Raw genomic sequence first — 57,671 nt, forward strand, 5'->3', positions numbered from 1 at the left:
TGGTAAAAATCAAAAATATAGCAGGAAACAGGTAACAGGCAACAGGCAACAGTGGGAAAAGAATTTCTCTGTCTAAGATTCATCATCAACTCGTTCTTTGCTATAAAATCAATTACCGTACATAAATCATCAATTAGGGTTTGCTGATGGAAAGTCTTTTTGCTGGGGTAGGAGACAACCCACCCCTCGCCCCTCCCCCTCCCAGGAGGGGGAGACTGGAGACTGGAGACAACCCACCCCTCGCCCCTCCCCCTCCCAGGAGGGGAGAAATGGGAATGAGCGAGGAAGTAGGAGTAAGAATTGTCAATTTGGGATTTTTCTGCCCAACTATGAGCCTAAAATACGCTCCATGCATGAGCATCAACAGCTAAAAACCAGGTACTGCAATTCGACCCCAAAAAGGCACTTGTCTTTATATGTCAATGCTTTTAGATTAGATCGGTAAGCCCCAATTATTTCCCCCTACTTTGTACGGACTTTGTATGCAACGTCCCTACTACTCCCTATTCCTAGATGTCTATTAGACATCTGGTAAAAATCAAAAATAAAATCAATTCTGATCAAGAAATTATCAATTTTTCCTCCCTGTTGCCTGTTGCCTCTTTTCTGGAAATGTCTATTAATTTTGCGAGACTTTAAGCAACAGATTTGACAGCTTTAGGAGAGAACTTATGCTTAGTCAACTCTTCATTCAGTGCCAATTTATTTTCTACTCGGTCTACAAACAGCACCCCTTGAAGATGGTCCATTTCATGCTGAATTGCTCTAGATAATAATTCTTTAGCCTGAAGAGTTTTCGGACGACCATTTTCATCTTTGTAGGTAACTTCAATTATTGCGGGACGTTTAACATCTAAATAAACCCCAGGAATACTCAGACACCCTTCTTGGAAAAGACAAACTTCTTTACCATACCTTTTAATCGTAGGATTAATCAAAACTAGAGGGGGCGTAGCAGCATTATCTAGCTCGCAGTCTATAACAATTACTTGTTTTTGGACAGCCACCTGGGGTGCAGCTAGACCAATACCATCAGCACTATACATAGTTTGGAGCATTTCTCGTATCAGTTTCCGAATATCATCATCTACCTTATTCACACGCTTTGCTGACTGACGCAAAGAGCGATCGCCCAAATAATGTATTTCCAAAGGTGGGTTCTCTAATTTTTCCTTCTTAACTAGAATTTCAGAATTTGTCATAATTTTACAATATCAAAGTAATGGCTAAATTTTAAACAAAGGTACTTTTTGAACCTCTTTCTATCTATCCTAATAGAAAATACACGGCCTCTGAGCCTTAACGAAGTCAGAAGTTAGATAGGGGAGCCGTCGGATTGGCGACGTACAGAAGTCAACCCACCCCTCGCCCCTCCCCCTCCCAGGAGGGGAAGTAGGGGATTTGAGCAACTCTCCAAAAATATTTCGCCTTAAAAGGCGGAGTTGCGCGACCCAATTATTTTGATAAATAGTCAAGTTAACTTATCACATCCAACTCAAAGTCAAAGTCCTTATCTCAATTAATCAAAACCCCCCTGAGTCCTAAATTAATATTTTTTTGCTTCTAATTTTTGACTTTTGACTTTTGACTTTTGACTGAGTCCTAGATTAATCAATATTTTTTGACTTTTAACTTTTAACTTTTGACTTCTAATGTCTTGGCAGGTTTAGTCCCAATATAATTGATATAAAACCTAACCTCTAGCTAAACTTACCCGTAAAATTATTGGCATAACTTCTCTTTTCTAATGTTTTCAGTTTTTTATAGATATTACAAAAACTTAACAAATTAATTGTCTATCAAAAAAATCAAAATTAAAAATTATATGAATAATGATTCAAACTCTTCTTCAGCTAATTCTCAAAACACCAGTCCAACCTCAGAAAATTCTAATGGCACAAAAGCAGCGATCGCTCCTGTAAAAACACCAATAGAGCAATTAAACTTGGTAGAAAATGAAATAGAACAAATGTTACCCTCCTCTCCCACACAACTTAATGGTTTGGCAAACAATCAAGCAGAGGAAGGGCCAAAGAATCGAATTGCGTCCATTGTCTCCCTGACAGCAATTGCCGTAATGATTCTGGGGTTAGCCATAGATAATGTGCTGCTTGGTTATAGCAGCGCGGTTGTGGCAATGGTAGCTTCCATCAGAATGATTTGGCCTAGTTGGGGTAAAGTCTGGAAAACCCTCATTCCTCCAGTTTGGCGTAATCTGATTATTGCTTGCTTTGGTATCTTGGCCGCTATTGTTGGTTTACTGATGTTAAGTGGAGCAAACCAAGAACCAGGTACTCGTAATATTCAGATTAACTGGGATGCCATTGGAGCGGTGGGCGAACTCATCGGAGCTTTGGGTCAAATTTTAATTGCAATTATTGCTGTATATGTAGCTTGGCGACAATACGTTATTTCCAAAGATTTGACCATTCAGCAAAACCGCATTACTCAACAACAAACCATTGATGCTTACTTTCAAGGAGTTTCCGATCTGGCAATGGATGAAAAAGGTTTATTGGAAGATTGGCCACAGGAAAGAGCGATCGCTGAAGGACGTACAGCAGCTATTATTAAAAGTGTAGATGGAGAAGGTAAAGCGAAAATTCTCAGATTTTTATCTCAGTCTAGACTAATAACACCGATTAAGCGCGATCGCCAACTTGGTCGGCCTATTTTAGATGGTAATGGGGGTTATGCGGAAGACAGGGAATATGGTATTCGTGTGATTGACTTAGGAGTAATGTTAGCTGGTGCTGACCTGACAAAAACAGATTTACGTTGGACAGAATTAAGTGATGCTAATCTTGTTAGAGCTAATCTTAGTGATTGTGACTTGGTCAAAGCAAATTTTTCTCGTACTATTTTGTATGAAGCAAGTCTGGTAGGTGCTGACTTGAGAGGAGCAAGATTTTTCTATGGTAATGCAGAAACTGCTACTCCTCGCAGTCGTACTCATGTACCTAACTATCAAACAGGTATTTGTACTGGTGCAGTGGTAGAAAATGTTGACTTTAATGGAGTCAAACGGTTGTCTGACGAACAACGTTATTATTGTTGTGCTTGGTCTGGGGAAAAAAGTAGGAGAAAGATACCTGGTGGTTGTGAAGGTATTCCGAATAAGTTGGGGCGTTAGAAGAAGGAGTCAGGAGTCAGGAGTCAGGAGTCAGGAGAAAGGAGTTATGTCAAATCCGGTTGAATACTTATTAGAATTCTTGGGAGATAGAAGTGTGGATAGAATTATAAACATATACTGTGTAACCAGATTCTATATCAGGAGTCGGGAGAAAGGAAGGATGAGAGTGGGAATTATCTAGGCATATTCCGGCATTTTATGTCTGCATTGATATGTAGGGGCGAATGGCATTTGCGCTCCGCAAAGCTCTGAATGGCGCCCTCACTAGATTTAGTTTCCGTGCGTAAGTCCTGTTAAATTATTTTCTCCTCCTCCTAGCTACTCCTCTACTCTGTTAACACTTGCCATTTCCCAAGCTGCTTGAAAGAAATCTCGTTCGCAGAGCATGGCATAACAGTAGGTTGATTCTGCTTCTTGAGTATTATCTGCGTAACTGTCTATCACTTTCTCCAGCTTTTGCGTCAAATGTTCAAAATCCTGACTGCTGTAAGTACGAATCCATTCAGAATATTGATGCTCTGGGATTTCTGGTGTAGCCAACTGTTGTCCTAAGAAAGCATAAAGTCGCATACAAGGAGTCATTGCTGCAGCGATCGCTCCAATATTATTACTCCAAGCTGTTGCTAATAAAAAATCTGTATAACGCCGTGTAGAAAATCCTGGTGTAATAGTTTCTAGATTTACTCCCCATGCTGCCGCATAGTTTTGATGCAGTTGCAATTCCTCTTTTACCCCACCTGCGAGAGCATGAAACAGTTCAAATGTTTTCCAGTCTGGGGACTTAGCTGCAGCAATACTGTAAGCACGGGCAAATGCTTTGAGGAAAAAAGCATCTTGTCCTACATAATAGGCAAAACTTTTATGAGGCAGTGTACCGTCAGCAATTCCTTGCACAAAAGGATGAGATAAACATACTGTTGCTAATTGTTGATTTATTTTCCATAAATTATTTGATAAGCTGTTTTGCATTGAAACCATATATCTAAATTTTTGTCAAAGGGAATAGGGAATAGGGAATAGGGAATAGGGAATAGGGAATCTAAACTATTCTTAGCTTATCATATTTTCCATAAATTCATTCAGTGGTATTATATTATGTTTTAGTTTAAGATTATTCAACCAATTTCAGAAATGTAGATACAGCAGATTGCAGATAGATGAGGTACAAATATAAATGCTAAAGTGTTTGTAGTGCGGGCATCTTACCAGTGACTGGTATACCTGGCTAATATGAAATACGCTGTATGTTCTATAAAACATCTCTACAAGAGTAGCTCGAAAAGGATAATATGATTTATGGAAAAATCTATTTTAATAGGAAATTATTGTTTCTTCCCTCTTCCCTCTTCCCTCTTCCTTCTTCCTACTTTTATGAAATATTCTATAGTAATTCCTATTTATAACGAAGAGAAAAATCTCCCAGAATTATATCGGCGTATCAGTGCCATTCTGAATAGAATGGATGGAGATGTAGAATTAATTTTAATTAATGATGGGAGTCGCGATCGCTCTCTACAAATACTCCGAGAATTACATCAACAAGACTCTCGAATTTGTTACTTAAGTTTTGCCCGTAATTTCGGACATCAAATTGCTGTTACTGCTGGTTTAAATTTTGCTAGGGGGAAAGCTATTGTAGTTTTAGATGGAGATTTGCAAGACCCACCAGAATTAATTCCAGACTTAATTGAACAGTGGCGACAAGGTTATCAAGTTGTCTATGCTCAACGCACAAAAAGACATCAAGAAAGTTGGTTAAAAAAGTTGCCTGCTTTTCTATATTATCGGATTTTAAAACATTTAGCAGATGTGGATATTCCCATTGATACGGGAGATTTTTGTTTAATGGATAGATGTGTGGTAGATGTGTTGAATAAAATGCCAGAAACTAATCGTTATATTCGAGGTTTAAGAGCATGGGTTGGTTTTAAACAAACAGCAATTAAATTTGAGCGCGAACCTCGTTTTGCTGGTGATATTCAATATACTTTTGCTAAGTCTTTAGCTTTAGCAATTAATGGTTTAGTCTCTTTTTCTAAAGTACCTTTACGACTTTCTACTTATATAGGATTATTTGCTGCTTGTATTGCTTTATTGATGGCTTGTTTAGTTTTATATTGGCGGATTTTTTATCCAGATTCACCATTAACTGGTTTGGCAACAATTATCATGGCAATTTTCTTTTTAGGAGCAGTACAATTAGTAAGTATTGGAATTTTAGGAGAATATATCGGACGTATTTATGAAGAAGTGAAAGGTAGACCTCTTTATACTTTATCTGAAGTGGCAGGATTTGAGGATAAGAATTAATACCATCAGGACTTACGCATACAACTCCCTTGAAAACGACATATTTAGGGGCGAATAGCATTCGCCCTCAATGGCATTTGCCCTAAATTGATGAGGGAAGCGGTTTCTTACTCATTTTTAGAGAACTGACTGAAGTATACGTGCTAACAAACGAATTCCATCAGAATTTTTCATATCTTCCCAGGAAAGTGCCCAACCTTCAGATGCTGTTATTAACGATTCATCAAGTTCTGGGTGAAACTGGGTAGTTAGTGCTTTCCGGCCGTTATCCCAATAAATACCGGTTGCTGCCACCTCACATAACGGATCGCCACTTTGAGTATGTGTTGAAGCTAAAATTTCGACACCAATGGGTGCATCCATTAGGCTTTGTAGGTCTAGTATCGAGGCCGCTTCAAGGCTGTAAGCAGTTATCGCATGGTGAATTTGCTGATAGGCCCAACATACGAACCGCATTGATTCTTCTGATACTTCGTTGCCATGAAATGCCTGAATGTGCAGATTGTTCTCGTACTGGAGTGCTACATCAATGATAGCATCAAAACGTTTTGCTACTACACGATATGCCTCCGTGATTTCAGTCGGAACATGAGGAATCTCAAGATCCCGGTAGGGGTATAAACGTGTATTAGAATGGCTAATTTCTTCATTCTTAGCAACTGCAAACGATTCATCATTCCAAGATTGGGCGACAGTACCATAACTCTTTTCGACCTTCAGGCGATTTGCCACCTCGGCAATGCGACGACTGACAGCAACAAACGCTGGTTGTTGTGATTTTTCTAGACGATCCACAGATTCACGGATTAATTCTACATGGGCCTGCGCCGTAAGCTGATGAGAGAGACAAATGCCAATGAAAGGCACCTGTTTTAAGAGGAATTCAACAATCAGTTGCGTAGCATCTGAACGAGGAAATGCTGGCGAAAAAGTATCTTTTACATGAACATCCGGTTTGCCCCCTTCCAATACTATAAGTTTGGCTACCCTTGCCAGGGAAGCAAAGCGCTTTAGGTCAGAAATACCATGCTTCCAAGCGGGCACAATAAGGGTAGGTAAACCCAGTATCTGATCGACAATATAGGCCACGTTCTCTGATGCAATGACCCCAACTTTATCCTTGGGTCGTTCGCCAACATGCTCCCAGGGTTCAATAACTACAACACTTTCTGCAATTTCTCCAGGATCGACCAGAGAAAGATCGTCTACATGACGACCCCAGGTAGGACTACGGTCACCGAGAGGATTTGGTGTATTACGTTCAGCGAGAAAAGCATCAATTAAAACTTGACTAGATTTAGACATTTATAGTGCCTCTGATTTTATTAGGACTTATATTTTACAATTTTTCTGAGTGCAGCCTTAATTCCTTAACAAAAAAATCAGAAGGTTTTAGATCGGTAATTTCAATGACACAATTATGCGTCCAGAACAACTGAATTCTAGCATTTCGGATATTTTTCCACCATCTTGGGGTCTGGTATCGCGCGATCAGCGACAAGAAGAGGATTGACTCAAAGGAAAATTTTTCTCTATTATCCCTTTAAAAGGGGAGGCTTTAAACCACAATTTTTCGGTAAATAAAGCTTTTAGCCTTTTTCGACTCTAAAAAAGTGCGCCTGTTTTAATTCCCTTACCCTCAAAAATTCAGAATTTGGGGGTGAGGAGGGGAAGAAAAATCAAAGAAAAATTATTCCTCCTACTTTCTCTGTCTTCCCACCCTCCCCAAACTTCCCACACTCCCCACCCTCTCAACACCTTAGCCCTATTTAATTTTTGGGCGAAAGTATGAACAATCGCATGGTTTCCTATATTCCTCAAGCTGCTAACCGTCAGACTCCGAATCGGATAAATGAAGTTGTGATAAAATTGAACATTATTTTCTGGAGTAACTTATGATATCGACCAAATCTTTGCCTTTGAGTTGGGAAGAACTACAACAACTCGCCACATTTGAGCGAGATACCATTAACGGACCAACCAATTCCCAAGCAAGATTGCGGCTGTTTGGACAAGCCGAATCAGATGTGCGAGTTACTCTTTATCGCGATCATCATGCTTGGTGTCCTTATTGCCAAAAAGTGTGGCTGTGGTTAGAGGAAAAGCAAATTCCGTACCGTATCGAGAAAGTCACTATGTTCTGTTATGGAACGAAAGAAAAGTGGTATAAGCAAAAGGTGCGATCGGGAATGCTTCCTGCGCTAGAACTTGACGGTCAGTTAATTACAGAAAGTGATAATATCTTATTAGCATTAGAAAACGCATTTGGTCCATTAAATCGGGTGGGAATGGGCGATCGCCGAGCGCTGCCTCTGCGCCAGCTAGAACGCCTACTCTTTCGCGGTTGGTGTAGTTGGTTGTGCTACCCCACGCGATCGCAAAGGGACGAACAACGCAGTCGAGATCAATTTACCACCATCGTGGCTAAAGTTGAAGCAGCTCTTGCCAGTACTCCAGGATCTTATTTTCTGGAAGAATTTGGTATAGTTGATTTGGTTTTTACTCCATACATCGAGCGGATGAATGCCAGTCTCTACTACTACAAAGGCTATTCATTGCGGGAAGAAAACCCAAAGCTCTCTGATTGGTTTGATGCTATGGAAACCCGATCCACCTATAGAGGAACACAAAGCGATTTTCATACCCATGCCCACGATTTACCACCGCAAATGGGCGGATGTTATCCTAACCAAGAGTCTCAAACTGAGATTAATCAAAAACGAGTCGATTGCGGTCCTTGGTTGGGATTACCAGATGTGATGTATCCAGAACCCGAAACGTCTCGAACAGAAGCTCTGCAACGGGTGATCAAGCATCGTGAGAATATCATTCGCGTTAATCCAGCGGACGATCGCCTTTTTGATGAAGCCTTGCGTTGCGCTCTGACTTACATGATAACAGGAGAACTCTGTCCGCCACCATCTGCTTCCGATCCAGCCCTGCGCTACCTGCGCGATCGTATTAATGTACCCAGAGATATGTCTATCTATGCTAGCAAACGACTGAGAGAAGCATTAGAAACGACGGCAGCTCTATCTGGCGATCGCCAAGGAATACCCATTCCAGTACGCGATCGGCGCGATCAAGACCCCGCTAATTTTACCCAAATTTAACAATGGAGTGAGAATTCCCCTCTTCAAACCTTGGATTGCAGAGGGGAACCCCTATTTGATTTTCAATAAAGGACATGGGATACTATTAAACTTTGGTGTTGAAGGCAAGAAAAAACCGAGTTTAATTTCAATCTGCTTCCCTTTTGCTTGACAATAAAAAACTTATTGTTCCGAAAATTTTATCTAAATCGGTAATAGCAATTCTCAACTTGCTTTTTGTGAATTCATCGGATACTAATTTTCCAAATTGCCATAATTCTCCATCTGTTACTATCCCATACACAGCAAGTTCCTCGGCTTTATTTAATTTTTGCACAGCAATCAACTCAGCGAGACATTGCCCCCATCCCTCACTAAAATCATTCTTTTTTGCTTCAACAACAACGACGATTGGAAAACCCAAAACAGTTTTACCTAATTCTGACTTTGTTGAAAACAAGTAATCAGGCGCTCCATTTAGTTTAGTATCGTATGTTATGAACTTGTGGCTCCAAAGAGTATACTTATCAATAAAACTTTTATAAACTTCTCTTAAAATTGGATAAATAATATTTTCACATCTTGAGTATTCAGATGTGTATATATCCATGTTCTGTTCGCTGAATTTCAATTCCCTGACAAACAGATCAGAAGGTTTTAAATGGGTAATTTCAATAAAGTCTGCTTCCAAATACTTGATCTTATACTCTTGTTGAACTTGAGCAATAGTTTTATAATCACTAAAAGCCATTAATAACTCTTACCTCTCAACGTGAAACTCTTGATTTAATTGCATTATATCCTAATTTTCTGCTTTTTATCGTTCAAGTCCCGCTAGAACATCGGCGGTGTCAAAGGCTAGGGTGTTATACTGGCTAAAGCTGTAACTTGTGGCAGGGTCAAGAATTGAAGGTTTCACCATTGCTTTACTCCAGCAGCTTTTAACTTCCCGGTGTTTGTCTCGTCGGTATGGACTGTCTTTGAGGGAAGTATAGCAAGCAAGCGCTCGCAAAACAAAATGTATGCGATCGCAGCAGGTAAAAACCTAGTGCATCATGATAAAGCAAGCAGGGATAAAGTCTCATCTTCGTCAAATAATTTGATCGCGCTAAACTCCCGACGCAGCAAATTTTCAACTTGTAATGTCGAACAGTTCCCAAGGCGAAGCCAAATCACTTTCAGTGGATTTCCAAATACTAAACTCAGATCGTGCATATCAGCATCTTTCGAGACGATGATTAGATCGTTGTATGCATGCATAATCCCAAACGATTGGGTCGATTGTCGCTTTCATGCCCACATCTCGAAGGTGAAGGGAGTTTGGGAAAAAATCGCTCAAACGGTTTGGTAATTTAGGCGATAGATTCTCATCAAAAAGTAATTTCATGGGGATAATGGGGCACTCATAAACCGACGATCGCGGTCAGCAGCATAAGCAATGCATGCTTTTAAATCTTCTCGCGTCAGATCGGGAAAATCGTCTAGAATTTCTGCTTCAGTCATCTCAGAAGCTAGGTACTCAAGGACTTCATAGACTGTAATACGCAAGCCACGGACGCAAGGCTTACCACCACGTTTTTCAGGCTCAATTGTAATGATGTCTCGGTAGTTCATAAACTGGCATGAGGAAAAAATGTTTACTTAGCATTATATCGAAAACTTTTGCTGCCCGCAGACAGAGAAGACTTCTAGAGCTTATCTGCAATGCGATCGCCAAGCTGTTCGATTTAGTACAGGGATAGGCAGGGAAACATTCAAGGATGAGTTGAGTTAATCCTGTGGTAAGTTCCCTATTGTTAACACACCTTACTGCTGTGGCTAGATTAGTTATGCAAAGGATTTTGTGAGTTACGCAGGAACAGAGATTATCTATTTATTGATAGATTGCTTCCCTGCTAACATAGCCTACGCGATCGGCGATCGTACTCAGCCAATAGCCAATTAACGACCATTTGTACCCGTAGACCAAAGTGGCACACCACGATTGGTGTAGACAACCACGTTACCATCTTGTTGAATAGCTAGGAAAGCACCTGGATTCCCATGAGTGTTTGAAGCCCAAAGAACACGGCCTCCATCTGCATAGATAACTAAATTACCATCTGCTTGCATTGCCAACACTCTAGCACCTTGGTCGTGAGTGTTTGTTGCCCATACTGACTGCCTGGATGGATTATAGAACCCCTGAGCGTATCTTTGGACGCGGTATGTGCTTTTGGCTTCCGTCCTCAGCCTGAGGAAGTTGTGGAAATTCAGGAACGAGAATGGGGAAAAAGCGGATGAGACCCCGCGTCGCCCAATAGCAAACCTGGTAGCTTCCCTTGCAGGTAGAAAAATACTCTCATCTCCCCATCTCCCCATCTCCTTCTCTATTTTTAAATAGATCCGTTTAGGGGTTCTATACAGAAGCTTTGGAAATGAGAAAGCAACTACTGGGGTCGGCACATCCAGATATTGCCACCAGTCTCAACAACCTGGCAGGTCTCTACAAATTCCAGGGGCGATACACAGAAGCGGAACCTTTATTTTTAAAAGCATTGACTATTTTGTTTTCACAACTAGGAGAAGAGCATCCCAATACTCAGACTGTTATGAAGAATTATGGAATATTTTTGCAGCAAGTCCTTAACGAAAATCGTCAAGGGGAGTTATCTGATCAAAGGAGTTTGCAGATTATCTCCCAGATGGAGAGCGAAGAGTAGGGAGGTGATTTCCGTTCTCGGTTTGTTTTTTACCTCAGTAAAATGCAGGTCAGAAAATTAGTTAAGTCCTGTCTTATTAAATTCATAAGCAAAACTAATTACATATCCTAATTTCTCATCATCAGGTAATTGATAATTTATACCCTCATCCCAGATTATTTTGTATACAAATCGCCTTAACTTTTATGAACAAAGATTGAGAGTATATACTCCTCATTTTGTCAATAAATGTAACGAAAAATTTCCAAATTCTTATAGAATTGTATCAAAACAAGAACTTACCCTACCTTTTTTTCACATTTTCTGGTAAATATACTCATTAAGTATCAGCAATTATCCTCAAGGAGCAATACTTAATGTTCACATCTGTTAAACCCGCCGTTCGCCACATTGTCCCAGAAGACTTGAAAGGGCGATCGCTCTTAAAAGTTGTATATATCGTTCTAGAAGCACAATATCAGAGTTCTCTCTCAGCAGCGGTGCGCTCTATCAACGAAAAAAGTCCTAATTTGGCCATTGAAATTAGTGGCTATTTAATAGAAGAATTAAGAGACCCACAAAATTACGAAAACTTTAAAAAAGAAGTTTCTGAAGCTAACATCTTTATCGCTTCCCTAATTTTCATTGAAGACCTGGCCGAAAAAGTAGTGGAGGCTGTTACCCCCCACCGAGATAAGCTGGACGCTGCTGTTGTATTCCCTTCCATGCCTCAAGTGATGCGCCTGAATAAAATGGGAAGTTTCTCAATGGCACAACTAGGTCAGAGCAAAAGCGCGATCGCTCAGTTCATGCGGAAGCGGAAGGAAAAATCTGGTTCTTCTTTCCAAGATGGAATGCTGAAGTTGTTGCAAACTCTGCCGAAAGTGTTGAAGTATATGCCTATTGATAAGGCGCAGGATGCTAGAAACTTTATGCTTAGTTTCCAATATTGGTTAGGGGGTTCGTCGGAAAACCTGGAAAATTTCCTACTGATGTTGGCAGATAAATATGTTTTTAAAGATAAGAAAAACAGCTCTCTCCAATATGTTGATCCAGTAGTTTATCCAGACATGGGTATCTGGCATCCCCTCGCACCAAAAATGTTTGAGGATGTTAAAGAGTATCTCAACTGGTACAACCAGCGCCAAGACATTTCTGAAGATTTGAAAGACCCCCTCGCTCCCTGTGTTGGTTTAGTATTGCAGCGTACTCACTTAGTTACGGGAGATGATGCTCACTATGTTGCGATGTTGCAAGAGTTGGAGGCAATGGGAGCGCGAGTTGTGCCTGTATTTGCTGGAGGGTTAGATTTTTCTAAACCAGTCGATGCTTATTTCTGGGAAGTTGCTGCTAAAGGAGTTGAACCCACACCATTAGTAGATACAGTTATTTCTTTGACAGGTTTTGCACTGGTGGGGGGACCTGCTAGACAAGACCATCCGAAGGCGATCGAATCTTTGAAACGGTTGAACCGACCATATATGGTAGCTTTGCCTCTGGTTTTCCAAACTACGGAAGAATGGGAAGAAAGCGAACTTGGTTTGCACCCCATACAAGTAGCTTTGCAAATAGCTATTCCTGAACTTGACGGAGCGATCGAACCTATTATTATGTCTGGACGGGATGGGGCGACCGGAAAAGCGATCGCTCTCCAAGACCGCATCGAAGCTGTTGCTCAACGTGCTCTCAAGTGGGCAACTCTTAGACGTAAACCTAAACTGAATAAAAAAGTTGCTATTACTATTTTCAGTTTCCCACCAGATAAAGGAAATGTTGGTACTGCTGCATATTTAGATGTATTTGGTTCTATCTATGAAGTTGTCAAAGCACTCAAAGGTAACGGTTACGATATTCAAGATTTGCCAGACTCCGCAGAAGAGTTGATGAAGCAAGTCATCCATGATGCGACTGCTCAGTATCAAAGTCCGGAGTTGAATATTGCTCACCGGATGTCAGTTGCAGAATATGAAAGTTTGACACCATATTCCGAACGTTTACATGAAAATTGGGGACCCCCTCCAGGAAACCTGAATAGCGATGGCGAAAATTTATTAATCTACGGTAAGAGTTTCGGCAACGTTTTTATTGGAGTACAACCAACATTTGGTTATGAAGGCGACCCGATGCGGTTGTTGTTCTCTCGTTCCGCTAGTCCCCATCATGGTTTTGCTGCTTACTATACTTATTTAGAACAAATTTGGAAAGCTGATGCGGTGCTGCATTTTGGTACTCACGGTTCTCTCGAATTTATGCCTGGTAAGCAAATTGGAATGTCTGGAGATTGTTATCCTGATAATCTGATTGGTAGTATTCCCAATATCTATTATTATGCAGCGAATAATCCTAGTGAGGCGACTATTGCTAAACGTCGGAGTTATGCTGAGACTATTTCTTACTTGACTCCCCCTGCGGAAAATGCTGGTTTATATAAGGGTTTGCAGGAGTTGAACGAGTTGATCGGTTCCTATCAAACTTTGAAGGATAGCGGACGAGGTATTCCCATTGTCAACACTATTATGGATAAGTGTCGGATAGTGAATTTAGACCAGGATGTGACGCTGCCAGAAAAAGATGCTCAGGAGTTGACTGCTGAGGAACGGGATAAAATTGTTGGGGATGTTTATCGCAGACTGATGGAAATTGAGTCTCGGTTGTTGCCTTGTGGTTTGCACATTATTGGTAAACCTCCTAGTGCTGAAGAGGCGATCGCTACTTTGGTAAATATTGCTAGTTTAGACAGAGAAGAGGAAGAGATAACTGGTTTACCTCGAATTATTGCTAATAGTCTCAACCGAGATATTGAGGAACTTTACCAAAACAATAATAAAGGTATTTTGGCAGATGTGGAGTTAGTTCAGAGTATTACGGAAGCGACTCGTGCTGCTGTTGCTGCATTAGTGAAACAACAAACCGATGCTGAAGGTCGAGTTTCCATGGTTAGCAAACTCAATTTCTTCAACATGAGGAAAAAAGCACCTTGGATAGAAGCTTTGGAAACAGCAGGTTTTCCGGATGTTGATGCGGAACTTATTAAACCTCTGTTTGAATATTTGGAATTTTGCCTTGAGCAGGTTTGTGCTGATAATGAGTTGGGTTCCCTGTTACGAGCGTTGGAAGGGGAATATATTTTACCCGGACCTGGTGGCGACCCTATTCGGAACCCCGATGTTTTGCCTACTGGTAAGAATATGCACGCCCTCGACCCCCAGTCTATTCCTACTGCTGCTGCGGTTAAGTCGGCAAAAATTGTGGTTGACCGTTTATTGGCGCGACAGATGCAAGAAAATGGTGGGCAATATCCAGAAACTATCGCTGTTGTGTTGTGGGGAACTGACAATATCAAGACTTACGGTGAATCTCTCGCTCAGGTAATGTGGATGGTAGGTGTGAAACCTGTACCTGATGCTTTGGGTAGGGTGAATAAGTTGGAATTAATTCCATTGGAGGAATTAGGTCGTCCGCGCGTTGATGTCGTGATTAACTGTTCCGGTGTATTCCGAGATTTATTTATCAATCAAATGAACCTTTTGGATAAAGCTGTGAAAATGGCAGCGGAAGCAGACGAACCGGAAGAGATGAACTTTGTCCGGAAGCACGCTCTGAAGCAAGCGGAAGATTTAGGAGTAAATTTACGTCAAGCTGCAACGCGGGTATTTTCTAATGCTTCGGGTTCCTATGCTGCGAATGTTAATTTGGCAGTAGAGAATAGTACCTGGGAAGATGAGTCGGAATTACAGGAAATGTATTTGAAGCGCAAGTCGTTTGCGTTTAATTCTGATAACCCAGGAATGATGGAAGATAACCGGAAAGTATTTGAGTCAGCGTTGAAAACTGCGGACGCAACATTCCAAAATTTAGATTCATCGGAAATTAGTTTGACCGATGTGAGTCACTATTTTGATTCTGACCCGACAAAAATTGTAGCGACTCTCCGGGATGATGGGAAAAAACCATCTTCTTATATTGCGGATACAACGACAGCGAATGCTCAGGTGCGGTCTTTGTCAGAGACAGTACGTTTGGATGCGCGGACAAAAATGTTGAATCCGAAATGGTATGAGGGAATGTTGTCTCATGGTTATGAAGGAGTGCGGGAGTTGTCAAAGCGTCTCGTGAATACCATGGGATGGAGTGCAACTGCCGGTGCCGTGGATAATTGGGTTTATGAGGATGTGAATGAGACCTTTATTAAAGATGAGCAGATGCAGCAGCGGTTGTTGAATTTGAATCCGCATTCGTTCCGGAAAATGGTGACGACATTGTTGGAAGTGAACGGACGTGGTTATTGGGAGACGAGTGAGAGTAATTTGGATAAGTTGAGGGAGTTGTATCAGCAAGTGGAGGATAGAATTGAAGGGATAGAGTAATTAATGGATAATGGATAATTGATAATCGATAATGAGAAGTATCTCTAATTATTAATTATCAATTGATTTAGTAGGGTGGGTAAATATTTGCCCGCTCTAGTTTTTTGACTACTACAAAAATTTAGAAAATTTTTCTACATTTGAGGTATTTATCAGTATTTGACATCAAATAATTGTTATTGATTTAGAGTAACTAATTATGTTGAAACTTAATCGCCGTAAATTTTTATTGCTTAGTGGCTTAACCTTTGTTGGTACAAAAGCCTGTGCTCAAGTTAAATCCAGAAACTCAAGAACTCCAGGAGGATTAGAATCAGGTTTTCCACCTCAAAAAGTAATAGTTGTAGGAGCAGGGGTTTCTGGTCTGGTAGCAGCATACGAACTGGCAGCAGTTGGTCATAAAGTAACAGTGTTAGAAGCACGCGATCGAGTAGGCGGTAGAGTTTTAACCCTGCGCGGTGATTTTAGTGAAGGACATTTTGTAGAAGCAGGAGCGGCAAGAATCCCTTCAACTCACGATCTTACCCTTGCCTATGTTCAACATTTTGGTCTAGAACTGAAGCCTTTTTATCCAAGAGAAGGGCTTTACATTAGGTTGAAAGATGGTAAACGTACTTTAGTTTCTAGTGATGACTTAACCAAAGCTTTATCACAAGTACCAATATTTGAAACTACTAAGATTAGCAAGGGTTCAGATATGTTGCCACAAGCTTTTGCTACAGCTCTAGCTGAAAAAATTAATCTTGGTGATGCGGTGACTCGCATTGAGCAAACATCTCTAGGTGTTCGGGTTTTTTGTAAATCTGGGCTAGAGTACAATGGAGATTTTGTGCTTTGTACTGTACCATTGCCAGTGCTAGGACAGATCGATTTTAATCCGCCACTGTCTCCTCTAAAACAGATTGCTTTTTCTGGGGGTTATAACTATCGCCCTTCTACTCGAATGTTTGTAGAATTTCCTGAACGTTAGAGCGTATATCTAGTTAAAGACTCACAAGTAAAAACCTATTAAGTCAAATAAATTAGTGCAATTATTATTAAATATCATCTAGAAAATTAAGTCAATGCTACACTACGAAATAATCCTTTATTGGAGTCAAGAAACAAGAGCATTTATAGCAGAAGTTCCTGAATTACCAGGTTGTATAGCTGATGGAGAAACCTATCAGTTAGCACTGCAAAATGTAGAAATAATTATGCAAGAATGGATAGAAACTGCTCAAGAATTAGGATGAGAAATTCCTACACCAAAAAATCGGTCTATCTTGACATAGATAAAACAGGCGATAGAACTCCGTTCCGCTTCGCGATCGCTACTTTTTTATTACAACTTTTTGTGCTATCCTCAAAAGGATTACAAAAATCAAAACACAAAAGAGCAAAAACTATGAACAATAATTTAATAGAAATATCTCCAGAAATATTATCAGGTATACCAGTCTTTAAAAATACTCGCGTTCCTATTAAAACTCTTATTGATTATTTAAGTGCAGGAGAAACTATAGCAGATTTTCTTGATGATTTTCCTACGGTGACTCAAGAACAAGCAGTTTCTCTATTAAAGTTAGCTCAAGAAACATTATTGAAACAAACCTATGAAAATATTGCTGGATGAATGCTTACCTAAAAAGCTCAAAAGAGAAATTATAAATCATCAAGTAATAACAGTTCCAGAACAAGGTTGGGCAGGAATAAAAAATGGAGAGTTGTTAAAATTAGCATCATCAAGTTTTGATGCTTTTATAACAATAGACCAAAACTTAACTTCACAACAAAATCTGCAACAAATTGATTTAATAATAATCGTTTTCGTTCATACAATATTCTTATTTTGGCTACCCTTATTGATTGAACCCATATGCTCGCTCTTCTATCATCCCTTTGATTGGCCTTGGCAGTTATAATTATTGCCTATCCCATTAGACATCTGGTAAAAATCAAAAATCAAATCAATTCTCACACTATATATATCAATTATTTCCCCTCCTGGGAGGGGGAGGGGCGAGGGGTGGGTTCCCTACTGCCTACAGCAAAGCTGCCTACTGCCTCATTTGGAGGAGATGTCTATTATATTGAGTGGATACGATTCTGCCTACTTAAGAATTATTTGTATTTCCAAATTTTATTCCTCTTCATCATGGGATAAAGAATTAAGGTCAAGTGATAATTGTTGGGGAAGTTGATCTAGTTGGAAATACTGATGAAATTTATCTGTGACTTGTAACCAATAAGAACGAGATTCCTTTTGACGACGTTTACGAACAAACCCCAAGGTAACAAGTTCTGGAACGTGCTGATAAACTCCTGAACCACGAATATCTACTAATTCTGATTGAGTAATACCTCCTTTGAGGGCGATCGCTGCTAAAGTCCTCAGAGCACCTACTCCCAACTCTGGTTGAATCAAAGATTCTATCAACTCAGCAAAAGTTGCTTTGAGTTGAAGACTATAACCTTTTTCTGTTTCTATAACTTCTAAGGCAGTATGTCGATGGGCATATTCAGACATTAATTCGATTAAAGCATCTTTAACTTGGCCACGCTCACATTTGGCAATTTCAGCAATTTCAGAAATGGAGAGGGGTTGTCCTTTGAGGTATAAAATTGCCTCAATTTTACTAGGAAGACTAAACATTTAGTATCATTACTTTGGGGTTCAAGAATTTAGAATTTAGAATTTAGAATTACCTCTTCTTATAAATAAGAGGATTGGATCGATGGATTTTTTTTCTTCTCTTGGTCGATTGGATATGGCTCCAAAACCTGCTCTGATCAGAGCAGCTTTCCTTACGGAATGCTACCGCAAACGCGGTTCGCCATCCCTCCACCGCTTTTTTCTCCATGAATGGAGAGGCTTTATACCTTAATTTTTCGGTAATTGTGATTAGAAAACTTTGCTCATCAATGAAGCGCAAAGTAGTCTAGTCTGATTTTTTTATCATAAGGTTGTTGTTAGGTCAAACTTGAAGTCCAAATCTAATATCATGTCCGGTAGCAAAGGTCAGGAAGAAGGAAGAAGGAAGAGGCAGGAAGCTTAAGAGCAAGAAAAAAAGTTAAGTCCTATATAAATCATCAATTATTTATCCCTGTTCCCTGTTTCCTATTCCCTCTTTTCTGGACATATCCAATAAAATAGGTATTTTATTTTAACAAATTTTTGTGCTATAATAAAACATTGTGTCTAAAATTACTGCAAATCATGCCAAAACTAAAAACTCGCAAGGCGGCAGCTAGACGCTTTAAAGTCACAGGCAGTGGAAAAATCATGCGTCGTAAAGCTTTTAAGAGTCATCTGTTGCAACATAAAAGCTCCACTCGCAAGGGTCGTCTGTCTAAAATGGCTCTTGTCCATGAGACTAATGAAGAAAATGTACGTTTAATGCTTCCATATTTGTAAAATTTTAGGGGGAAATTTATGACCAGAGTCAAAAGAGGTAATGTTGCCCGTAAACGCCGTAACAAAGTTCTTAAACTAGCTAAAGGATTTAGAGGTAGACAGTCTAAACTATTTAAAGTAGCTAACCAGCGAGTTATGCAGGCGTTACGCAATGCCTATCGCGATCGCCGTAAACGCAAACGGGACTTCCGTCGTTTATGGATTACTCGGATAAATGCTGCAGCTCGTCAACAGGGCATGAGTTATAGTCAACTGATAGGTAATATGAAAAAAACTAATATTGCCATTAACCGTAAAATGTTAGCCCAATTAGCAGTTTTAGATCCTGAAACTTTTGCTAAAGTAGTTGAATTAGCAAGTCAAGCTAAAGGATAATATCAACTAGAAGATTTAGGGAGTTGGGAACCGGGAATTTTTATGACAGTTACTTCCTACTTCCTACTCCACTCCATAAGATTTCAAATCTAGCCTTATTACTTATAAAAATTAATATTAATTATGGATAGCACTCTACCAGTTTTATACCTATTAATACTACTGATATTATTGTCTGTGGCAGGTATATTTGTCATTCGCCAGATTGCGAAGACAAGGAAAACTGAAATTCAGCTTTCTAATTTGAAAAGTAAACTGACAAAAGAACAGGGAACAATAGATGAATATTATCAGCTTGGCAGTATATTTTTAGAAAAAAAATTGTATTCTCAAGCAACTGAATTGTTACAAAAAGCTCTGAAATTAAAAGGTTCAGAAAATTCAGAAAGTTTTGCTAAAATTTATAATGCTCTTGGTTTTTCTTACTTTGCTAAAGAGCAATACGATATTGCTATTAGGCAATATAAAGAAGCATTAAAAATAGACCCTAGTTATGTAACTGTTTACAATAATTTAGGCCATGTTTATGAGAAGAAAAAATTAACTGCTCAAGCTTTAGAAGCTTATGAGTCAGCATTGAAATGTGACCCAAAAAATGATACTGCAAAAAGACGTGCAGAATCTATGAGAAAACGTTTGATACCATCTTCTTGAAGAAGGAAGAAGGAAGAAGGCAGAAGGCAGAAGGCAGAAGGTAGAAGGCAGAAGGCAGGAAGCAGAAGGTTTTCTCCTATTGTCACCTTAATTTTATACACAAACTATGCTACCGGACATCATATAACTTCTAACTTTTGACTTTTGACTTTTGACTTTTGACTTTTGACTTTAGTGAGGACTTTTGAATTTATTGAAAGGGTATAAGCTTCATGGGAATTTTCATCACAAACTCTGTACCTTTACCAGGATTAGAATTACATTTTAGGCTACCGCTATGTTTCTCAACTACAATTTCATAGCTAATAGATAATCCTAGTCCAGTACCTTTACCAACTTCCTTAGTTGTAAAGAAAGGATCGAAAAGACGTTCTTTGACTTCTGGTGGAATACCAGGTCCATTATCCCGAATACAAATTTGTACAAATTTACCAACAACTTTAGTGGAAATTTCAATTAGACTTGGTTCTAATTTGATTTGTTCGGTAGTCCGCTTTGCATCTTTTTCTTCAATAGCGTCAATGGCATTACTAATAATATTAATAAATACCTGATTAAGCTCTCCTGGATAACATTCCACCTCTGGAAGATTACCATAATTTTTAACAATCTCTATTGCAGGAAGATGATCTCGCCTATTAATGCGATTGTATAAAATAGTAAGAGTACTATCAATTCCTTCATGGAGGTTAGCTTGTTTCTGTTCAGCTTCGTCAAGGCGTGAAAAATTTCTCAAAGATTTGACAATATCTTCAATACGATTAGCTCCCACCTTCATTGAGTTAAAAAGTTTCGGTAAATCTTCCTGCAAAAATTCTAATTCTATAGCTTCTATTTCTTCCTGAATTTCAGGATGTGGGTTAGGATAATGGGTTTGATATAGATCGATCAAATTGAATAAATTTTGAGTATATTCCTTAGCATGAGAAAGATTGCCATAAATAAAACTGACGGGATTATTAATTTCGTGAGCTACTCCTGCTACAAGTTGACCCAAACTAGACATCTTTTCATTTTGAATCATCTGAGTTTGAGTCCGCTTCAGTTTCTTGAGAGTAGTTTCTAATTCTCTTGTCTTACTGCGACTTTGATTATATAGTTCTGCTTGAGTCAAGGCAATATCTAACTGTTCCACTACAGCTTTTAGTAAACTAATTTCTGTATCACTCCAGTGGCTGATCTGAGTGTGATTATGACATACTAATGCTCCAATTTGACCTGATGTTTTTTGAAAGGGAACAGACAGAAAAGATTGAATTCCTATTGATTTGAGCAATTTTCTAAAGATTCGATCTGGTTCTAAGTCATTATCAACTACTTTGATAACTTCTAAATGCAAAGCCTTTTGATTAATCGAACCTAATATCGAAGCTGGATATTTATCTGGTATATCGGGCAAACCTGGAATTTGAGATACATTACTAGAATACCAATAAGGTTCTTCTGCATCAGTGCAATACCAGGAAAAAAGGCATCGATCTGTTTGCATCAACTCCCGAACTCTATTGAGAGTAGTATTTAAAATAGTTTCAATATCCAGAGACTGGCGTATCTGACTGATAATTTGGTTAAAAAGTTGTTCTCGTTGAGCCTTTTCTCGTAACTTTTGTTCAGTACCCTTGAGTTCAGTAATATCTCTTGTCATACCTACAATACCAATAATATTGCCTTCAGCATCTTGAAAAGGTGTTTTTGTCGTGAGGAAGATTCTGAGTTGACCTTGTATGGGCACAATTTCCTCATAATCTTTTGAAATGCCACTATTAATAGTTTGGCGATCGTTATCTCTGACTTCTCGTACAACTTCAAGAGGCAATATAGCTGTATCATCCTTGCCAAGAATATCCTCAACTGATTTATTAAAACTATTGGCAAAAGCAGTGTTAACTAACAGAAATTCTCCTTGTAAATTTTTGGCAAAAATTAAATCTGTCGTACTATTAATTACTCCATTTAATAAGTTATAACTCTCTTTGATTTTGGCTTCTGCTTGCTTGCGATCGCTAATATCCCTACAAATACAAATAAGTCCTACATCTGTCATTGTCAAAGCAATTTCCTGGAAGAACTTTGTACCATCTTTGCGTTTAGCAACACACTCTCCCCGCCAAAAACCTTGTTGAGAAATTATAGGAAAAGCCTCTTTCTTTATACGTTCTATTTGTTCCTGTTCATATAAAATCTGCCAACTTTTACCCAGTAACTCTTCTGGGTTATCGTACCCGAGAATCTGCACATGAGCATGATTTATGTATGAGTAATGTTCTCCATCAGCTAAAATTGCAATCCCATCAATTGCTGCTTCAATTGCCATCATTTGCTGTTTGAGTTGTTCTTCTACTCGCTTGCGTTCAGTGATATCTGCATAAGTACCGAGAATACCAAATATTCTACCATTTTCATCAACTAAAGGAACTTTGCAAATATCTAGCCAAACTTGCTCACCATTAGGAAGTTGTCTTTGCTCAACTAAGTGCATTTGTGGTTTACCAGATAGCATAATTTCTCGATCGCTCTGTTGTTCTAATCTTGCCTCCTCCTCACTCAAGGCAAAATTATAGTCTGTATTGCCAACAATTTCTTCGCAAGATTGGTGATTGATTTCTCTAATAAACGTAGTATTACAACCTTTGTAAATACTATTGCAGTCTTTCCAGAAAATAGCTTGGGGCAAAGTATCTACAATAGTTCTGAGTAACTGTCGTTGTTCGACTAATTCAGACTGAATTTTTTGGCGTTCTGTGACATCATGCGCCATACTGAAAAGACTAATTAGCTGATGAGCATCATCATAAAACGCAAAATTGTGCCACTCACAAATAATAATTTTTCCTGTTTTAGTTATGTTTTCATTAATATTGAATGTTCCTCCTGTTCCTGCAAGTAACTGTTGAATTACTTGATATACATCATCCTGAGCTGAGGGAGGAACAAGATTAAATTCTGAGGTTGACTTACCAAAGACTTCTGCTTTGCTATAACCAAAGATTTTTTCTGCAGTATGATTCCAGTCAACAACGCGAAAATCAGCATCAAATTCTATTGCAGCTAGAGGAGACTTTTCAAAAAAATATCTTAATTTTTTTTTGCTCTGACGCAAGGCAACTTCAGTTTTCTTTAGTTCAGTAGTGTCAAGAATAATGCCATCCCAATAGACATTTCCATCTTTTTGTTTGCATGGCATTGCAGTTGCTTGTAGCCACTTGAACTTGCCAGAAGGAGTGGTAATTCTATATTCTGTTTGCCATATTGCTTCAAGTTTGAATGCCTGAGTTACAGACTGCTGAACAGTAGGGATATCGTCGGGGTGAACTAATTCCCACAACATACTATTATCCTGAAGTTGCCCTTCAGGATCGACTTCGTAGATATCATCACAACCGTCACTCAGAAAAGTAAATTTTCCTGTGGGTTCTGTAGGAGATTGACAATATTGATAAAAAAGTCCAGGGGTGCTAGCAGCAATACGTTGCCAACGATCTGTAAATTCTTGTAGTTGTGCTGCTGTGTGCTTTTTCTCAGTGATATCTTCGATGGATACTACTATACCTATTACATTTCCTTCTTGGTCATGGAGTGGTATTTTGTTGGTATCGATCCAAGCTTGACTACCATCTGGACGATGTTGGGTTTCTGTCATATTAAACTCTGGGGTGTTAGTTTCCATAATTCTAAAATCGCACTCCCGATACCACTCAGATTCTTCTTTGGTCGAAGGGAGATCGTAATCAGTTTTACCAATAATTTCTGTAGGTGATGAAAAACCACAAATTTGAGCAGCATAACGGTTGCACCCTAAAAAAACGCTGTTGCGGTCTTTCCAAAAAATCATTTGAGGTAAGCTATTGATAATTGAGTATAATAACTGTTGGGACTTTTGAACCTGTTTCAATTCAGTGATATCTTGAGAAAATGTTACTAAATAACTAATTTTTCCTTGACTATTACGCAGAGGAATTTGATGGATAGCTAAATAGCGTTCTTCTGTATGATCATTTAGTTTGAGTTGGGTAGTTTTTTCTACTGGATGTCTATGGTTTGTCTCCCTGCTGAATTTTAAAATTTCTGTTTGATTTTCATTGCTGAGTTGTTGAAAAGCACGATTACTATAAAATATTTCCTGGTTCGTCAAATCTTGACAAATCAAGTTTTCAGGTAAAATATCTAATATTTGCTCCAACTGATATAAACGTTCTTGAATAATAGCATTTTCATTTTGTAAATCAACTAACTGTTTTTGGCAGGTGCACAAACTATTGACATCAGATTTCATAACTTTTTACTCGCTAATATTAGGAAATTATATTATTTTGATTAGTTGAACATTCACTAATATCATAACTAATATCATTGTTTTTGACATCTGTATTTATATATAGTTAAAGCGTACTAATTTTGATGGGGTTCACAAAAATAAGAGCCAATAACTCTACTGCTATAGATTATGTCATTAGGTAGGTAAAGACTAAATACCATTTTGGTTTCAACTGTAAAAATATTTGACAGGAAAAAGACAAAATGATGATAAAAAGGAATCAGAATAATGATATTGTCCATGGCAATTATTTTCTGGGTTTGCTTAATGACTTTGCACTCTAAAGCAAATCCTTCTCTGTAGCGATCGCTATAATTTGCTTGCTGGGGTTGAAATTGTTTTTCTCAGATTAGATCGCCATATTTATTAATATTACTGACATCAGTATTTTTGAAGAAGGAGACAGGATACAGGAGACAGGAGACAGGAGGAAAATTACATGGGGATAGTCAACGAAGGGCCGCTCCGCGTCTACGCTCCCCCAAGTAATTTTGAACACCCCCGTTGACGGTGGGGTATTAAACCCACAAAGAAAATGATAATATTATGTCCGTTTAATAACGTTATGGAAAAAACCGAGCTTCTAGCTTCAAAGAAGACTATTTAGTTTTTTAAATGTCTCCTTACTGACTAGAGTTGAGTAGTAGTTACCCATCCTCTGATTACCGGATTTAATTTATTAGTTTTTTAAATGTCTCCTTACTGACTAGAGTTGAGTAGTAGTTACCCATCCTCTGATTACCGGATTTAATTTAGCGGTGTTGGTGATTTGAGGTATGATATCAAATTAGTTAACAAAAAACTTTCTCTTATACTACTCTTTCTTCTTACAGCGCTTTCCGTTGTTATGAGGCACAGTAACAACACTTGGCAAACCAGTTTTTTAAATGTTGAGGATTCATTGACTTAATTGCCACAGAGATGATTCTATCAACCATTTTTGCTGTAGTTGGAGAAAAGCTCCGTAAAAAAGATTTTAATTGTGACCACCATAATTCAATGGGATTAAAATCCGGTTAGTATGGAGATAAATTTATGACTTTAGCTCCTACAGATTCAATTCTATGTTCAATTGATGCTAGTTTATGTGCGGGTAAATTATCCATAACTACTACTGCTCCTGGCCATAAGTCAGGCAGTAAAAAATGTTCAATAAATACTTTGAATGCTTTGCTATCCATGGAATTATTTATTGTCATTAACCCTACTACTTCTTTAACACTTATTGCACCAATTACTGTAACTTTTTGACCTCGATAAAATGGCTTCATTTCATATACTCTAGTTCCCTTGTTTGAACCGGCATGAGTTCTTGTTAAACCAAGCATTACACCTGTTTCATCTATAAACACTGAGCTGATGCAGATGTATAAAGGTAACATATTTCTGCTAATTTTCGATTTTCTGCTAATTTTCGATAATGAGTTCTGATACTTTTGGAGGATGGTTTAATCAGCGTTTTCAATCCTTTCAGTTTTTTCATGTCTATAGATTTGGCAAATTCCATAAGTCTTTCTTCCATACCGTGTAATGTGACGTTTGGACTTTAGGGGACTTATTTCCCCTCCTTGAGGTGTGCCCACCCCCATTCCCCAGGAGGGAAGCTAGAGGGGTGGGTGGAATTGCTTGTTGTCAAACACTCGCTACTTTAGCCATTGCTTGATTAATTTTCTATAGGGAGATTAACCTATCCTTCCTAACAACGCATGAGAGAGAAAAACATTTTTATTATGGCTAATTAATGAGATTTGATATAACCACTAAATTTTAATCATAACTGATTATCCAAACATGATATAATTAACGTTTATTACTTTTGACTTTTTAATTTTGACTTTTGATTTTTTTGAAGGTAAATTATGAGTTCTTGGCAAGATAGTTTCAAGAAATTTACAGGTAAAACTCGATTTGTTGTCTCTCGTTTATTTGTTCACTTAGCGGGTTCAGAGGTAACGCCTTTATTGGGTGTTTTGAATCGAGCTGTGAGGGAGATAGTTGCATCAGAAGGTAACTTGGAAGTAGCAGGAGAAAGACTGGTTGAAGTCTGTCAGAGTCTCCTACAGTATGATACCTATTGGCAGTCTGCTTCTAATGAGGGAGATGTGATCTGGGATGAAGGAGAAGCAGGAGATTTCTTTGACGAACTCTTTACAGACTCAGCCTCTCGTTACCTAAGTTCTGGGGACAATGAAGATTATGAGGCAGATGACCAACCTCTAACTTTATCACCTACTGGTAATTTAGTAGTAATGCTCACAGTTGCTTTTCAGGGAGAAGTGCCAGATATTGAAGCCGATCTTGCTAGCATGAATGCAATGACTGTAGCATTAAAAGCCTTAATTAATCTGCATTATCAAGAAAAACTGCGAGGTATTCAAATACATTTTTCTCCAGCACGTTTAGGGGATGAGTTAGACAATGAACAACTATTACTCAATTTTCCTGAATTGATTCCCCTGTAGGTTATTTCAGTTATCAGTTAGCCTCCTCCGGAGGAGCTACGCTAACAGTACCTCTCCAATAAGGAGGCTACGAAAATACGGAATTTTCTTTTTTTTATCCCCTTAAAAGGGGAGACTTGAGACTACAATTTCTCGGTAAAACTTAAGATAGTTCGGTTGATCAAAATAATTTGGTCGCGCAACCTCGCCTTTTAAGGCGATCGGGTTTTTGGAGGGTTGCTCACGCATCCCCTACTTCCCCTCCCAGGAGGGGTTAGGGGTGGGTTAACTTCTGACTTCTGACTTCTTTATTCCCCTCTCAAAGGTAAAATAAAGGTATAATAATAAGTAACACTCACTCAAAATTAGATTATTTAGGAGCGATCGTAAAATATGTTGCGTAAATTGACGGTATTGTTTATGTGTTTAACATTGTGTTGGACAACAGTCGCTTGTGGCAGTTCAAACACAACTTCAGATCAAAACTCAAATCCCAATATTCCCTCCAACCCCATTAAGCAAAACCGAAACCAAGTAACCCAGGGGCAATATCCTGTACAACAGGCAACTTATAATGATGCTAACGGTGAGTATACATTAATGTTGCTGAATACTCCGTCAGGTAAACCACCGATGTATAGTACGACAGATTTGCAAATGGCAAGTTTGACTGAGGAAGAAATTCAGGAAGGCAAAACTAACTATGCTGAGATTAATGGCAACCAAGCTAGTTTACACATTAAACCAGACTTTAAAATTGAATATGTACATAACGTAACTGAAACTCAAACAAATCCCGAAACAGGTAGACAAGAAACAATAATTGTGCGTCGGGAGTCTAACTTCTGGACACCTTTTGCTGGAGCAATAGCAGGTCAGGTAGTTGGTGGAGCAATTAGTAATATGTTGTTCAGACCTCAATATTATGTACCGCCAGTTTATCAACCAGGTGGAGTAATGACTGGTTATGGTGGGTATGGTAATAGCTATGACCAAGCTGTTAACCGATATCAAGAACGTTATCAAGCTCCACCAGCAGCAGTTAAAAATCGTCAAACATTGCGTGCTACAGGTGTAACTAATTCAACTAGAAGTAACAACACTCGCAGACAGCAGCAAAATCTCAATCGTTCCACAGGAAGCGGTGCTAGTGCTAGTGACTTGCGTCGTTCCAATCAAGCAAAACCTCGCCAACAACGTCGTAGTTTTGGTAGTGGTGGGTTATCTCCCTCTCGTCGCGGTGGTGGTTTTGGATCTAGACGACGCCGATAAATTAATCACATTTATCTAAAATAATACCCACAACAATTAATTAATCTGAGCAGGGGCGAACAACTTTTCGCCCCTAAATTTCGAGTTAATTAGCTACTTATATCATGTCCGGTTGAACAGTTATAAATAAACGACGGAGGAATCAGGTGGACCTCCTCAGGAGTCAGGAGGGAAGAAAGAGGAGGAGAAAGTTTTTTTTATCACTAGACATCTGATGGAAAATAAATAAACCTTTTAATTAGAGCAGGTTTTGGATACGAAAAATTCACCCTAAAAAATCATTTTTCGTGCCTTTTTCGTAAAAATATCTTAAAAAAATCTTATCTTTTGCCTGTTGCCTACTCCTGCAAAAAATCTATATCTTTTTCACCAGAGGTCTACTAATTATCCAGACATGATATTACTGTTCTTCTGTAAGAACAGCAGGGAAGAGGGAACAGTGGGAAAAATATTTCCCCTGACTCGGATCATCAGATTCTTCTAAATTTTCTGAGTTAATCATCCTCTGAATATTGTGGATTCAGCACTAATTTAATTTTTCAATTTGCACCTGCTTTTCCTTTAGTAATATATCAAAATTAGGCATTGCTGAATTAAGGTATGAAAGTAAGTTTATAGGGAATAGGGAATAGGGAAAAGTTATATAAAATCCGGTTAAACAACCATAGAATGGTTAAGTTAGGAGTCCTCAGGAGTCAGTCCTCAGGAGTCAGGAGAAGAAAGAATTACAAAGATGAGCGTAGTTATGACGATTGAAGATTTTTTTTATGTCCAATTAAACGGATTTGATATTAATAGGGAAAAGTTAATATTAACAAGTAGTTCAAACTATCCAAAATAAAAAATACAAAAGACAAAATTATCAAATCATACCTAGAATCAGCAACGCCCAAAATTAAAACTTACTTTCACAGTTTAAACCAAAATACTATCTTCTAGTTTAATTTAGTCTAGTAGACATCTGGTAAAAATCAAAAATCAAATCAATTCTCACACTAGATATATCAATTCTTTCCCCTCCTGGGAGGGGGAGGGGCGAGGGGTGGGTTCCCTACTGCCTACAGCAAAGCTGCCTACTCCCTCTTTTGGAGGAGATGTCTAGTGCCTATATCTAATTATTGATTGATGTTTCCATCAAAATTTTATGAGAACCCAATTCTGGAGAATTATCAACAGGGCGACGCTGAATATACTGACCATCTGATTGTAAATCCCAAGCTTGACGGTTGTCAGATAACAGAATACCCATAATCTCTTGCAACTCTTTCGTTAAGTCAGGATCTTCAACAGGCGTAATAGCTTCTACCCGACGGTCAAGATTACGAGGCATCCAGTCAGCAGAACCAATATATAACTCCTCTTGAGCATTATTATAGAAGTAGAAAATACGAGAATGTTCTAAATAACGCCCAATAATACTTACTACCTTAATATTTTCACTTACACCCTCTAAACCAGGACGCAGACAGCAAATACCTCGAACAATCAAATCAATTTTCACCCCTGCTTGAGAAGCTTCGTATAACTTAGCAATTATTTTCGAGTCCACCAAAGAATTCATCTTAGCAACAATGCGACCTGTTTTTCCTTTTTGGCAATTCTCAATTTCACGATTAATGAGCTTAATAAAGCGATCGCGCATATTTACAGGAGCTATCAACAATTTCCGATAAGACTGCTGGCGCGAATATCCTGTCAAGAAATTAAACAAATCTGTTAAATCTGCTCCTAACTCTGGGCGACTGCTAAATAAACCTAAATCAGTATAAAATTTAGCTGTTTTGGGATTATAGTTACCAGTGCCAATATGAACATAGCGACGGATATGACCTTCTTCCTGACGCACCACCATCACAATTTTCGTATGAGTCTTCAGACCTGCTAAACCATAAACAACGTGAACGCCAGATTGTTCTAACTTCCGCGCCCACTGAATATTATTTTCTTCATCAAATCTTGCTTTCAATTCCACCAATGCTGCTACTTGTTTGCCATTTTCTGCTCCAGCAATTAAAGCATTGATAATAGGTGAATCTCCAGAAGTACGGTAGAGAGTCATCTTAATTGCCAACACATTAGGATCGTGGGCAGCTTGAGTAATGAAACTTTGTACCGTACTTGCAAAAGAGTGATATGGATGATGTACCAATACATCTTTCTGGCGAATGACTGCAAAAAAGTCTATGCCATTATTCTTATTCTGGTCAGAAGTTGCTATGCGATCACCATAATTTCGCAACCGTGATGGCATAGTAGATGCCCAATTTGGATCTTTGAGTTGTGGTAATGGTAACCCCATGAATGACATCAAATCTTTTAAATCAAGTAATCCATCTACTGTGTATACATCCTTTTCTGATAGCTCCAACTTTTCCATTAATATCTTTTTTAATGTACTCGGCATTGTTGGATTAATTTCCATTCTCACTACGGTACCACCAATACGGCGTTTTTGCAGTTCTTTTTCAATTACCAATAGCAAGTCATCACCTTCATCTTCTTGCACTGATAGATCGGCATCACGAGTAACCCGAAATAGATGATATTCCTGGATATCCATACCAGGAAACAGAGCACCCAAGTTATGAGCAATGACTTGTTCGAGAGTCACTCCCATCCAATGTACAGTTTCATTCTTTTCTTGCACCTGTAGTTTTTCTGGCAAGGGTAAAAACCGAGGTAATATTTTGGGAACTTTGATTCTGGCTAATAAATCTTCCTGAGTTTCTGGATTTTTCAGCATTACTGCTAAGTTTAAACTGAGATTAGATAGATATGGAAAAGGGTGACTAGCATCAATAGCTAAAGGTGTTAGTACAGGAAATATATGTTCTTCAAAATAGTTTTGTAAGTATGTTTTTTGTTTTTGATTGAGGTCTATATAATTGAGGATATGAATGCCATTTTTTACTAACTCTGGTCGTAAAGTTTTCTCAAAGAATTGATGTTGTAAAGAAACCATTGGCAATAGTCTTTGATTAATCCCATCAAGTTGTTTTTGGGGGGTACGACCGTCTGGAGTTAATTTATTTACTTCAGCTTCTATTTGTTTTTTCAGAATTGCTACTCTGACCATGAAGTATTCATCTAAATTAGAACTAAAAATTCCTAAAAACTTTAAACGCTCTAATAAGGGAGTACGGGGGTCTAAACCTTCAGATAAAACTCTACGGTTAAACTCTAACCAACTAAATTCTCTATTAAAGTAGTATTGTGGATCGCTAAAATTTTTTTCTGCCTTAGTTTCTGCACTTTCTGTCGCATTCTTTTTGTTTTTGGACATAGTTAATTAAGGTATATTTTGATATTTGTTCAAATTAATATTGATTGTAAGGTAGTCTTGAACCTTTGTAAAGTATACTTTTTTAATAAATAGTTAGTATAGTTAGATACTTTTATTAATCTAGTTAAATTGGTGGTAAAGTTCAATTTTTTCACAGGATGAAGTGATAGAAATAAGATAGTAATTTTTTTGACTTTGTTTGTGATAGCAATCCTATTTCAGTTGCGGGTAAAAATATCTTTGAATTTAGGGAACTCTTAACAGGGAACAGGGAATAGAGGTAAAAGTTTCAGATTTTTTATATATCCTTAGATTTTTGACAAATTATTTCTGATTGCTATCTTTCTATAGATAAGTTATGGTTTGGTAAATAAATGTTTAAATGATGGTATTGAAGAAGGAGACAGGAGACAGGAGACAGGAGACAGGAGGAAAATTACATGGGGATTCGCTCCCCCAAGTAATGCGTGAACACCCCCGTTGACGGTGGGGTATTAAACCCACAAAGAAAATGATAATAGTTGAATTTATTTGAGTTTCAGTAGCACAAATATCTGTGCTATTTTTTAGGAGTAAAAATTTGTAGCCTTAGCAAAAAAAATAATGCTTTGTTTAACCGTTTTTTGTGGATAAAAATCTATGTATTATGAACATTGTGTAAAGGGATTATGAAGATTATGTAAAGCCACTAAAAAATCACTCAAAAGTAATAATGTTTATGTTATAGTAAATTCCAAGCTTTGTTCCATGAATATCCCGAACCTCTTGCTGTGTCATACAAGGTTTTATTATTAATAAAAGCATTGTAGATTAAGCTGATGGTGTTTTGATCCAACAAAGCCCTAAATCAAGATCAAGTTAGGCAAAATAAACAGGAAATTCTACTAATCTTATGGCAACTTTTAATGTAACCAACACCATGGATGCGGGTAATGGCAGTCTGCGGGATGCTATTGCGATGGCAAATGCTACGCCGGATGCCGATACCATTACCTTTGATAGTTCCCTCACAGGAATGACCATCGGACTGACCAGTGGAGAATTATCGATCACCAATTCTCTCACCATCAATGGATTAGGTGCAAATCTGCTGACAGTGGATGCACAACAGAATGGCTTCCGGGTATTCAATATCGATAACGGCAATAACGATCTGATTGATGTATTCATAGATGGCTTAACCATTACTGGAGGCAATCCAATAGGTGGTGGTGGTGGAATTTTCACCTCCGAGAATCTGACCGTTCAAGACAGTATCATCTCCGGCAATACCTCAACTGGCATTGAGGGGCAATACGACATAGGCAGATCTATTGATGGTGGTGGAATCAATAGTTATGGTGGTTATTTGAAAATCGTCAACACAGATATTATTAATAATGAAGTCAGGGGACAATTAGCCGACGGAAACCCCGAATTTCAAAATGATTTTGGTGACGACCCTGACGGTGGTGGTGTATCCATCCGCAATGGTCAGCTCAACGTTGTTGATAGCACTATTTCCGGTAATAAAGTCACTGGTGGTCTGAGTGATGGTGGTGGGATTTATGGTTGGCATAGTGAAATAACGGTTACTAATTCGACTATCTCTAGCAATACTCTTGAAGGAACTGCCCTGGGTAGCGGTGGTGGTATTTATAACCGTTATGGTAATACGACAATCGCAAACTCAACCATCGCTAATAATTCGACATTAATGACCAGTGAGTTCGGATCTGCTGATGGGGGCGGTATTTTTAGCCGTAATGGCGATCTAGAAATTACCAATTCAACTGTCTCAGGTAATTCAGCAGTTGGCCTAGATCGAACAGATGGTGGCGGAGTTTACAGTAAAAATGGCAATTTAACCGTTGCTAACTCTACTATTTCTTATAACAGTACTGCGGGTAATAGCGCTGATGGTGGAGGTATTTTCAGTAGTTCTGGTATCGCAACAATTACCAATTCTACCATTTATGGTAATTCTGCTGATGGACGTGGAGGTGGTTTATTTAGTGAAGGGAGGACAAACCTCACCAATACCATCATTGCCAACAGCACTGGTCGCGATGCCGTGCTGAAGACTAGCAAGATCGACACTAACGTCAATAATTTGATTGAAGACGGCCATTATAATCCATTTTTATCAGGCGATCCTGGTTTGGGTCCCCTACAAAATAACGGTGGTTCTACTGAAACCCACGCCTTACTCTCTGATAGTATTGCTATTGATGCCGGGGATAACGGAGGTGCAACAGGATTAACGTTCGACCAACGGGGGCAGGAATTCGATCGCATTGTCAATGGTACGGTAGATATCGGTGCTTATGAAGTACAGGAACCTCAGCCACCAGCTCCCGAACCTCAGCCACCAGCTCCCGAACCTCAGCCACCAGCTCCCGAACCTCAGCCACCAGCTCCCGAACCTCAGCCACCAGCTCCCGAACCTCAACCACCAACTCCCGAACCTCAACCACCAACTCCCGAACCTCAACCACCAACTCCCGAACCTCAACCACCAGCTCCCGAACCTCAACCACCAACTCCCGAACCTCAACCACCAGCTCCCGAACCTCAACCACCAACTCCCGAACCTCAACCACCAACTCCCGAACCTCAACCACCAACTCCCGAACCTCAACCACCAACTCCCGAACCTCAACCACCAACTCCCGAACCTCAACCACCAACTCCCGAAACTGAATCTTTACTGTTTAGCCTAAAAAACAACCAAACTCTAGGTGGAGTTAGTTTCAGACGAGAAGACATCGTTGAGTATAATCTAACTGACCAGAGTTTCAGTAAATTTTTCGATGGTTCAGATGTTGGTCTTAAGGGTTTTAGGATTGATGCTTTTGAAGTCCTTAGCAATAATGAGATTCTGTTTTCTTTTGAGAGACCTAAAAATATAAATGGCATCCAAGTAGATGACTCTGACATTGTTAAGTTTACTCCCACATCACCTGGAGACAACAGTAGCGGTTCTTTCGAGCTATACTTCGATGGCTCAGATGTTGGCTTAACTAAAGGTAATGAAGATATTGATGGTCTGAGTGTCGATCCTCTTACTGGAGACCTTCTAATTTCCACTCGAGGGAGGTTTAATGTCTCAGAAGTTAGCGGTAAAGATGAAGATATACTACGTTTCAATCCTGTCAATCCTGATACTTTAGGCAGCAACACCAGTGGAACTTGGTCTCTTGAATTTGACGGTAGTGATGTAGATCTTACTAGGGGTAGTGAAGACATTGATGCTATTGGTATTAATGGAGAGCAACTACTTCTGTCCACAACTGGCAGCTTTTCTGTAACTGATGTATCGGGTCAAGACGAAGATGTATTTATCTTTAACCCAAATACCCTGGGTATTTCAACATCAGGTACATTTGAAGAATTTTTTAGTGAATTGAATAAAACTGATATCAGTGGCGTTCATTTTCTTGCATAGACTTGATAGACATAGGACTTATAGAACCCATTTGAGATATATTTAAAAAGAGATGGGGAAATAGGGAGATGGGGAGATGGGGAGATGGGGAGATGGGGAAATAGGGAAATGGAAGCATTTTTCTACCTGCTTAGCGCCCTACCTGGTACCCCGAAGGGCGGTGAGTGCAGTACGCCCTTCCTTAGGGTTCCCAAGGTACTGTGGGCAGAACCTGCCACCACCCAATAGGCGCCCCGCCGAATTGAAGCAACTGCCCTAGGCAAAGCGTTTCTGTTAGCGTAGCTCCTCCTCCGGAGGAAAGAAATACCCGAAGGACGCGGGGTCCCATCCGCTTTTTGCCCTATTCTCGTTCCTGAATCTCCTGACTTCACCAGAACTAAGTTCTGAGGACGGCAGCCAAAAGCACATACCCCGTGCAAAGATACGATCGGGGGTTCTATATCATGTTCGGTTGAATACTTATATCAAATCCGGTTAAACAACCATAGAATGGTTAAGTTAGGAGTCCTCAGGAGTCAACCCACCCCTCGCCCCTCCCCCTCCCAGGAGGGGAAGACAGGAGTCAGGAGTCAGGAGAAGAAAGAATTACAAAGATGAGCGTAGTTATGACGATTGAAGATTTTTTTTATGTCCAATTAAACGGATTTGATATTATAACCCACATTCCGCACTTCATAATGTAGTACAAAAAAACATGAATCGCGTTCGGAATTTCAGCCAACTCCTAATTGTATAAAACATCAAAAAAGTGAGGGTTAAAGTATTGTTGAGCAACCAGAAAGTTCTGATCATCAGTAGAAAATACAGGAGCAACTATACTCCCATCGAGAGCATCAATCAGTTTTCTCAATTCAGGTAGTGCGATCATGTCCCGGAGGGTGCGGAACATCATTGCACACCCGAAGCGCATCACTGATAATATCTTATCTTTGGCAAGGGGAGGGTAAAAACTGTAAAATTCAACTCCGTTCCTCTGTGAGATTAACTACTTGTTGGCGTTGATTTATGGTTAACAAATGAACTCCTTGAAAGCATTGAAATATCCATCTTAATGTGGGAGTAGTTGTCATATTTTCTAACTGATTTTTGAGGAGATTACTGGTACTTTTTCAAGTATTTATCAACTCTCTTTGGCCGAGATTATATACTAATAAACACAGTGACATGATAAATAATATTGTTTCGACTCTTTGCGGTTTTTCCACAAAAAAACTATCGGCAAAAAATTGTGGGTTTTTGAGGAATCTAAAGCCCCTCTGGTAGTGCTAAACAAGTAATGATTGATTATAGTGATGGATCAAATACCAAATAGCGCCAATGTGATTTTCAATCTTATTTGGAGAAGGACAAAGTTTTTCGTACTAACCTGGATACCCTTTGTCTTAAGGTATTATTGAATCGTTCAATGTCAGAAGTCTTCCCTGTTTTTTTTCCCACCGCTTGATGTCGTTTACTGGGTAAAACACCACGCTCTTGCAGCCCAAAAATCAGTGTATGCGATACCGCTAGAGCAACGCTCCGCAAAGGCACATTGACGATCAACCCCAGGTAAGGACTGCCACAAATGTCTAGCTGCTTCTTCATCCCGTGAGCTGATATCAACACCAAAATTTCACGAGCTTCTACTTCCATCGCTAACCAGACCCACTGCTGATTACCTTTGTTGTCCACAAATGACCATAATTCATCACATTTAATTGTGAGCTTCTCCTTTTTTTTTGGCTGAACCTTAAGCTTTCTGGGCACTTGTGCATATTTCTGGTTGACAGCCAGCTTGTAGCCATTGGTCCGAAACTTGGACACTCGCGTGCAATGCCAGCCAGTGAAATCCTTTCTGATAACAGTTGGTCAATCAGCTCGCGAGTAGGTTGGTCAATCAGTTTCTAGGTAAGGTTTTCCACAAATTGTCGTCCACATTCGCAGCACAAAAACCGCTGGTTATCATTATAGATATGGCCATTTTTGACAGTTTTTGAAGATGCACACTTTGGACAGGTAGGCATGGATGGACAACAGTAACTTTTACTGCTTCATAAAACTGATACAAAGCGTCACATAACGTAACAAATTGATGTTTACTTCCTGCTTCTACTGAGGCCGTCGGCGGTTACTCATCCACAGGCATTAACGGTCAAGCCAACCCCATCTCTACACTCTATACTTACATTTAAGTCTTTGTCAATTAACATAACTAAAAAAGTCCTCAAACCCTTACTACGCCGTTCCTAGTAGGGAGCGGGATTTCAGAATAGGTCTACGTCTATATAGATAGACACCCCAGAAATGCGAATAGCAGGGATTAGTGCAGAAGATACAAAGCGTCACCCTCGTTACTACTTGCCTGTGAGAACTAGCGTATTATGTCAATAAATTGCGCAAATTGTTAACTAAGTCGAAACTCCTCTACCATTACATATTGAGCACTACCCGTCCCTACTGCTGCCTAATAAATGTTATTTGTGGGTATTTAAAGAGAGACGAGCTGAGTATTAATAGCTATAAAATTTCACAAAAACCGAACCTTTTGTCATGATTTCCGACCATAAGTAAACCAATCGTAAAAGCTACAATGAAAAAAATATCATAAAAGAGCGATCGCCACCTGAGAATAAAATATAGAAACCATTGGCCTTAACAGGAGGCAACCTTTATGAACATAGTAAAAACTGTGGCTTTATTAGGAATACTTAGCGGTTTATTAGTAGCAGTTAGTTATTGGTTAATCGGTGGCCTAACAGGTGCTACAGTGGGGTTAGTATTAGCAGCAGTAATGAACTTGGGTTCCTGGTTTTTCTCAGACAAAATAGCTCTAGCAGCTTATAATGCCAGACCAGTAAATCAAGCAGAAGCACCAGGACTCTATAATATGGTAGAAAAATTGTGCGATCGCGCACGTCTACCCATGCCAGCAGTTTATATCATTCCCACTGCCGCAGCTAATGCTTTTGCCACAGGTCGAGACCCCCATCACGCAGCAGTAGCAGTTACCGAAGGTATTATGAGAATTTTACCAGAGGACGAACTTGAAGGAGTAATTGCCCACGAACTCAGTCATATCAAAAATCGCGATACTCTCACCCAAGCAGTAGCAGCAACCGTTGCAGGTGGGATATCTTGGTTAACTCAAATAGCTAGTTATTCTATGTGGTTTGGTGGGGGTTCCCGCGACAACCGATCTAACCCAATTGTGATGTTATTGACGATCATGTTAGCTCCGGTTGCTGCTAGTGTTGTACAAATGGCAATTTCCCGGACTCGTGAATTTGCTGCTGATGCAGGTGCTGGCGATTTAACTGGCAACCCCCGCGCCCTTGCTCAAGCTTTGCAGAGGTTAGACCAAAATGCTAGACAAATGCCATTGAATGGTAACCCAGCTTTTGAGCCATTACTAATTATGAATGGATTTTCCGGTAAATTCATGGCTAATTTATTTTCTACTCACCCATCCACAGAGGCGCGAATTGAAAAGTTGCTACAATTAGAGCAAAAATTACTGGGATAGTAAATTTTGAGGAGTCAGGAAGGAAGAAAGAAGGAAGAAGGAAGAAGGAAGAAGAGAATAAATTAGACATCTCCAAAAATCAAAAATAAAATCAATTATCACACATAAATTATCAATTCTTTCTCCCTACTCCCTCTTTTCTGGAGATGTCTATTGTAGTATAATAGACGTATAAATACAAAATAAAAAATAATGATACCATGTCCGGTAGCATCGTTTGTTTATAAAATTAAGGTGACAATAGCAGAAAACCTCCTGCTTCCTGCCTCCTGCCTCCTGCCTTCCTTCCACCAAAGTCTAATTATTCAACCGGACATGACATGATATGATATGCTATCCCACAAGCAAATCATACACATTTTGCGATGTTGGTATTTATGTCATCCCGCCTAAAAACTCTGCCATAGAAGGCACAATGGAGATTAAATGAAAAAAACGCTGAAAATCCTAGCCTGTTTGCTCATTGTAATGACAGTAGTATTGGGCACGAACGTCTCGGAGGCAAACGCACAAATATGCGATAAGTCCGCCAACCCTTGGTGTTTTGAAGCCAAAAAAGGTGTTGGGGGGTTGACGCTCGGAATTTGGCGTACTATATACTATAGTGGATGGCAAGGATAACGAAAACCAGCCATAGCTGCTGGGTCATTTCAGTTATCAGTTATCAGTTATCAGTTATCAGTACCTCTGCCTAAAGTCATATGATGTTCGGTAGCATCGTTTGTGTCTAAGATTAAGGTGACAATAGGAGAAAACCTTCTGCCTTCCTTCCACCAAAGTCTAATTATTCAACCGGACATGATATCAGAGGCCCGCTCTAACGGCTTATAGCTGATTCCTGACCAATAGCACTGATCGCTATTTGTCTGATTTGAGGGAAGATATTTAGTCTGTAAGCCCTTCATGTTTTTGATGAATCGGGACTTACGCAAAGACGCTACTTGTATGGTGCCGCACCGCGCACCGGAAACTACATATAGCTTTAGAACCGACTTGAAAGCGTAAGTCCAGTGAATGTAAAGTCTTGCTGAGTTAAACGTTCTAGGAGGAAAGCAATATCATGCTTCTAAAAATTATTTTGTGGCTGGGGCTTGTAGCGGTAATAGTTACCGGATGGCTGCTACTGCCTAGCCCCTTTTGGCAGTATGTCTTTTTTCTACGCATACCTCTGCTCATGGGCGTATTGCTTATTGCGCTCCCTTTCCTTGCAACAGGTGCCCTGAAATCTATGCTCAAGAATCTTTTTGTCCTGCGTGGCCCTGGTCAAATTGCGTTGACAATTTTGGGTGCAACTGTGGCGGGAACAGCCGTAACCTTTGTCGTTGCAATAATCCTTGGTGGTGCGCCAGCTCGTTTTGGGGTTCCGGAACTGCCTGGAGTTTCTTCTTCTAAAGTTTGGTATTATGTGTTAGCGATCGCCCTGGCATTACCGACGACCCTGACAGTATTTGAATTATCCCAGGAAGAAATGGATAATAACAAAAGATGGTCTGGATTGTTTTTGGGGGTGTCATTTGGCGTTATCTTTTTGTTTCTTTTCAAACTGATTCAAAACTTTCTCTCGGTCGATAAAATTCCCGGTATTAATAAGGTTTTGGTGAAAGCAATTTCCTTTTTGACCCAACACTCTTCCAAAGCAGCAGGCTATATCGATAATGGTATTTTAAACAACAATCATTTTGACGCTATTGTTTTCTTCATCGTTCTTGTTGTTATCTATATAATCGCATTTAAGCTTTTTATGCCAAGTTCGTTGCCCCCCGATAAGAAGATACAAGAACCGCCAGCACTTTTATATGTAATGTTGTTAATTTCCGTATCGGTGCTTTTGTTGGGCAGTCTTACCTTCTTCTTCGATTACTCGCGTATTTCTGTCTTGTTCTTCTGGGTGCTGATTGCTGTAGCGCTCTATAGGCTTTTGAATGTCGATCACTATTTTACATTAAAGGATGCTCCAGAACAGCCAGAAGAGCAAAAAAATTTGACGGCCTTATTACAAAAGCGTCTGGACAAACAAGATCTAGAAGAGCCTCTTGCAAAACAAACTGTAGTTGTTGTCTGTGCTAGTGGAGGTGGAATTCAAGCCGCTGGATGGACGGCTCAAGTATTGACTGGCTTGCAAGAAGAGTTAGGGGAATCATTTACTAAAGCAATTGGATTAATTAGTTCCGTTTCTGGTGGCTCAGTAGGTGCAATGTATTATCTGGATCGCTTTACATATAAAGGTTTTCCACCGACTTCAGAATCAGAAAAAATATTTGAGGGCGCTACCGCAAACAGTTTAGATGCAGTAGGTTGGGGATTAGCCTATCCTGACTTGTGGCGCGTGATTTTCCTCCCGTTCCTACCAGACATTCTCACTCCCAAAGTCAGAGATCGAGGTATTGCGATCGAGAAGGACTGGCAAGGACGTATGAAAACCCCAGAGTCTCCAAAAACCTTAGCCGACTGGCGAGGGGAAGTTGAAGAAGGTAATATTCCGCTCCCTGTATTGAATGCAACTCTGGTTGACAATGGCTGGCGGTTGCTAGTTACACCAGCGAAATTTCCCAACAACTCTCAGAAAAAATTCTTCGACTTTAATAGTCTTTATCCAGGAAAAGATATTGATGTTGTCACAGGTGCAAGACTTTCTGCCACGTTCCCTTACATATCTCCCATTTGTCGAGCCGACGACCGCGTCGCTGATGGTAAAGATCGCAAGATAGAAAATTATCACGTCGCTGATGGTGGCTATTTCGACAATTCTGGTTTTGTGACAGCATTAGAATGGCTTGAGGAGCTTCTTCGTGAAAAACCTACCCAAAAAGGTGAAGAAACTACCCCAGAAATAAAAAGAATTCTGATCTTACAAATCAATCCTTTTCCTGAAACCAAACCTAATGAGCAACCTAAAAAGGAAAAGAAGCGAGGTTTGTTTATGGCAACTATTGGTCCGTTGCTAGGCTTATTCAAGGTTCGCAGGCCAATTCTTACTTCCCGCAATTTAACTGAGGTAGAATTGTTGCAGGAATGGGAGAGCGCAAAACAGAATGATGGAAACGTAGAAATTGAATATTTCCCCATCTTCTTCCCTTCTATTACTGAGGAAGCAAAACTAGGACTAAAGACTGCAGAGCAAGAAGTTACTCCAGATCTAAAAGCAAAACAATCATTTTATAGCGCAGAAGGTGAATACGAGCCACCACTCTCATGGAAACTAACAAAGAAGGAAAAGGACGCGATCCGAGCAGGCTGGAAAAAGATAGTGAGAGACAAGGAAAGCACAATTGAAAAACTTAAGAATCTTTGGCTAGATCAATGGAATATGAAATAAACGCCAAGCATATTGTCTAAGAGCGATCGCGCTCTTGTGGCTCAGTAATATCATGTCCGGTTGAATACTTAACACTTTGGAGGAGGTAAGGCAGAAGGCAGGAGGCAGGAGGCAGAAGGAAAGAAAAGGTTAGAAGGGAAAAGGTTTTGATCACGCTCTTATCCGGACATGATATAACCCGATGAGATCAACCGAAATCTCGGTTTCCTATTTTCAAGAAAAACTATCACTCTGTCACTTTCTCCAATAGCAGGCAGAACGATCGCTTTTTTTGAGATTTTGTGCGATACCGGAGGTATAAAAAAATATCAAAAACTGGAAGAATTAACATGATATAAGTCCTGTAGTGGACTGACACGCCTAAAATGGTGCAATAGTAGGGGCGGGTTCCGCGTTAAGTTAATGGTGTCACCTACGACTAAGTAAACCCGCCCCCGCCCCAATAATCTAATGCATAAAATTAGATGTGTCGGTCTAGTAGGTAATGATAAGATGAGCGAAGGCAGCCATGCTCAGAGCAAAGGGTAGAAGGAACAACTGGATAGGATTTTATACCAATTCCCATGCATTATTGTTATACTTGGGCAGTACTTCAGTTGTCAACTGATCGGTACAAACAAAATCACTTTTTTGCTAATTTAAGCTTGCGTTAATGTTAATTATTCTTATGTTTGCTTCTCCCTGTACGGACGTTGCATGCAACTACCTATTTCCCCTCCTGGGAGGCAGGGCTGTTTTAAAGTATTGTAGATTAAGGATGAGCGGGAGAACAGGAGATGAGGGGATAGTGGAACAGTGAAATTTGCCAAAATTTGCCGATTTTGAGCGCCAATAAGCGTCTTTAAGCTCTGAGAGGATATTGGGTTCAATGGCGCTTAAAAGCCTCCATCCCGGTGTTGACCTGTCTCCGTGTCCCTGTGTCTATCGAGAATGAAACAGCCCTACCCTCCACCGGAGGGGTTAGGGGTGAGTCCCCTGCTCAACAAAGTGTAGAAAAGTTTTTGAGAAATGGTTTTATACCCTTCTGCCTTCTGCCTCCTGGCCTCTGCCTTTCCCAATAATCAAGCATTTACTAACCAAATAAAACCTATGTATTGTGACTATCTAGTACAAATTCTCACTGCCCGCGTCTACGACGTAGCCCAAGAATCACCACTTGAAACCGCTCCCAACCTTTCAAAACGCCTCCAAAACAACCTCCTACTCAAACGAGAAGATATGCAGTCAGTCTTCTCCTTCAAATTACGCGGAGCTTACAATAAAATGGCTCAACTGCCTCCAGAAATTCTCTCCCAGGGAGTCATCGCAGCGTCCGCTGGAAATCACGCTCAAGGAGTTGCCCTAGCTGCAGGTCGCCTCGGTACTCGCGCCATCATAGTCATGCCTGTCACTACCCCTCAACTAAAAGTTAATGCTGTCAAAGCTAGAGGAGGGGAAGTTATTTTGTATGGCGAAACCTATGATGAAGCTTCTAGTTACGCCCATCAACTGGAAGCAGAAAAAGGTTTAACTTTTATTCACCCCTTTGACGACCCCTACGTCATCGCCGGACAAGGAACAATTGGTATGGAAATTCTCCGCCAATATCAAAAACCCATTCACGCTATTTTTGTTGCCATTGGTGGTGGGGGTTTAATTTCTGGTATTGCTGCTTATGTTAAACGGTTGCGTCCGGAAATCAAAATTATTGGCGTTGAACCTGCTGATGCTGATGCTATGTCGCAGTCTCTCAAAGCTGGACACCGAGTCCGCTTACCTCAAGTAGGATTATTTGCCGATGGTGTTGCAGTGCGAGAAGTAGGAGAAGAAACACTTCGTCTATGTCAGCAATATGTAGATGATATTATTCTCGTCGAAACAGATGATACTTGTGCAGCTATCAAAGATGTATTTGAAGATACTCGCTCCATTGTCGAACCTGCTGGCGCATTGGCGATCGCTGGTGCAAAAGCTTATGTTGAGCGAGAAAAAATTCAAGATGAAACCCTGATCGCCGTTGCCTGTGGTGCCAATATGAATTTTGACCGCCTCCGTTTTGTGGCTGAAAGAGCAGAATTTGGGGAACGTCGCGAAGCCATATTTGCCGTTACTATTCCCGAAACTCCAGGTAGTCTCCGTAGATTTTGTGACTGTCTGGGCAAACGTAATATTACTGAGTTCAACTATCGCATTGCTGAGGAAAAAGAAGCACACATTTTTGTAGGAGTACAAATAGAAAACCGCGCTGATGCAGCCAAAATAGTAGAAACTTTTGAAAATCAAGGCTTGAAAACCCTAGACTTAACTGACGACGAACTGACAAAACTACACCTGCGCCATTTGGTTGGGGGTCGTTCTCCCCTCGCCCACCACGAATTACTTTACCGTTTTGAGTTCCCCGAACGGCCAGGAGCATTAATGAAATTTGTCGCCTCCATGAGTCCCAACTGGAATATTAGTCTTTTCCACTACCGTAATAATGGGTCAGATTATGGACGCATTGTGGTCGGAATGCAAGTCCCTCCTGATGAGATGGCCGAATGGCAAAGTTTTGTCCATAATTTTGGTTATCGCTATTGGGATGAAAGCCAAAACCCAGCCTACAAGCTATTTTTAGCCTAGTGCCGCTACGCTTCAATAATTTAGAATTTAGAATTAAGAATTTAGAATTACCTCTTCTTTTCAAGGAGAGGATTGATTCAAAGGGCAATTTTTATTTATTATCCCCTTAAAAGGGGAGGCTTTAAACCACAATTTTTTGGTAAATAAAAAATTAAAAATAAAATTTTTTGAAAGTCTTGAAAGTCTTGAAAGTCTTGATTGTTAAGGCTTTTAGGATTTTGTAACTGGTTATATCATGTGCAGATAAGAGCGCTCTGGAAAAAACTTATCATGAGTGCTTCAACAGTAAATCTTTCTATTTTCCCTACTCCCCTACTCCCTATGAGGAAACGGAGACACACCGGACACGGGGACACGGCGTGTCGGTGACACTCTATCTCCGCGTCTCCCTGTCTCCCCCTCTCCGTGTCCTCAAGAACCCCCCGCTCCCCTACTATCTTAATAATCTGCCATCCTGCACTAGAAATATAAAATTTTTGTCAAAAATTACCCCTAGATAATATATAATAATGGTCGTTTCATCTCTCACTAGCTTTTGTTCTATAGCTGATGAGATTCGTCCTAATGCAGTGAAAGTTCCATAAATTTATACCCCTTTTCTCTCTGTTAGTTCAGAAGAGTTAGGGGTAGTTGATGGAAGCTAAATCTGCAAAATGTGACTTGTGAGGATGAAATATCAGACATATTACACAAAGTTGAAAATTTAGTGCAATCAAACACTGTTCTCGATCAAGCAACTAAGACAAACTTAACTCCCTCAAAAATAGAGTTACCTTTTACTCTTCAAGAAGTGAAAGCAGCTATTCCTCCACACTGTTTTGAGCCTTCTCTCTGGAAGTCTCTGAGCTACTTTTTTCTTGATATTGGCATTATTGCTGGTCTGTATGCAATCGCCTATAATCTGGATTCATGGTTCTTTTTTCCCATCTTCTGGTTAATGCAAGGAACTATGTTTTGGGCTTTATTTGTAGTGGGACACGACTGCGGTCATGGCTCTTTCTCCAAATATAAATGGTTTAATAACCTCATTGGGCATTTGTCTCACACTCCCATTCTCGTGCCTTACCACGGTTGGCGCATTAGTCATAGAACTCACCATGCCAATACTGGAAATCTTGATACTGATGAAAGTTGGTATCCTGTTTCTGAAAGTAAGTATAATATGATGCCTTGGTATGAAAAGCTATTTCGCTTTTACCTGCCATTATTAGCTTATCCACTCTATTTATTTAGGCGATCGCCAAATCGTGCTGGCTCCCACTTTCTGCCCAACAGTCCATTATTTCGTCCTTCTGAAAAGTGGGATGTTTTAACAAGTTCAGCACTCTGGATGTTAATGGTAGGTGTTCTTGGATGGCTCACCTACCAGTTTGGTTGGGTATTTTTAGTAAAATATTACTTAGTTCCTTATGTAATATTCGTCGTCTGGCTAGATTTAGTCACCTACTTACACCACACTGAAGCAGATATTCCCTGGTATCGTGGAGACGACTGGTATTTCCTTAAAGGTGCATTGTCTAGCATTGACCGCGACTATGGTTTTATCAATTCTATTCATCACGATATTGGTACTCATGTAGCTCATCACATTTTTCTGAATATGCCACACTATCATTTAAAGACAGCTACGGAGGCAATAAAACCTATTTTGGGTGAATATTATCGGTATTCAAGCGAACCTGTATGGAAGAGTTTTATCAACTCTTATTTGACTTGTCATTTTGTCTCAGACAAAGGTTCTCAAGTATATTATCAATCACCTTGGAAAAAATCTTCAAACTAATTAGGGTTTGCTGAATAAAGTCTTTTAGTAGGGGTAGGAGACAACCCACCCCTAACCCCTCCGGTGGAGGGGAAGACAGGAGGAACGGGGGATGAGCGAGGAGGTAGGAGTAAAAATTGTAAAAATGATTTTTCTGCCCAACTATGAGCCTAAAATACGCTCCATGCATGAGCATGAAGGGCTGAAAAATTTGCACTTTTTTCGACCCCAAAAAGGCACTTGTCTTTATCTGTCAATGCTTTTAGATTTAATCAGCAAGTCCTAATTAAATTAATTTCATTTCGGTAGACTACAGTAGGGGCGTTAACGTAGTTGTGCGTAGCTAATGGCCATTGATCAGGCAAAGCTGCCGTTAATGTCCCTAAGGGATTTTGGTTGTGACGACGTAGTTCAGAGACCGGCAAAAGTGCTGTAAAGTTATTAGAGTTTTGTCAAAAGTACTTTGTTGTAGATGGATTTGGTATATAGCAGAAGGAACAAGGAAGAATGACCGAAGTTGGAACGTGCCGAAAGCTGAGTGCTGTTTGCGGAGCATTCCGGTACGGAAAATAGCGATCGCTAGTCATATCATGTCCGGACAATTAGTGAAAAAAAACTCTCTCCTTCTTATACCTTAAAACCACCTCTTCTTCCCTCCTGACTCCTAACTCCTCCCTGATTATTTATAACTATTCAACCGGACATAATATTAATGCTTTTAGCGTCCTGAAAGCTGACTGCTGTTTGCGGAGCATTCCGTTACGGAAAATGCTGATAGCTAGTTAATAATGCCTGTTTAAATTCTTTAGCTGTTTTAAAATAAATTTCTGGTTCATCAATTAATGCTAAATCAATTACCTCTGCTAAAGATCTAGGAATAGAAAGATTTCTTTGTCTAATTGGCACAGGTTTAGTTTGCAATACAGTTAAAATTGGGTCTTTACCAACAAAATCACGAGGATATACACCAGTTAACATATTGTATAAAGTTGCTGCCATTGCCCAAACATCTACTTCCGGTTTTACATATTTAAAATCAATCATTTGTTGTCTGGGCATAAATGGAAAAGTACCACCTTTATTTCCTGTAATTGTCTGCCCACTTAAACCTGCTAAATCAAAAGCTTTTGCTAACCCATAATCTGCTATTTTAACTACTGTTGAATTATCTACATTATTACTCAGAAAAATATTAGCTGGTTTAATATCGCGGTGAACTAAACCTCGCCCCATACTCAAACTACCATCTGCTTTTTTTACATAAGGAATTTCTGCATTATGGGCATATTCTAAACCATCTAAAGCCTGTAGAATAATTGGCACTGCCACATCAACAGATAACTGATAACCATGACTTTGCATCAAGTTCCAAATACTACCACCATTACAATATTCTAAAGTAAAAAAAAATAGGTGCTCACAATAATAATAATCTTTCAATTTAACAACATTCGGATGATTTAAAGCTTTAGTATTTTCTATTTCTCTTAAAAAACGATTTATGGCATTAGGATTATTTGTGACTTCTGGCAACATTGTTTTTAAAGCTATTAACTCTTGAGTTTGATTATTTTTAGCTAAATAAACTTCCCCACAGCCGCCTTTCCCTAATAAATTAAGCGTGGTATAACCAGGAATTGTAGTGAGGGTAGAATCTCCTAAACTTGGTGGTAAAGTTGATAATTCAACTGTTTTTACTTGCCAAGTTTTTGGTTGTTCTAGCATTTCTGGAGGCATCTCTGTTTCTTCTTCAAGACTAACCTGAAAAATAGTATTTCCCAATTGAATTTGGTCTCCTGATTTTAATTCATATTCAGGGAAATTATTTTTTGTTGTTGTTTCAGAGAGATGCTCAGATTGACGCTGCCCAATTTTTTTACCATTAACATAAGTACCATTTTTACTAGCAAAATCACGCACTCGTATATCTGGAGGATTAATATCAAGTAGACAATGATAACGAGAAATTGTACGATGTTGTTCATCACTAGGTAGTCTGGGTCTACAGTCTCGATGACGACCGATAATACAGGTAGTTCGTTCTTCAAAGATAAATTCTTTGCCGAGCATACTTCCTTGGATAATAGTAAGTTTGACTTTAGCAGACATGAGGGAGTTAAAATTTTTGATATTTGTGCGATGATTTATATCAATTATCTAGGAAATTTTATTTTGATTTTTTATCTGATGATAAATTGTGAAGTATCTCTAGCATAATTTTGATAATATTTAAGTATAATTATCTTGATTATACAGTAAGAGAATATCAAAAATGTCGGGTGGGCAAATCTGAAAAGATTTACGGTTAATCTAGACAAATTAGTACATCTATAGAGTTAAAAATTTGTAAGGGAAGCTTTTGTCAGATTTGATAACTTTTCCTGATAGTTTATCATTTTCTTTGTGGGTTTAATACCCCACCGTCAACGGGGGTGTTCAAAATTACTTGGGGGAGCGAATCCCCATGTAATTTTCCTTCTGTCTCCTGTCTCCTGTCTCCTGTCTCCTTCTTCAACCTATTTTATTCCAAGGTAATATATAGCGTATTTGCGTAAGTCCCAATCTAGTGTATTTTGGAGTTAAGAATCTGGCTTTGCTAGAAGCTACATAATAAACATCTCCAATAATAAAAAATAAAATCAATTATCGTAGATAAATCATAAATTATTTCCCTCTAATCCATCTTTTCCGGGGAAGTCTAATGAATGTAGTAAAAATGCGATCGTAAATACAGATATACAGGACTTACGCATGAGGTACAAAAAACTAGGGTTTGAGATTGCTTTCTGTTCCGGAATACTCCCCAAACCCTATCGGTCGCTTAGGACGACAATACGTTGCAGGTGCGTAAGTCCTAATTTATACAGGACTTACACAGAATAACCTTGAAAACACCGTATGTAGGGGCGTTTTGCTCCGCAACATGTAAAGCGGAGCTTTGTGGAACGCAAATCGTATTCGCTCTCAGTCAATATAGTGTCTATGGGTAAGTCCTAATATAGATAGAGTATATTAGTAGAGTAGCAATCAAACTCAGAAAAAAAAATGGTCACATCCCAACTCCCTAAAGGCCCAAAAAATCTGTCATTCCTGAATAAACTGCAAAGAATAGTCAAACCCTTGGAATTCTTGGAAAGTAATGCTAGACAATATGGTGATATCTTTACCCTTCCTGTTTTATTAGGTGAGAGTAAACAGTCAATGGTAATCATCAGTAACCCCCAAGGAATTCAAGAAATTTTTGCCACCGATCCAGAAAAATTAGATGCTGGCGGAAATGGGACAAGGTTGATTTTTTTAGGAGAACAATCTCTTCTAGCACTTTCAGGCGCTCCTCACAGACGACAACGGAAACTTTTAACACCACCATTTCATGGCCAAAGGATGCTAGCTTACGGCGAGCTCATTCGTGAAATCATTCAGCAAGTTACATCTCAATGGATAACAAACAAAACTTTTTCCATTCGTTCCTCTACTCAAAGAATCTCATTTCAAGTAATTTTAAAAGCTGTATTTGGTTTAGAAGAAGGTCAACGCTTACAAGAAATGGACCAATTGTTAACTACTAGATTTGAGGGAAGAGAATCTATCTTCAGATCTATCTTATTATTTTTCCCTGCACTACAAAAAGATTGGGGTCCGTTAAGTCCTTGGGGGTGGTTGATGCAGAATGAGCGAGACATTGATAAACTAATCTATGCTGAAATTGCTGAACGTAGGGAAAATCCCGATCCATCTCGCACCGATATTTTGTCTTTGATGATGGCAGCGCGGGATGAAGAGGGACAACCTATGACAGATTTAGAATTGCGCGATGAGTTAATTACTCTGTTAGTAGCTGGTCACGAAACTACTGCAACAGCTTTAGCATGGGCATTTTACTGGATTCACCGTCAACCAGAAATTCGAGATAAACTGCTGCAAGAACTTCATGCACTCGGAGATAAACCAGATCCGATGGAAATTTTAAAATTGCCCTATTTGGATGCTGTGTGCAAAGAAACTCTGCGAATTTATCCAGTAGCGATATTAGCACTTCAACGACAGGTGAAGTCACCCCTAGAAATTATGGGTTATCAGTTTCAACCAGGAACTTTTCTGAGTCCCTGTATTTATTTAACTCATCATCGGGAAGATTTATATCCTCAACCGAAGCAGTTTAAACCAGAGCGTTTTCTAGAACGTCAATTTTCCCCTTATGAATATTTGCCTTTTGGCGGTGGCAACCGTCGCTGTATTGGTCAGGCTTTTGCCTTGTTTGAGATGAAATTGGTATTAGCAACCATACTATCTAGTTGGGAGTTGGCATTAGCAGATGAAAAGCCTGTTAAAGCAGTGCGTCGTGGTTTGTTGATGGCTCCAGCAGATGGGGTTCGGATGGTGGTTAAGGGAAAGCGTTATCAAAATCAGCTAGTACCTGTTTAAGAATTAGCTCCTATTGTGACGTTTTGTATCAGTTTGATGAAGCAGTATAACAATAAAACAAATTGATAAACTTAAAACTCCTAAATTTATCCAACAAATCCAATCAACCCTAAAACTATTAGAGTTTTTGGATAATTGTGCCCAAAATTATGGAGAACTTTTTTTACCAATTCCTTTGGCAATTTAGAGACTTTAGTTGTCAGTCATCCCCAGGATATTCAAGAGTTATTTAATCCTAAAAACAAAATTCTTGATGCCCCAGCTGCTCCTAATGAAATATTCAAACCTCAACTTGGAGAAAACTTATTAATTGTACAAGATGGAGAACGCCATCGAAAACAGCGAAAGCTAATGATGCCTCCCTTTTTTTCTATAGGTAGTATTTTGTTTTTTGTCGGAAGATCAAATTAATTTTTGGAGTTCTAGCTCTCACTTTTAGCCAGTGATATAACTCTACGCGGAGCTTTGCGTTGGCAAAATTCCCGGTTTCCAATAACCACCAGTTTATATTTTTTTAATCACCGTAAAACTGGTTGAATAAGTGCCTTTTGCTCCGCTAAATTAGTAGAGCCTTTTTGGAGCAAAACTTGCCAGTAAATAGGTAATGCTCTTTTTTTGTAGATAGTGGCCATCACGAAGATATGATGATTTTTCCATTGTCTTCTATCTATAGTTAAAATTAATTGACTACCATCAACAAATTCTCGACTAATAATCATCATGATCATCGGAAACCAAAACAATGGAAGGCTCAAAGAAAATAATGTTAAAAATCTTTGTATATGTTTTCGACAACTTTCATATGTGATTGGTAAAGGAAAACAACCAGAAATGCCTTTCTATTTTGACAGTTTTCTATACCGTTAATCACCAAACTAAAATTTTTAAAGTTTGGACTTGAGTATCACTGATAAAAATTGCATTTGGTCGGTCTATTTATGTAAGTGGATCGACTTTTTCTACCATAAAATGTGAGTGATGGCTACCATCAACAATTGAGATAAAAATCAACTTGAATTGGGGGAGAAGGGATTGGTAAGCTCAACGTGCCAACCCCTTCTCTAAAAATGATGATCATTATCATTTTCTTTGTGGGTTTAATCCCCCACCGTCAACGGGGGTGTTCAAAATTACTTGGGGTTAGAATCCCCATGTAATTTTCCTCCTGTCTCCTGTCTCCTGTCTCCTGTCTCCTTCTTCAATATTGAGGAAAAATCCAGATTTTATACAGAGGTATAATCCTTGAAACTATTGTGGGACAATATTTTTGAGGTGCTTGTCTCCCCCTGAGGGTTTTCCCATTTCTTCATAAGCAGATACTAAGTCTTCCAAAACTTCCTTCGCATTTTCTAGCGCTTCATCATAAGATTCACCGTAAGTTTGAGCGTACTTCCCCCATTCAGGTAAACTAGCAATTTGACACTCCCCCGTTAAATCAAAGATTATAACGGGAGATTCTTGTTTCAAACTCTTAACTAGGTAACAAATCAAACAAGCTGAGTTGCACCCCCGCCAGAACGTCTCCACAAGCATTTTGGTTAACGGTATGTCCTACCGCTATTAGTCCTCTATTTCTAATTACTTTTGCAGCAGCAATATCACGATTTATTTGATAACCACAACTGCTGCAATTGTGACTTCTTTCAGACAATTTCTTTTTCTGTCTCTGACCACATCCAGGACATTCTTGAGAAGTATGATTTTTATCAACTTTTGCATAATATTTACCTCGTTTCCAACAAACAAAAGGTAAGATTTCGTTAATAAACTGACCTATGCCACTATCTAAAGATTGCTTCCTGACAATACCTCTAGACCAAGAATTAAAGTTAATATCTTCTACAAAAATATTATCAGCTAAATTGCAAAGTTGATGAGCTAATTTAAAATGCCAATCACGTCTAGTATTAGCTATTTTTTCATGTAGTTTAGCTATTTTATTTTGATATTTGAACCAATTATTTGACCTAATTGTTTTCTTCTTAAGTCTTCGTTGCAGCAATTTAAGCTCGCGTAGTTGACTTAACAAAAACTTAGGAGATTTAATTAATTGTCCTGTGGAAGTAGCTACAAAATTTTCTATACCTGCATCTACACCTAATGAGACTTTACCTACTGGATTATCTGGCACTGATTCTGAGGAAGTAAAAGTAATCATCAAATAATAACCACTAGCTTTTTTAACTATCCTAGCTTGTTTAGCTGTCATAGCTTCGGGATAAGGTCTACTTTTTCTAATTTTAATCCAACCAAGTTGAGGTAATTTAACTTTAGTATAACCTAAACAATTTTTAAGCATTGCAGGAAAAACAAAGCTTCTTAACTTTTTCTTAAATCTAGGAAAGCCTTTACCCAAACTTTTCATCTCAGAAAATGCTTGATCTAAAGTCTTTAAAGTTTGTTGTAATACTTGAGCATTAACTGACTTTAATTTAGGATTAGTTTTCTTAGCTATGGTTAGACTTTTTGCTTGATTATTATAACTAGGATAAGGAGTGTCAGCAGGTATAATATATTCCGAAATAATTGAACAACTATTGATTGGTGACTTTTTTGAACTTAACCAGTCTTTACGCTCTCTTAAAGCATAATTATACACAATTCTAGATACATCAAGAATCTGATTAATTTCTGCTTCTTGTTGTTGATTTGGTCTAAGTTTGTACTGATAAGTTAAAGCTATCACTTGACAATATTTTATATTTCTAAATATACTAATACTGTAACGCAAATTGTATATACAGTCAATGGTTAGGAAAAAAATTTTTGTAGTAAGATTAACTGATGATGAAAAAGAAAGACTAGAGTATTATGCAGAAATTATGCAAGTATCAATGTCTGAAATAATTCAAGATTACTGCAAAAGTTTGCCAAAACGACCTCAAGCTCAATTAAAGGATTCGCTACCGCTCAATTAATTGCTGGTTTAAATTCATCTCACCGTTAAATCAAAGATTATAATGGGAGTCCTCTTTAAACAACACTGATAGGTTTTATCCTTTTCAGACCATTGAATTAAAATACTATATTTCAATGGAAATTATAAATTAGGTGCTTAGGTGTACAATGAGGTAATAATTATGCTACTGGACATAGATTCTATATGCTCGCACCTTTTCCATTGTACAAATAGTAGCACAAATTTATTTAAAATCAACCCCTTGCTGAAAAATTTTTTCATCTATTTCAAAGGTACAGCGAACAGCGAATTTTTGCATATCAGTCAGGTATATCAGGTATAATATTCGCGGGCAAGATGCCCGCACTAATTATGAAATAAGCTGTCAAGCCTTCTAATTTAGCCGGAGGTACTGATAAGTGAGAACTGAATTTCCTAACCTCCAGTCAAAGAATTTTTAAGTAATTCAATTCCACCCTTGACACCTTCATAACCAAAACGCAGAATTAGACCACTTAAAATCGCACCCATTGCACAAAGGACCAACCCACCTAAACTAATAACACCATCATCATCCAACAAACCAAAACCAGTAACAAAAATCCCGATCGCCGGTAAAGTATTAGTACCCGGAATTGGAATCATCATCGAAATAGCCATCACAGCGATCGCGCAACCAATGACAATTCTACCAACAAAACTCGTACAAATATAACTCAATCGAGGACGAGAAATCAACTCAATTTTCTGTAACCAAGGAATGCCAGACTTCAAAATTCCTTGTATTTTATCCAGAGAGATTGAATGATTTAACCAACTCTTAGGCAACCACGGAGTTTTAGAACCAACTATTAGTTGAACTGCCAATAAAAGTAATAAAATTCCAAATGGAATTGAATAACCAGGAGCAGGTACAGGCAAAGCAGAAGGTAGAGACAAAATTACGAATAAAAAGCCAAAAATTCTCTCTCCTGCTAAATCAATAATGTCTCCCAAAGTAACTTTAGAAGCACATTTTTCGTCAAAAAAATATCGTTGTAATTCTACAGATAATTTGGCCACGAATTTATATTATTTAAAGTTAAATATGGAACTAAGTTAAAAGTACAAAACTTTCAAGGAATATATGATTAGAAGATTTGATAGTAACCATAAGAGATTGACTTATATCATGTTCGGATAATTAGAGATAAAAAAACTTTCTCCTTCTTATATCAAATTCGATAGTATTGGTGTAATTAAATAAAGAGTGTGGGTAGTGTGGGAAGATGGGGATCTCAAGAAAGATTTGGCAATGGCGCTGAGGATGGAACATTTTTTTATACCGAATTAAACTGATTTGATATTATACCTTAAAATTCTCTTTTCTTCCCTCCTTAGTTCTAACTCCTCCCTTATTATTTATCACTAATTATATCGTCTCCGGATAATTAGTGATCAAAAAAACTTTCTCCTTTTCCTCCTCTTTATTCTTTCTTCCCTCCTGAGTTCTGAGTCCTGAGTTATGACCAAAAAATAAGGTCTCAAGCCTGCCCTTTTAATGGGATGAAAAAGCGGTCGAGAGATGGCGATCTTCGGAGCGGGTCTGTAAGAACGGGTCTCCTCGCCATATCTAATCGACCAAGAGAAAGAGAACTCCGTATCTCAAGCCTCCTGCTTTCCTGCGGAATGCTGCGCAAACAGTAGGAGGTACTGATAACTGATAACTAATAACTGAAATGACTCCTCCCTTATTATTTATAACTATTTAACCGGACATGATATTACAAGCTTCTAATATAGAAAATAGCATTCTACAAATATAAAAAACCCAGATAAAATTATGGATATTTTACCAAGATTCTACCGGGGTTATTTCAAGCAAAATAAAACTAAAAATCACAAAGGAATAGTAAATTAGATTAAACTAGATTCTTATTCCTTAAAAAATAAATTAGGTACCAACAGTCCAGGAATTCATATACTCGATTTGTTCTGGAGTCAAAGTATCAATACCAATACCCATTGCTTGTAATTTCAAACGAGCAATTTCTTTATCAACTTCTACAGGAATAGAGTGTAAACCTGGTTCTAATTTACCTTTATTTGTAACTAAATATTCACAAGCTAATGCTTGGTTAGCAAAACTCATATCCATAACTGCACTAGGATGACCTTCAGCAGCAGCTAAGTTAATTAAACGACCTTCACCTAATACAATTACAGACTTACCATTCTTGAGTGTGTACTGTTGAGTGAAAGGTCTAACTGTCTTGATATCAGTAGCATTTTTACCCAAAGTTTCTAGGTCAATTTCAATATCAAAGTGACCGGAGTTACAAACGATCGCTCCATCCTTCATCACATCGAAATGTTCGCCACGAATAACGTGCTTATTACCAGTAACAGTAATAAATAGATCCGCTATAGGAGCAGCTTCCGCCATTGGCATCACCCTAAAACCATCCATGATAGCTTCAATAGCGCGAACTGGATCTACTTCAGTTACAATTACATTTGCACCTAAACCTCTAGCGCGGAGAGCTGCACCTTTACCACACCATCCGTAACCTACAACAACAGTAGTTTTACCAGCTAATAAAACATTAGTAGCACGGATGATACCATCTAAAGTAGATTGACCTGTACCGTAACGGTTATCAAAGAAATGTTTGGTGTCCGCATCGTTAACGTTCATAGCAGGGAAAGTCAACACCCCATCATTGAACATTGCTTTTAGACGAACAATACCTGTAGTAGTTTCTTCTGTAGTACCAATGAGGTCGCTAAGTTGACTTTGTCTCTCTTTGACCATGGTTGCTACTACGTCGCTACCATCATCAATAATAATATTAGGTCTGTGGTCTAAAGCAATTTCAACGTGACGCAGATAAGTTTCTGCATCCTCTCCTTTCATGGCAAACACAGAAATACCATAATCTACTACCAGACTAGCAGCTACATCATCTTGAGTAGATAAAGGGTTACTGGCAATTAATACAGCATCAGCACCAGCATTTTTGAGAGCGATCGCTAAATGAGCAGTTTCGGTTGTCACATGACAGCAAGCTGCTAATTTAATTCCGCTTAATGGCTTTTCTTTGGCGAAGCGTTCTTGAATTTGGCGTAGAACAGGCATTTCTCGGCCTGCCCACTCGATTCTTTGTTTTCCTAGAGGAGCTAGGGACTGGTCTTTAACTTCGTGTTTAATTTGGACGGGTGTTGCAACCATTCAGTTGTTTCCTTGTGTTTCCTTAAAATTTTATTCTTCGCCAGTATAGCTAATTTTACAGAAGTCGATCAAGAGTGTTAATACGACAAAATTTATTTTGACATTCATGCCAATATATGTTAAGTGGTCTGGAAAATTGCCAGCAAAACTGGCCGTGAGAGACCGGAATACAATCAGCGATCACTGATTAATATTATGTCTGTTGGTGTAATATCATGTCCGGTTGAACAGTTATAAAATAAATAACGACGGAGGAGTCAGTCCTCAGGAGTCAGGAGTCATATCATTTCCGGTAGCATCGGAGCGTGTATAAAATTAAGGTGATAATAGGAGAAAACCTTCTGCCTCCAGCATAGCTGCTTTCTGCCTTCCTTCCACCAAAGTCTAATTATTCAACCGGACATGATATCAGGAGGGAATAAAGAAGAAGGAAGAAGAAGAACAGGATAAGAAGAAAAAAGTTTTTTGATCACGCTCTTATCCGGACATGATATAAAAACTTGAGAAATATCTACTTTTCCTTCTTGAAAATTTTCTTCTCTCTTCCTTCTTCCTTACCGGTACTTTGGCAAAAAATATGTTAATAACAGCGTCAAACCCTTATATAGTCAAGGTTTTACATTTAACCAACCTTTTTCCTGATATATCTAGGTTTTCCTGCGGAATGCTACGCAAAGAGCCATTTTTAGCCAGAGCAACGTATTTCCCTTACCGAAAAATTATGGGTATGCGCCTTCCCTTTTCAGAGGATAATAAAGAAAAATTTTCATGATTAGTCAATCCTCTTCTTTTCAAGGAAAGGTAATTATTAATTATTAATTGTTGAACCCTACTAGCTTTGAAGGCATTTTCGCTGTAAAAAATATCAAAGTACCGTTACTGTATTTGTAACAAACAGTTATCAAATTGGTATCACACTATGTGTGCTGCGAGAGTGAAAAAACAGATAAAAAAAAGAGGTTACTCAAACCCCTATGCCTGAAATTATCCGATTGAAAGTATTGTTTTCAAACGATCCTACACAAAAAGCTCATAGTTGCCCAACTATTAATATCTAGAGCATAATCATCAGTTGATAACCCACTTGATTGAACAGCTGATTGACTAGCACTTTGTAAGTCTCGTAATACTGCTTGTGCTACATTCAAAGGATTTAATACTTCTTGAATTACTCCATCGTTTCTAGCTTGACGTACCTCTCCATTAAG

The 57,671-nt window shown here is 38.9% G+C and carries 47 protein-coding genes and 1 pseudogene (1 of these 48 running past the window's edge); 24 read left to right on the forward strand and 24 right to left on the reverse strand.

The window, feature by feature from the left end; translation table 11 throughout:
* The first annotated feature begins 146 nt into the window (after nt 1–146).
* On the forward strand, nt 147–371 hold the full coding sequence (locus F6K06_RS02040; protein ID WP_124142884.1) for a hypothetical protein: 225 nt from the start codon (nt 147–149) through the stop codon (nt 369–371).
* A gap of 264 nt (nt 372–635) precedes the next feature.
* Here the strand turns inward: F6K06_RS02040 and def are convergent, their stop codons facing one another.
* The gene (def, locus tag F6K06_RS02045) at nt 636–1,202 is read right to left on the reverse strand and encodes a peptide deformylase (protein ID WP_124142885.1); all 567 of its coding nucleotides are present in this window, start codon (nt 1,200–1,202) and stop codon (nt 636–638) included.
* A 623-nt stretch (nt 1,203–1,825) separates the two neighbouring features.
* On the opposite strand from def, the gene F6K06_RS02050 reads away from it, so the two are divergent.
* On the forward strand, nt 1,826–3,133 hold the full coding sequence (locus tag F6K06_RS02050) for a pentapeptide repeat-containing protein (protein ID WP_124154223.1): 1,308 nt from the start codon (nt 1,826–1,828) through the stop codon (nt 3,131–3,133).
* Between the two features lie 318 nt (nt 3,134–3,451).
* On the opposite strand, the gene tenA is transcribed toward F6K06_RS02050, so the two are convergent.
* The gene (gene tenA / locus F6K06_RS02055) at nt 3,452–4,102 is read right to left on the reverse strand and encodes a thiaminase II (RefSeq protein WP_124142913.1); all 651 of its coding nucleotides are present in this window, start codon (nt 4,100–4,102) and stop codon (nt 3,452–3,454) included.
* A 402-nt stretch (nt 4,103–4,504) separates the two neighbouring features.
* Here tenA and F6K06_RS02060 point away from each other — a divergent pair, with 402 nt between their 5' ends.
* Complete coding sequence (locus tag F6K06_RS02060) at nt 4,505–5,443, forward strand: glycosyltransferase family 2 protein (RefSeq protein ID WP_124142887.1); 939 nt, start codon at nt 4,505–4,507, stop codon at nt 5,441–5,443.
* Nucleotides 5,444–5,560: 117 nt separating this feature from the next.
* Here F6K06_RS02060 and F6K06_RS02065 read toward each other — a convergent pair whose 3' ends face one another.
* The gene (locus tag F6K06_RS02065) at nt 5,561–6,748 is read right to left on the reverse strand and encodes a hypothetical protein (RefSeq protein WP_124142888.1); all 1,188 of its coding nucleotides are present in this window, start codon (nt 6,746–6,748) and stop codon (nt 5,561–5,563) included.
* Between the two features lie 590 nt (nt 6,749–7,338).
* On the opposite strand from F6K06_RS02065, the gene F6K06_RS02070 reads away from it, so the two are divergent.
* Nucleotides 7,339–8,556 carry a glutathione S-transferase family protein gene (locus F6K06_RS02070; protein WP_124142889.1) on the forward strand — a complete coding sequence of 406 codons (1,218 nt, stop codon included), beginning with the start codon at nt 7,339–7,341 and terminating at the stop codon, nt 8,554–8,556.
* 127 nt (nt 8,557–8,683) lie between these two features.
* Here F6K06_RS02070 and F6K06_RS02075 read toward each other — a convergent pair whose 3' ends face one another.
* The 5 genes from F6K06_RS02075 to F6K06_RS02095 form a co-directional block, all read right to left on the reverse strand.
* Nucleotides 8,684–9,286: a hypothetical protein gene (locus tag F6K06_RS02075; RefSeq protein ID WP_124142890.1), complete on the reverse strand. Its 603-nt coding sequence runs from the start codon at nt 9,284–9,286 to the stop codon at nt 8,684–8,686.
* A 302-nt stretch (nt 9,287–9,588) separates the two neighbouring features.
* The gene (locus F6K06_RS02080; RefSeq protein WP_275670261.1) at nt 9,589–9,795 is read right to left on the reverse strand and encodes a DUF5615 family PIN-like protein; all 207 of its coding nucleotides are present in this window, start codon (nt 9,793–9,795) and stop codon (nt 9,589–9,591) included.
* Nucleotides 9,752–9,922: a DUF5615 family PIN-like protein gene (locus tag F6K06_RS02085; RefSeq protein ID WP_275670262.1), complete on the reverse strand. Its 171-nt coding sequence runs from the start codon at nt 9,920–9,922 to the stop codon at nt 9,752–9,754. Before F6K06_RS02085 ends, F6K06_RS02080 begins: the two co-directional genes overlap by 44 nt.
* Nucleotides 9,919–10,149, reverse strand: coding sequence for a DUF433 domain-containing protein (locus tag F6K06_RS02090; RefSeq protein ID WP_124142891.1), 231 nt, complete (start codon nt 10,147–10,149; stop codon nt 9,919–9,921). The genes F6K06_RS02085 and F6K06_RS02090 overlap by 4 nt, the downstream gene beginning before the upstream one ends.
* Before the next feature lie 327 nt (nt 10,150–10,476).
* A complete protein-coding gene (locus F6K06_RS02095) occupies nt 10,477–10,896 on the reverse strand; it encodes a hypothetical protein (protein ID WP_124142892.1) in 420 nt (139 codons plus the stop codon).
* Nucleotides 10,897–10,952: 56 nt separating this feature from the next.
* On the opposite strand from F6K06_RS02095, the gene F6K06_RS02100 reads away from it, so the two are divergent.
* The 6 genes from F6K06_RS02100 (at nt 10,953) to F6K06_RS02125 (ending at nt 17,487) form a co-directional block, all read left to right on the forward strand.
* Nucleotides 10,953–11,237 carry a tetratricopeptide repeat protein gene (locus tag F6K06_RS02100; protein WP_124142893.1) on the forward strand — a complete coding sequence of 95 codons (285 nt, stop codon included), beginning with the start codon at nt 10,953–10,955 and terminating at the stop codon, nt 11,235–11,237.
* 356 nt (nt 11,238–11,593) lie between these two features.
* Nucleotides 11,594–15,583 carry a magnesium chelatase subunit H gene (locus F6K06_RS02105; RefSeq protein WP_287243352.1) on the forward strand — a complete coding sequence of 1,330 codons (3,990 nt, stop codon included), beginning with the start codon at nt 11,594–11,596 and terminating at the stop codon, nt 15,581–15,583.
* A gap of 199 nt (nt 15,584–15,782) precedes the next feature.
* Nucleotides 15,783–16,553, forward strand: coding sequence for an FAD-dependent oxidoreductase (locus tag F6K06_RS02110; RefSeq protein ID WP_287243351.1), 771 nt, complete (start codon nt 15,783–15,785; stop codon nt 16,551–16,553).
* Nucleotides 16,554–16,647: 94 nt separating this feature from the next.
* Entirely contained in the window at nt 16,648–16,818 is a 171-nt protein-coding gene (locus F6K06_RS02115; protein WP_287243350.1) for a type II toxin-antitoxin system HicB family antitoxin, read from the forward strand.
* The gene (locus F6K06_RS02120; protein ID WP_240038752.1) at nt 16,815–17,198 is read left to right on the forward strand and encodes a DUF433 domain-containing protein; all 384 of its coding nucleotides are present in this window, start codon (nt 16,815–16,817) and stop codon (nt 17,196–17,198) included. The genes F6K06_RS02115 and F6K06_RS02120 overlap by 4 nt, the downstream gene beginning before the upstream one ends.
* Nucleotides 17,179–17,487 (forward strand): DUF5615 family PIN-like protein, encoded by a 309-nt coding sequence (locus F6K06_RS02125; RefSeq protein WP_161564299.1) that lies wholly within the window; start codon nt 17,179–17,181, stop codon nt 17,485–17,487. The genes F6K06_RS02120 and F6K06_RS02125 overlap by 20 nt, the downstream gene beginning before the upstream one ends.
* Before the next feature lie 218 nt (nt 17,488–17,705).
* Here F6K06_RS02125 and scpB read toward each other — a convergent pair whose 3' ends face one another.
* Entirely contained in the window at nt 17,706–18,218 is a 513-nt protein-coding gene (gene scpB, locus F6K06_RS02130; protein ID WP_124142897.1) for an SMC-Scp complex subunit ScpB, read from the reverse strand.
* A gap of 564 nt (nt 18,219–18,782) precedes the next feature.
* Here scpB and rpmI point away from each other — a divergent pair.
* The 3 genes from rpmI to F6K06_RS02145 all read left to right on the forward strand — a co-directional run bounded on the left by rpmI (nt 18,783) and on the right by F6K06_RS02145 (nt 20,009).
* The gene (gene rpmI, locus F6K06_RS02135; protein WP_124142915.1) at nt 18,783–18,980 is read left to right on the forward strand and encodes a 50S ribosomal protein L35; all 198 of its coding nucleotides are present in this window, start codon (nt 18,783–18,785) and stop codon (nt 18,978–18,980) included.
* Nucleotides 18,981–18,998: 18 nt separating this feature from the next.
* Nucleotides 18,999–19,355, forward strand: coding sequence for a 50S ribosomal protein L20 (gene rplT, locus F6K06_RS02140; protein WP_124142898.1), 357 nt, complete (start codon nt 18,999–19,001; stop codon nt 19,353–19,355).
* A 123-nt stretch (nt 19,356–19,478) separates the two neighbouring features.
* Nucleotides 19,479–20,009 carry a tetratricopeptide repeat protein gene (locus tag F6K06_RS02145; protein ID WP_124154218.1) on the forward strand — a complete coding sequence of 177 codons (531 nt, stop codon included), beginning with the start codon at nt 19,479–19,481 and terminating at the stop codon, nt 20,007–20,009.
* A gap of 190 nt (nt 20,010–20,199) precedes the next feature.
* On the opposite strand, the gene F6K06_RS02150 is transcribed toward F6K06_RS02145, so the two are convergent.
* The 3 genes from F6K06_RS02150 to F6K06_RS02160 form a co-directional block, all read right to left on the reverse strand.
* Nucleotides 20,200–24,282, reverse strand: coding sequence for a PAS domain S-box protein (locus F6K06_RS02150; protein ID WP_287243347.1), 4,083 nt, complete (start codon nt 24,280–24,282; stop codon nt 20,200–20,202).
* A 1,058-nt stretch (nt 24,283–25,340) separates the two neighbouring features.
* Complete coding sequence (locus tag F6K06_RS02155; RefSeq protein WP_287239897.1) at nt 25,341–25,652, reverse strand: transposase; 312 nt, start codon at nt 25,650–25,652, stop codon at nt 25,341–25,343.
* A gap of 14 nt (nt 25,653–25,666) precedes the next feature.
* The gene (locus F6K06_RS02160) at nt 25,667–25,846 is read right to left on the reverse strand and encodes a hypothetical protein (RefSeq protein ID WP_287288518.1); all 180 of its coding nucleotides are present in this window, start codon (nt 25,844–25,846) and stop codon (nt 25,667–25,669) included.
* A gap of 337 nt (nt 25,847–26,183) precedes the next feature.
* Here F6K06_RS02160 and F6K06_RS02165 point away from each other — a divergent pair, with 337 nt between their 5' ends.
* Both F6K06_RS02165 and F6K06_RS02170 read left to right on the forward strand, forming a co-directional pair.
* Nucleotides 26,184–26,786 (forward strand): DUF1517 domain-containing protein, encoded by a 603-nt coding sequence (locus F6K06_RS02165; RefSeq protein WP_124142902.1) that lies wholly within the window; start codon nt 26,184–26,186, stop codon nt 26,784–26,786.
* Nucleotides 26,787–27,158: 372 nt separating this feature from the next.
* Nucleotides 27,159–28,037 (forward strand): hypothetical protein, encoded by an 879-nt coding sequence (locus tag F6K06_RS02170; protein WP_124142903.1) that lies wholly within the window; start codon nt 27,159–27,161, stop codon nt 28,035–28,037.
* 1,111 nt (nt 28,038–29,148) lie between these two features.
* On the opposite strand, the gene ppk1 is transcribed toward F6K06_RS02170, so the two are convergent.
* Entirely contained in the window at nt 29,149–31,320 is a 2,172-nt protein-coding gene (gene ppk1 / locus F6K06_RS02175; protein ID WP_287239905.1) for a polyphosphate kinase 1, read from the reverse strand.
* Nucleotides 31,321–32,212: 892 nt separating this feature from the next.
* Between ppk1 and F6K06_RS02180 the strand changes: the two genes are divergently transcribed.
* Nucleotides 32,213–34,747: a right-handed parallel beta-helix repeat-containing protein gene (locus F6K06_RS02180; protein ID WP_287309062.1), complete on the forward strand. Its 2,535-nt coding sequence runs from the start codon at nt 32,213–32,215 to the stop codon at nt 34,745–34,747.
* Between the two features lie 724 nt (nt 34,748–35,471).
* Here F6K06_RS02180 and F6K06_RS02185 read toward each other — a convergent pair.
* The 3 genes and pseudogenes from F6K06_RS02185 to F6K06_RS02195 all read right to left on the reverse strand — a co-directional run bounded on the left by F6K06_RS02185 (nt 35,472) and on the right by F6K06_RS02195 (nt 36,550).
* Nucleotides 35,472–35,657 carry a hypothetical protein gene (locus tag F6K06_RS02185; protein WP_287309060.1) on the reverse strand — a complete coding sequence of 62 codons (186 nt, stop codon included), beginning with the start codon at nt 35,655–35,657 and terminating at the stop codon, nt 35,472–35,474.
* A gap of 49 nt (nt 35,658–35,706) precedes the next feature.
* A pseudogene (locus F6K06_RS02190) lies at nt 35,707–36,006 on the reverse strand (IS1634 family transposase); the annotation flags it as partial.
* Between the two features lie 73 nt (nt 36,007–36,079).
* Nucleotides 36,080–36,550, reverse strand: a complete 471-nt coding sequence (locus tag F6K06_RS02195) for an IS1 family transposase (RefSeq protein WP_375340268.1) — start codon at nt 36,548–36,550, stop codon at nt 36,080–36,082.
* Nucleotides 36,551–37,397: 847 nt separating this feature from the next.
* On the opposite strand from F6K06_RS02195, the gene F6K06_RS02205 reads away from it, so the two are divergent.
* From F6K06_RS02205 to F6K06_RS02225, 5 genes are all read left to right on the forward strand, one after another.
* Nucleotides 37,398–38,249, forward strand: coding sequence for a zinc metalloprotease HtpX (locus F6K06_RS02205; RefSeq protein ID WP_124146285.1), 852 nt, complete (start codon nt 37,398–37,400; stop codon nt 38,247–38,249).
* A 1,060-nt stretch (nt 38,250–39,309) separates the two neighbouring features.
* Nucleotides 39,310–41,565 carry a patatin-like phospholipase family protein gene (locus tag F6K06_RS02210; RefSeq protein ID WP_124142909.1) on the forward strand — a complete coding sequence of 752 codons (2,256 nt, stop codon included), beginning with the start codon at nt 39,310–39,312 and terminating at the stop codon, nt 41,563–41,565.
* Nucleotides 41,566–42,573: 1,008 nt separating this feature from the next.
* The gene (gene ilvA / locus F6K06_RS02215; protein WP_275670263.1) at nt 42,574–44,166 is read left to right on the forward strand and encodes a threonine ammonia-lyase, biosynthetic; all 1,593 of its coding nucleotides are present in this window, start codon (nt 42,574–42,576) and stop codon (nt 44,164–44,166) included.
* Nucleotides 44,167–44,872: 706 nt separating this feature from the next.
* On the forward strand, nt 44,873–45,949 hold the full coding sequence (locus F6K06_RS02220) for a DUF3474 domain-containing protein (RefSeq protein ID WP_287239915.1): 1,077 nt from the start codon (nt 44,873–44,875) through the stop codon (nt 45,947–45,949).
* A gap of 428 nt (nt 45,950–46,377) precedes the next feature.
* On the forward strand, nt 46,378–46,566 hold the full coding sequence (locus F6K06_RS02225) for a hypothetical protein (protein WP_287323168.1): 189 nt from the start codon (nt 46,378–46,380) through the stop codon (nt 46,564–46,566).
* Between the two features lie 121 nt (nt 46,567–46,687).
* Here the strand turns inward: F6K06_RS02225 and F6K06_RS02230 are convergent, their stop codons facing one another.
* The gene (locus tag F6K06_RS02230) at nt 46,688–48,037 is read right to left on the reverse strand and encodes a protein kinase (RefSeq protein ID WP_287239916.1); all 1,350 of its coding nucleotides are present in this window, start codon (nt 48,035–48,037) and stop codon (nt 46,688–46,690) included.
* A gap of 283 nt (nt 48,038–48,320) precedes the next feature.
* Nucleotides 48,321–48,443 carry a hypothetical protein gene (locus F6K06_RS02235; protein ID WP_287239918.1) on the reverse strand — a complete coding sequence of 41 codons (123 nt, stop codon included), beginning with the start codon at nt 48,441–48,443 and terminating at the stop codon, nt 48,321–48,323.
* A 530-nt stretch (nt 48,444–48,973) separates the two neighbouring features.
* On the opposite strand from F6K06_RS02235, the gene F6K06_RS02240 reads away from it, so the two are divergent.
* Both F6K06_RS02240 and F6K06_RS02245 read left to right on the forward strand, forming a co-directional pair.
* The gene (locus tag F6K06_RS02240; protein ID WP_124142825.1) at nt 48,974–50,353 is read left to right on the forward strand and encodes a cytochrome P450; all 1,380 of its coding nucleotides are present in this window, start codon (nt 48,974–48,976) and stop codon (nt 50,351–50,353) included.
* 135 nt (nt 50,354–50,488) lie between these two features.
* Complete coding sequence (locus F6K06_RS02245) at nt 50,489–50,764, forward strand: cytochrome P450 (RefSeq protein ID WP_124142826.1); 276 nt, start codon at nt 50,489–50,491, stop codon at nt 50,762–50,764.
* 107 nt (nt 50,765–50,871) lie between these two features.
* Here F6K06_RS02245 and F6K06_RS02250 read toward each other — a convergent pair whose 3' ends face one another.
* The 3 genes from F6K06_RS02250 to F6K06_RS02260 form a co-directional block, all read right to left on the reverse strand.
* Nucleotides 50,872–51,075: a hypothetical protein gene (locus F6K06_RS02250; protein WP_124154213.1), complete on the reverse strand. Its 204-nt coding sequence runs from the start codon at nt 51,073–51,075 to the stop codon at nt 50,872–50,874.
* Nucleotides 51,076–51,601: 526 nt separating this feature from the next.
* Nucleotides 51,602–51,820 (reverse strand): type II toxin-antitoxin system HicB family antitoxin, encoded by a 219-nt coding sequence (locus tag F6K06_RS02255; RefSeq protein ID WP_240038747.1) that lies wholly within the window; start codon nt 51,818–51,820, stop codon nt 51,602–51,604.
* Between the two features lie 4 nt (nt 51,821–51,824).
* Nucleotides 51,825–53,039: an RNA-guided endonuclease TnpB family protein gene (locus F6K06_RS02260; RefSeq protein WP_124142828.1), complete on the reverse strand. Its 1,215-nt coding sequence runs from the start codon at nt 53,037–53,039 to the stop codon at nt 51,825–51,827.
* A gap of 61 nt (nt 53,040–53,100) precedes the next feature.
* On the opposite strand from F6K06_RS02260, the gene F6K06_RS02265 reads away from it, so the two are divergent.
* A complete protein-coding gene (locus tag F6K06_RS02265; RefSeq protein ID WP_124142829.1) occupies nt 53,101–53,271 on the forward strand; it encodes a DNA-binding protein in 171 nt (56 codons plus the stop codon).
* Nucleotides 53,272–53,687: 416 nt separating this feature from the next.
* Here the strand turns inward: F6K06_RS02265 and F6K06_RS02270 are convergent, their stop codons facing one another.
* The 3 genes from F6K06_RS02270 to F6K06_RS02280 all read right to left on the reverse strand — a co-directional run.
* The gene (locus tag F6K06_RS02270; RefSeq protein ID WP_124142830.1) at nt 53,688–54,314 is read right to left on the reverse strand and encodes an exopolysaccharide biosynthesis protein; all 627 of its coding nucleotides are present in this window, start codon (nt 54,312–54,314) and stop codon (nt 53,688–53,690) included.
* An 871-nt stretch (nt 54,315–55,185) separates the two neighbouring features.
* Nucleotides 55,186–56,463, reverse strand: a complete 1,278-nt coding sequence (gene ahcY, locus F6K06_RS02275) for an adenosylhomocysteinase (RefSeq protein WP_124142831.1) — start codon at nt 56,461–56,463, stop codon at nt 55,186–55,188.
* Between the two features lie 1,007 nt (nt 56,464–57,470).
* Nucleotides 57,471–57,671, reverse strand: the 3' end of a protein-coding gene (locus F6K06_RS02280; protein ID WP_287239927.1) for a caspase family protein. Its footprint extends 2,232 nt past the window's final position; the window shows 201 of its 2,433 coding nt (coding positions 2,233–2,433); its start codon lies off the right edge, out of view; its stop codon occupies nt 57,471–57,473.

The sequence above is a fragment of the Okeania sp. SIO1H4 genome (genome assembly GCF_010672695.1).
GTDB classification, from domain to species: domain Bacteria; phylum Cyanobacteriota; class Cyanobacteriia; order Cyanobacteriales; family Microcoleaceae; genus Okeania; species Okeania hirsuta.

Coding starts and splice junctions, on each gene's coding strand:
- F6K06_RS02040 (WP_124142884.1), top strand. CDS start 147: ATGGAAAGTCTTTTTGCTGGGGTAGGAGACAACCCACCCCTCGCCCCT.
- def (WP_124142885.1), bottom strand. CDS start 1,202: ATGACAAATTCTGAAATTCTAGTTAAGAAGGAAAAATTAGAGAACCCA.
- F6K06_RS02050 (WP_124154223.1), top strand. CDS start 1,826: ATGAATAATGATTCAAACTCTTCTTCAGCTAATTCTCAAAACACCAGT.
- tenA (WP_124142913.1), bottom strand. CDS start 4,102: ATGCAAAACAGCTTATCAAATAATTTATGGAAAATAAATCAACAATTA.
- F6K06_RS02060 (WP_124142887.1), top strand. CDS start 4,505: ATGAAATATTCTATAGTAATTCCTATTTATAACGAAGAGAAAAATCTC.
- F6K06_RS02065 (WP_124142888.1), bottom strand. CDS start 6,748: ATGTCTAAATCTAGTCAAGTTTTAATTGATGCTTTTCTCGCTGAACGT.
- F6K06_RS02070 (WP_124142889.1), top strand. CDS start 7,339: ATGATATCGACCAAATCTTTGCCTTTGAGTTGGGAAGAACTACAACAA.
- F6K06_RS02075 (WP_124142890.1), bottom strand. CDS start 9,286: ATGGCTTTTAGTGATTATAAAACTATTGCTCAAGTTCAACAAGAGTAT.
- F6K06_RS02080 (WP_275670261.1), bottom strand. CDS start 9,795: ATGCATGCATACAACGATCTAATCATCGTCTCGAAAGATGCTGATATG.
- F6K06_RS02085 (WP_275670262.1), bottom strand. CDS start 9,922: ATGAAATTACTTTTTGATGAGAATCTATCGCCTAAATTACCAAACCGT.
- F6K06_RS02090 (WP_124142891.1), bottom strand. CDS start 10,149: ATGAACTACCGAGACATCATTACAATTGAGCCTGAAAAACGTGGTGGT.
- F6K06_RS02095 (WP_124142892.1), bottom strand. CDS start 10,896: ATGGGGAGATGGGGAGATGAGAGTATTTTTCTACCTGCAAGGGAAGCT.
- F6K06_RS02100 (WP_124142893.1), top strand. CDS start 10,953: ATGAGAAAGCAACTACTGGGGTCGGCACATCCAGATATTGCCACCAGT.
- F6K06_RS02105 (WP_287243352.1), top strand. CDS start 11,594: ATGTTCACATCTGTTAAACCCGCCGTTCGCCACATTGTCCCAGAAGAC.
- F6K06_RS02110 (WP_287243351.1), top strand. CDS start 15,783: ATGTTGAAACTTAATCGCCGTAAATTTTTATTGCTTAGTGGCTTAACC.
- F6K06_RS02115 (WP_287243350.1), top strand. CDS start 16,648: ATGCTACACTACGAAATAATCCTTTATTGGAGTCAAGAAACAAGAGCA.
- F6K06_RS02120 (WP_240038752.1), top strand. CDS start 16,815: ATGAGAAATTCCTACACCAAAAAATCGGTCTATCTTGACATAGATAAA.
- F6K06_RS02125 (WP_161564299.1), top strand. CDS start 17,179: ATGAAAATATTGCTGGATGAATGCTTACCTAAAAAGCTCAAAAGAGAA.
- scpB (WP_124142897.1), bottom strand. CDS start 18,218: ATGTTTAGTCTTCCTAGTAAAATTGAGGCAATTTTATACCTCAAAGGA.
- rpmI (WP_124142915.1), top strand. CDS start 18,783: ATGCCAAAACTAAAAACTCGCAAGGCGGCAGCTAGACGCTTTAAAGTC.
- rplT (WP_124142898.1), top strand. CDS start 18,999: ATGACCAGAGTCAAAAGAGGTAATGTTGCCCGTAAACGCCGTAACAAA.
- F6K06_RS02145 (WP_124154218.1), top strand. CDS start 19,479: ATGGATAGCACTCTACCAGTTTTATACCTATTAATACTACTGATATTA.
- F6K06_RS02150 (WP_287243347.1), bottom strand. CDS start 24,282: ATGAAATCTGATGTCAATAGTTTGTGCACCTGCCAAAAACAGTTAGTT.
- F6K06_RS02155 (WP_287239897.1), bottom strand. CDS start 25,652: ATGCTTGGTTTAACAAGAACTCATGCCGGTTCAAACAAGGGAACTAGA.
- F6K06_RS02160 (WP_287288518.1), bottom strand. CDS start 25,846: ATGGAAGAAAGACTTATGGAATTTGCCAAATCTATAGACATGAAAAAA.
- F6K06_RS02165 (WP_124142902.1), top strand. CDS start 26,184: ATGAGTTCTTGGCAAGATAGTTTCAAGAAATTTACAGGTAAAACTCGA.
- F6K06_RS02170 (WP_124142903.1), top strand. CDS start 27,159: ATGTTGCGTAAATTGACGGTATTGTTTATGTGTTTAACATTGTGTTGG.
- ppk1 (WP_287239905.1), bottom strand. CDS start 31,320: ATGTCCAAAAACAAAAAGAATGCGACAGAAAGTGCAGAAACTAAGGCA.
- F6K06_RS02180 (WP_287309062.1), top strand. CDS start 32,213: ATGGCAACTTTTAATGTAACCAACACCATGGATGCGGGTAATGGCAGT.
- F6K06_RS02185 (WP_287309060.1), bottom strand. CDS start 35,657: ATGCGCTTCGGGTGTGCAATGATGTTCCGCACCCTCCGGGACATGATC.
- F6K06_RS02205 (WP_124146285.1), top strand. CDS start 37,398: ATGAACATAGTAAAAACTGTGGCTTTATTAGGAATACTTAGCGGTTTA.
- F6K06_RS02210 (WP_124142909.1), top strand. CDS start 39,310: ATGCTTCTAAAAATTATTTTGTGGCTGGGGCTTGTAGCGGTAATAGTT.
- ilvA (WP_275670263.1), top strand. CDS start 42,574: ATGGTTTTATACCCTTCTGCCTTCTGCCTCCTGGCCTCTGCCTTTCCC.
- F6K06_RS02230 (WP_287239916.1), bottom strand. CDS start 48,037: ATGTCTGCTAAAGTCAAACTTACTATTATCCAAGGAAGTATGCTCGGC.
- F6K06_RS02240 (WP_124142825.1), top strand. CDS start 48,974: ATGGTCACATCCCAACTCCCTAAAGGCCCAAAAAATCTGTCATTCCTG.
- F6K06_RS02250 (WP_124154213.1), bottom strand. CDS start 51,075: ATGATGATTATTAGTCGAGAATTTGTTGATGGTAGTCAATTAATTTTA.
- F6K06_RS02265 (WP_124142829.1), top strand. CDS start 53,101: ATGGTTAGGAAAAAAATTTTTGTAGTAAGATTAACTGATGATGAAAAA.
- ahcY (WP_124142831.1), bottom strand. CDS start 56,463: ATGGTTGCAACACCCGTCCAAATTAAACACGAAGTTAAAGACCAGTCC.